The organism is Pseudomonas sp. IC_126, from assembly GCF_004331835.1.
Lineage (GTDB): Bacteria > Pseudomonadota > Gammaproteobacteria > Pseudomonadales > Pseudomonadaceae > Stutzerimonas.
In genome coordinates this window covers 514,760-570,542 of record NZ_SJSS01000001.1, presented here as the reverse complement: position 1 = coordinate 570,542, position 55,783 = coordinate 514,760, and the positions used below count along the sequence as shown (strand labels likewise).

General features: G+C 60.3%; 59 protein-coding genes, 4 tRNA genes and 1 riboswitch (2 of these 64 cut by a window edge). Of the genes, 15 read left to right on the top strand and 48 right to left on the bottom strand.

The window, feature by feature from the left end; all coding sequences use genetic code 11:
• From flgK to E0D86_RS02640, 12 genes are all read right to left on the bottom strand, one after another.
• Positions 1–901, bottom strand: partial view of a flagellar hook-associated protein FlgK gene (gene flgK, locus E0D86_RS02695; RefSeq protein WP_131648424.1) — the beginning only. 1,118 nt of this gene lie to the left of the window's left edge; only the first 901 of its 2,019 coding nucleotides appear in the window; its start codon is at positions 899–901; the stop codon falls past the left edge of the window.
• 2 nt (positions 902–903) lie between these two features.
• A complete protein-coding gene (gene flgJ / locus E0D86_RS02690; protein WP_131648423.1) occupies positions 904–2,094 on the bottom strand; it encodes a flagellar assembly peptidoglycan hydrolase FlgJ in 1,191 nt (396 codons plus the stop codon).
• 10 nt (positions 2,095–2,104) lie between these two features.
• The gene (locus E0D86_RS02685; RefSeq protein ID WP_131648422.1) at positions 2,105–3,208 is read right to left on the bottom strand and encodes a flagellar basal body P-ring protein FlgI; all 1,104 of its coding nucleotides are present in this window, start codon (positions 3,206–3,208) and stop codon (positions 2,105–2,107) included.
• Between the two features lie 13 nt (positions 3,209–3,221).
• The gene (gene flgH / locus E0D86_RS02680; protein WP_131648421.1) at positions 3,222–3,917 is read right to left on the bottom strand and encodes a flagellar basal body L-ring protein FlgH; all 696 of its coding nucleotides are present in this window, start codon (positions 3,915–3,917) and stop codon (positions 3,222–3,224) included.
• Positions 3,918–3,946: 29 nt separating this feature from the next.
• Positions 3,947–4,732, bottom strand: a complete 786-nt coding sequence (flgG, locus tag E0D86_RS02675) for a flagellar basal-body rod protein FlgG (RefSeq protein ID WP_025241209.1) — start codon at positions 4,730–4,732, stop codon at positions 3,947–3,949.
• 45 nt (positions 4,733–4,777) lie between these two features.
• Positions 4,778–5,518, bottom strand: coding sequence for a flagellar basal-body rod protein FlgF (gene flgF, locus E0D86_RS02670; protein WP_131648420.1), 741 nt, complete (start codon positions 5,516–5,518; stop codon positions 4,778–4,780).
• A 191-nt stretch (positions 5,519–5,709) separates the two neighbouring features.
• Entirely contained in the window at positions 5,710–7,035 is a 1,326-nt protein-coding gene (gene flgE, locus E0D86_RS02665; RefSeq protein ID WP_131648419.1) for a flagellar hook protein FlgE, read from the bottom strand.
• Between the two features lie 31 nt (positions 7,036–7,066).
• The gene (flgD, locus tag E0D86_RS02660) at positions 7,067–7,747 is read right to left on the bottom strand and encodes a flagellar hook assembly protein FlgD (protein ID WP_131648418.1); all 681 of its coding nucleotides are present in this window, start codon (positions 7,745–7,747) and stop codon (positions 7,067–7,069) included.
• An 18-nt stretch (positions 7,748–7,765) separates the two neighbouring features.
• Positions 7,766–8,209 (bottom strand): flagellar basal body rod protein FlgC, encoded by a 444-nt coding sequence (flgC, locus tag E0D86_RS02655; RefSeq protein ID WP_131648417.1) that lies wholly within the window; start codon positions 8,207–8,209, stop codon positions 7,766–7,768.
• Between the two features lie 14 nt (positions 8,210–8,223).
• Complete coding sequence (gene flgB / locus E0D86_RS02650) at positions 8,224–8,628, bottom strand: flagellar basal body rod protein FlgB (protein ID WP_131648416.1); 405 nt, start codon at positions 8,626–8,628, stop codon at positions 8,224–8,226.
• A 213-nt stretch (positions 8,629–8,841) separates the two neighbouring features.
• The gene (cheR, locus tag E0D86_RS02645; RefSeq protein WP_131648415.1) at positions 8,842–9,666 is read right to left on the bottom strand and encodes a protein-glutamate O-methyltransferase CheR; all 825 of its coding nucleotides are present in this window, start codon (positions 9,664–9,666) and stop codon (positions 8,842–8,844) included.
• A gap of 37 nt (positions 9,667–9,703) precedes the next feature.
• Entirely contained in the window at positions 9,704–10,636 is a 933-nt protein-coding gene (locus E0D86_RS02640) for a chemotaxis protein CheV (RefSeq protein WP_131648414.1), read from the bottom strand.
• Between the two features lie 79 nt (positions 10,637–10,715).
• On the opposite strand from E0D86_RS02640, the gene flgA reads away from it, so the two are divergent.
• From flgA to E0D86_RS02620, 4 genes are all read left to right on the top strand, one after another.
• Entirely contained in the window at positions 10,716–11,462 is a 747-nt protein-coding gene (gene flgA / locus E0D86_RS02635; protein WP_256681115.1) for a flagellar basal body P-ring formation chaperone FlgA, read from the top strand.
• Positions 11,463–11,566: 104 nt separating this feature from the next.
• Positions 11,567–11,896, top strand: coding sequence for a flagellar biosynthesis anti-sigma factor FlgM (flgM, locus tag E0D86_RS02630; RefSeq protein WP_131648413.1), 330 nt, complete (start codon positions 11,567–11,569; stop codon positions 11,894–11,896).
• Positions 11,897–11,939: 43 nt separating this feature from the next.
• On the top strand, positions 11,940–12,410 hold the full coding sequence (locus E0D86_RS02625) for a flagella synthesis protein FlgN (protein WP_131648412.1): 471 nt from the start codon (positions 11,940–11,942) through the stop codon (positions 12,408–12,410).
• 68 nt (positions 12,411–12,478) lie between these two features.
• Entirely contained in the window at positions 12,479–13,225 is a 747-nt protein-coding gene (locus E0D86_RS02620) for a flagellar brake protein (RefSeq protein ID WP_131648411.1), read from the top strand.
• A gap of 155 nt (positions 13,226–13,380) precedes the next feature.
• On the opposite strand, the gene E0D86_RS02615 is transcribed toward E0D86_RS02620, so the two are convergent.
• Positions 13,381–13,457: transfer RNA gene (locus E0D86_RS02615), tRNA-Arg, on the bottom strand.
• Between the two features lie 520 nt (positions 13,458–13,977).
• Here E0D86_RS02615 and E0D86_RS21745 point away from each other — a divergent pair.
• On the top strand, positions 13,978–14,160 hold the full coding sequence (locus E0D86_RS21745) for a PA3371 family protein (protein ID WP_131648410.1): 183 nt from the start codon (positions 13,978–13,980) through the stop codon (positions 14,158–14,160).
• A gap of 215 nt (positions 14,161–14,375) precedes the next feature.
• Positions 14,376–14,699, top strand: coding sequence for an Arc family DNA-binding protein (locus E0D86_RS02605; protein ID WP_131648409.1), 324 nt, complete (start codon positions 14,376–14,378; stop codon positions 14,697–14,699).
• 324 nt (positions 14,700–15,023) lie between these two features.
• Here the strand turns inward: E0D86_RS02605 and E0D86_RS02600 are convergent, their stop codons facing one another.
• The 4 genes from E0D86_RS02600 to mgtE all read right to left on the bottom strand — a co-directional run bounded on the left by E0D86_RS02600 (position 15,024) and on the right by mgtE (position 19,812).
• A complete protein-coding gene (locus E0D86_RS02600; protein WP_131648408.1) occupies positions 15,024–16,160 on the bottom strand; it encodes a sodium ion-translocating decarboxylase subunit beta in 1,137 nt (378 codons plus the stop codon).
• A 10-nt stretch (positions 16,161–16,170) separates the two neighbouring features.
• Positions 16,171–17,952 carry a sodium-extruding oxaloacetate decarboxylase subunit alpha gene (oadA, locus tag E0D86_RS02595; RefSeq protein ID WP_131648407.1) on the bottom strand — a complete coding sequence of 594 codons (1,782 nt, stop codon included), beginning with the start codon at positions 17,950–17,952 and terminating at the stop codon, positions 16,171–16,173.
• A 21-nt stretch (positions 17,953–17,973) separates the two neighbouring features.
• Entirely contained in the window at positions 17,974–18,228 is a 255-nt protein-coding gene (locus tag E0D86_RS02590) for an OadG family protein (protein ID WP_131648406.1), read from the bottom strand.
• A 141-nt stretch (positions 18,229–18,369) separates the two neighbouring features.
• Positions 18,370–19,812 (bottom strand): magnesium transporter, encoded by a 1,443-nt coding sequence (mgtE, locus tag E0D86_RS02585; RefSeq protein WP_131648405.1) that lies wholly within the window; start codon positions 19,810–19,812, stop codon positions 18,370–18,372.
• Between the two features lie 298 nt (positions 19,813–20,110).
• On the opposite strand from mgtE, the gene E0D86_RS02580 reads away from it, so the two are divergent.
• Complete coding sequence (locus tag E0D86_RS02580; RefSeq protein WP_131648404.1) at positions 20,111–20,599, top strand: DUF4124 domain-containing protein; 489 nt, start codon at positions 20,111–20,113, stop codon at positions 20,597–20,599.
• Between the two features lie 41 nt (positions 20,600–20,640).
• On the opposite strand, the gene E0D86_RS02575 is transcribed toward E0D86_RS02580, so the two are convergent.
• From E0D86_RS02575 to rnd, 11 genes are all read right to left on the bottom strand, one after another.
• Positions 20,641–20,717 (bottom strand) — tRNA-Arg (locus tag E0D86_RS02575).
• A 69-nt stretch (positions 20,718–20,786) separates the two neighbouring features.
• Positions 20,787–20,863 (bottom strand) — tRNA-Arg (locus E0D86_RS02570).
• Positions 20,864–20,971: 108 nt separating this feature from the next.
• Positions 20,972–21,062 (bottom strand) — tRNA-Ser (locus tag E0D86_RS02565).
• A gap of 62 nt (positions 21,063–21,124) precedes the next feature.
• Positions 21,125–21,310: a carbon storage regulator CsrA gene (gene csrA / locus E0D86_RS02560; protein WP_003283978.1), complete on the bottom strand. Its 186-nt coding sequence runs from the start codon at positions 21,308–21,310 to the stop codon at positions 21,125–21,127.
• Between the two features lie 183 nt (positions 21,311–21,493).
• Positions 21,494–22,729 (bottom strand): aspartate kinase, encoded by a 1,236-nt coding sequence (locus E0D86_RS02555; RefSeq protein ID WP_131648403.1) that lies wholly within the window; start codon positions 22,727–22,729, stop codon positions 21,494–21,496.
• A 159-nt stretch (positions 22,730–22,888) separates the two neighbouring features.
• Positions 22,889–25,513 (bottom strand): alanine--tRNA ligase, encoded by a 2,625-nt coding sequence (alaS, locus tag E0D86_RS02550; RefSeq protein ID WP_131648402.1) that lies wholly within the window; start codon positions 25,511–25,513, stop codon positions 22,889–22,891.
• Positions 25,514–25,692: 179 nt separating this feature from the next.
• Entirely contained in the window at positions 25,693–26,697 is a 1,005-nt protein-coding gene (ltaE, locus tag E0D86_RS02545; protein WP_131648401.1) for a low-specificity L-threonine aldolase, read from the bottom strand.
• Between the two features lie 54 nt (positions 26,698–26,751).
• Positions 26,752–27,978, bottom strand: a complete 1,227-nt coding sequence (locus E0D86_RS02540; protein ID WP_131648400.1) for a hypothetical protein — start codon at positions 27,976–27,978, stop codon at positions 26,752–26,754.
• Positions 27,979–28,030: 52 nt separating this feature from the next.
• Positions 28,031–28,480: a YcgN family cysteine cluster protein gene (locus E0D86_RS02535; RefSeq protein WP_131648399.1), complete on the bottom strand. Its 450-nt coding sequence runs from the start codon at positions 28,478–28,480 to the stop codon at positions 28,031–28,033.
• Between the two features lie 77 nt (positions 28,481–28,557).
• Complete coding sequence (locus E0D86_RS02530; protein WP_131648398.1) at positions 28,558–28,851, bottom strand: YcgL domain-containing protein; 294 nt, start codon at positions 28,849–28,851, stop codon at positions 28,558–28,560.
• Complete coding sequence (gene rnd, locus E0D86_RS02525; protein ID WP_131648397.1) at positions 28,848–29,972, bottom strand: ribonuclease D; 1,125 nt, start codon at positions 29,970–29,972, stop codon at positions 28,848–28,850. Before rnd ends, E0D86_RS02530 begins: the two co-directional genes overlap by 4 nt.
• Before the next feature lie 135 nt (positions 29,973–30,107).
• Here rnd and E0D86_RS02520 point away from each other — a divergent pair, with 135 nt between their 5' ends.
• Both E0D86_RS02520 and E0D86_RS02515 read left to right on the top strand, forming a co-directional pair.
• Entirely contained in the window at positions 30,108–30,953 is an 846-nt protein-coding gene (locus E0D86_RS02520; RefSeq protein ID WP_131648396.1) for a sulfurtransferase, read from the top strand.
• Between the two features lie 167 nt (positions 30,954–31,120).
• Complete coding sequence (locus tag E0D86_RS02515) at positions 31,121–32,407, top strand: OmpP1/FadL family transporter (RefSeq protein WP_131648395.1); 1,287 nt, start codon at positions 31,121–31,123, stop codon at positions 32,405–32,407.
• Positions 32,408–32,452: 45 nt separating this feature from the next.
• Here E0D86_RS02515 and E0D86_RS02510 read toward each other — a convergent pair whose 3' ends face one another.
• A complete protein-coding gene (locus tag E0D86_RS02510) occupies positions 32,453–33,001 on the bottom strand; it encodes a glutathione peroxidase (protein WP_131648394.1) in 549 nt (182 codons plus the stop codon).
• Between the two features lie 163 nt (positions 33,002–33,164).
• Between E0D86_RS02510 and E0D86_RS02505 the strand changes: the two genes are divergently transcribed.
• From E0D86_RS02505 to modC, 4 genes are read left to right on the top strand one after another with little or no spacing between them, the layout of a single operon-like run.
• A complete protein-coding gene (locus E0D86_RS02505) occupies positions 33,165–33,977 on the top strand; it encodes a TOBE domain-containing protein (protein WP_131648393.1) in 813 nt (270 codons plus the stop codon).
• Positions 33,978–33,987: 10 nt separating this feature from the next.
• Complete coding sequence (modA, locus tag E0D86_RS02500) at positions 33,988–34,743, top strand: molybdate ABC transporter substrate-binding protein (RefSeq protein ID WP_131648392.1); 756 nt, start codon at positions 33,988–33,990, stop codon at positions 34,741–34,743.
• Between the two features lie 10 nt (positions 34,744–34,753).
• Positions 34,754–35,434 (top strand): molybdate ABC transporter permease subunit, encoded by a 681-nt coding sequence (modB, locus tag E0D86_RS02495; protein ID WP_131648958.1) that lies wholly within the window; start codon positions 34,754–34,756, stop codon positions 35,432–35,434.
• Entirely contained in the window at positions 35,431–36,522 is a 1,092-nt protein-coding gene (modC, locus tag E0D86_RS02490; RefSeq protein ID WP_131648391.1) for a molybdenum ABC transporter ATP-binding protein, read from the top strand. The genes modB and modC overlap by 4 nt, the downstream gene beginning before the upstream one ends.
• A gap of 3 nt (positions 36,523–36,525) precedes the next feature.
• Here modC and E0D86_RS02485 read toward each other — a convergent pair whose 3' ends face one another.
• The 12 genes from E0D86_RS02485 to btuB all read right to left on the bottom strand — a co-directional run bounded on the left by E0D86_RS02485 (position 36,526) and on the right by btuB (position 47,919).
• Complete coding sequence (locus tag E0D86_RS02485) at positions 36,526–37,257, bottom strand: adenosylcobinamide-GDP ribazoletransferase (protein WP_131648390.1); 732 nt, start codon at positions 37,255–37,257, stop codon at positions 36,526–36,528.
• Positions 37,242–37,835, bottom strand: a complete 594-nt coding sequence (cobC, locus tag E0D86_RS02480) for an alpha-ribazole phosphatase family protein (protein WP_131648389.1) — start codon at positions 37,833–37,835, stop codon at positions 37,242–37,244. The genes E0D86_RS02485 and cobC overlap by 16 nt, the downstream gene beginning before the upstream one ends.
• The gene (gene cobT / locus E0D86_RS02475) at positions 37,832–38,884 is read right to left on the bottom strand and encodes a nicotinate-nucleotide--dimethylbenzimidazole phosphoribosyltransferase (protein ID WP_131648388.1); all 1,053 of its coding nucleotides are present in this window, start codon (positions 38,882–38,884) and stop codon (positions 37,832–37,834) included. Before cobT ends, cobC begins: the two co-directional genes overlap by 4 nt.
• Positions 38,881–39,417, bottom strand: coding sequence for a bifunctional adenosylcobinamide kinase/adenosylcobinamide-phosphate guanylyltransferase (gene cobU, locus E0D86_RS02470; protein WP_131648387.1), 537 nt, complete (start codon positions 39,415–39,417; stop codon positions 38,881–38,883). The genes cobT and cobU overlap by 4 nt, the downstream gene beginning before the upstream one ends.
• A 54-nt stretch (positions 39,418–39,471) precedes the next feature.
• Positions 39,472–40,923 (bottom strand): cobyric acid synthase, encoded by a 1,452-nt coding sequence (locus tag E0D86_RS02465; RefSeq protein WP_131648386.1) that lies wholly within the window; start codon positions 40,921–40,923, stop codon positions 39,472–39,474.
• Positions 40,920–41,912 carry a threonine-phosphate decarboxylase CobD gene (cobD, locus tag E0D86_RS02460; protein ID WP_131648385.1) on the bottom strand — a complete coding sequence of 331 codons (993 nt, stop codon included), beginning with the start codon at positions 41,910–41,912 and terminating at the stop codon, positions 40,920–40,922. Before cobD ends, E0D86_RS02465 begins: the two co-directional genes overlap by 4 nt.
• Positions 41,905–42,816, bottom strand: coding sequence for an adenosylcobinamide-phosphate synthase CbiB (gene cbiB, locus E0D86_RS02455; RefSeq protein ID WP_131648384.1), 912 nt, complete (start codon positions 42,814–42,816; stop codon positions 41,905–41,907). Before cbiB ends, cobD begins: the two co-directional genes overlap by 8 nt.
• Positions 42,813–43,463, bottom strand: a complete 651-nt coding sequence (bluB, locus tag E0D86_RS02450) for a 5,6-dimethylbenzimidazole synthase (RefSeq protein ID WP_131648383.1) — start codon at positions 43,461–43,463, stop codon at positions 42,813–42,815. Before bluB ends, cbiB begins: the two co-directional genes overlap by 4 nt.
• Positions 43,460–44,752, bottom strand: a complete 1,293-nt coding sequence (locus tag E0D86_RS02445) for a cobyrinate a,c-diamide synthase (RefSeq protein WP_131648382.1) — start codon at positions 44,750–44,752, stop codon at positions 43,460–43,462. The genes bluB and E0D86_RS02445 overlap by 4 nt, the downstream gene beginning before the upstream one ends.
• Positions 44,753–44,852: 100 nt before the next feature.
• Complete coding sequence (gene cobO / locus E0D86_RS02440) at positions 44,853–45,455, bottom strand: cob(I)yrinic acid a,c-diamide adenosyltransferase (RefSeq protein WP_131648381.1); 603 nt, start codon at positions 45,453–45,455, stop codon at positions 44,853–44,855.
• Positions 45,455–46,030, bottom strand: coding sequence for a hypothetical protein (locus E0D86_RS02435; RefSeq protein ID WP_131648380.1), 576 nt, complete (start codon positions 46,028–46,030; stop codon positions 45,455–45,457). The genes cobO and E0D86_RS02435 overlap by 1 nt, the downstream gene beginning before the upstream one ends.
• Before the next feature lie 23 nt (positions 46,031–46,053).
• Positions 46,054–47,919: a TonB-dependent vitamin B12 receptor gene (gene btuB, locus E0D86_RS02430; protein ID WP_131648379.1), complete on the bottom strand. Its 1,866-nt coding sequence runs from the start codon at positions 47,917–47,919 to the stop codon at positions 46,054–46,056.
• Positions 47,920–48,033: 114 nt separating this feature from the next.
• A riboswitch (cobalamin riboswitch) is annotated at positions 48,034–48,251 on the bottom strand.
• Positions 48,252–48,403: 152 nt separating this feature from the next.
• Between btuB and E0D86_RS02425 the strand changes: the two genes are divergently transcribed.
• On the top strand, positions 48,404–49,207 hold the full coding sequence (locus E0D86_RS02425; RefSeq protein WP_131648378.1) for a metallophosphoesterase: 804 nt from the start codon (positions 48,404–48,406) through the stop codon (positions 49,205–49,207).
• A 32-nt stretch (positions 49,208–49,239) separates the two neighbouring features.
• Here the strand turns inward: E0D86_RS02425 and E0D86_RS02420 are convergent, their stop codons facing one another.
• The 7 genes from E0D86_RS02420 to ttcA form a co-directional block, all read right to left on the bottom strand.
• Positions 49,240–49,560, bottom strand: a complete 321-nt coding sequence (locus E0D86_RS02420) for a hypothetical protein (protein ID WP_131648377.1) — start codon at positions 49,558–49,560, stop codon at positions 49,240–49,242.
• A 72-nt stretch (positions 49,561–49,632) separates the two neighbouring features.
• Positions 49,633–50,160, bottom strand: a complete 528-nt coding sequence (locus E0D86_RS02415) for a C40 family peptidase (RefSeq protein WP_131648376.1) — start codon at positions 50,158–50,160, stop codon at positions 49,633–49,635.
• Positions 50,161–50,242: 82 nt separating this feature from the next.
• Complete coding sequence (locus E0D86_RS02410) at positions 50,243–50,884, bottom strand: C40 family peptidase (RefSeq protein WP_131648375.1); 642 nt, start codon at positions 50,882–50,884, stop codon at positions 50,243–50,245.
• 66 nt (positions 50,885–50,950) lie between these two features.
• A complete protein-coding gene (locus E0D86_RS02405; protein ID WP_131648374.1) occupies positions 50,951–51,703 on the bottom strand; it encodes an NAD-dependent deacylase in 753 nt (250 codons plus the stop codon).
• A gap of 93 nt (positions 51,704–51,796) precedes the next feature.
• A complete protein-coding gene (locus E0D86_RS02400) occupies positions 51,797–52,468 on the bottom strand; it encodes a DNA-3-methyladenine glycosylase I (RefSeq protein WP_131648373.1) in 672 nt (223 codons plus the stop codon).
• A 265-nt stretch (positions 52,469–52,733) separates the two neighbouring features.
• A complete protein-coding gene (locus E0D86_RS02395) occupies positions 52,734–53,804 on the bottom strand; it encodes a 3-deoxy-7-phosphoheptulonate synthase (protein ID WP_131648372.1) in 1,071 nt (356 codons plus the stop codon).
• 706 nt (positions 53,805–54,510) lie between these two features.
• Positions 54,511–55,335 carry a tRNA 2-thiocytidine(32) synthetase TtcA gene (gene ttcA, locus E0D86_RS02390; protein ID WP_131648371.1) on the bottom strand — a complete coding sequence of 275 codons (825 nt, stop codon included), beginning with the start codon at positions 55,333–55,335 and terminating at the stop codon, positions 54,511–54,513.
• A 109-nt stretch (positions 55,336–55,444) separates the two neighbouring features.
• On the opposite strand from ttcA, the gene E0D86_RS02385 reads away from it, so the two are divergent.
• On the top strand, positions 55,445–55,783 hold the 5' portion of the coding sequence (locus tag E0D86_RS02385; protein WP_131648370.1) for a DNA-J related domain-containing protein. The gene runs 291 nt beyond the window's last position; 339 of the gene's 630 nt are visible here — the first part of the coding sequence; its start codon is at positions 55,445–55,447; its stop codon lies off the right edge, out of view.

Here is a 55,783-nt window from a genome sequence, read left to right as displayed (position 1 = left end):
CAGCCAACGCCAGCTGCCCCAGCGAATTGAGCGTGGGGTCCAGCACTTCCTGGCGATAGCGAATCAGCCCACCCAGCTCGCCGCCGGTAATCTGCGACGTAATCCCCTGGCGCGAGCCGCCGCTGACAAACTGGATCTCGTGACGGTTGGGATCGCCCTGCCCCGGCACGATTTCCAGCCGGCTGACGGCGCTTCCGACGACTAGGGGCTGACCAGTACCGACCGAGATATTGAAGCTATTGTCGTCCTGCGGCGTTACGGTGACGCCGATGTAGGTCGATAACTGACGCACCGCCTCGTCGCGTGCGTCGAGAAGGTCATTGGGTTGTTTGCCGTTGGCCGAAGCTGTCGCGATGGCTTGGTTCAAGCTACCGATGCTGCCGGCCAGACGATTGATCTGATCGGTGACCGCAGCCATCTGCTTGTTGGTGAAGTTGTTCTGTTCGGTCAGCCGGTCGGAAACGGTATTGAATCGGCGCGCCAGCCCCTCAGCCTCCGCCAGTACCAACTGACGTGCCGGAATGTTGGCGGGATCTTCCGCTGCCGTTTGCAGTGCCGAGAAAAACTTCTGCAGCGAGGGCGTGATGCCGGTCGTGCTGCCTGCCAGCAGAGAATCGAGCTGGTCGATCTGGCTTTTGTAGGCTTCGACGTCGCTGCTCAGCGAAGTGCTGCTGCGCAACTGACTGGTCAGGAACTCGCTGTACGTCCTGCGGATTTCCACCAGCGTGGTGCCCGAGCCGACATAACCCGCCCCGCTGAATTGAGGGGTCCGGGTTGCCTGGGATGCATCCTGGCGGCTATAGCCGGGAGTATTGACGTTGCTTATGTTGTGGCCGGTGATCGACAGCTGGCTCTTGCTCGCACTCAAGCCCGACAGGCCAATATTCAGTAGGTCAGCCATGATTAGCCTCTAGTCCGCACGGCGGGCGCTGAACTCGCGTCAGCGATCGTCTGGTAGGTCTGCACTTTGCGAGCGATCTGATTGATCTTGTTCGCATATTGCGGGTCGGTCGCGTAACCGGCCCGCTGTAATTCGTTGACGAAGCGCTCCGAGTTACCGGTGGTGCTAGCAACCTGAATAGCCGGCTGGTAGCGGTCGTTGTTTTCGAGCAGCCGAACGTAATCGTTGAAGCTCTGTTCGAACGAGTCGTAAGCCCGGAACCCCGCGACTTGCTTGGTCGCCTTGCCATTGATGTACTCGGTTGTGGTGACCTTCGCCGACTCACCTTGCCAACCCGTGGCTTTGATGCCGAACAGGTTGTGGCTGTTGCTGCCATCTTTCTGACGAATCATCGACTTGCCCCAGCCGGTTTCCAGCGCAGCCTGCGCCACCAGGAAGCGCGGCTCTACGCCGAGTCGCTTGGCGGCTTTCTCCGCCATGGGCAGCATGGTCGCGATGAATTCGGCCGGTGAGTTGAAACGCGTCTTGCTCGGCGCGCTAGGTGCCGTCGCCTCGACGCCATTGACGATCAACGGCGCGTCTTGAGGTGCGGCGAACGCCGTCGCGGGCTGCCAGTCGAGATTCACCAACGGCTGCGGCTTGCCGGCCTGTTGGGCGTCGGCTCCGTTCTTTGCAACCTCGACAGGTGCGGTCTCTGCCGACGGGCGCTCGGCAAGCTTGCCCGGCAGCGCCAGTCGGCGTTGATTCAGCAGCTGCGAGTCATTTCGCGTCGGCGCAATGGCGGCGCCAGGGCTGCTCGTCGCCTTTGCGCCTTCGGTCTGCCCAACCTGAGCGAAGGGATTGGACTTCTCGCTGGGCTCCTGCTGCTTGCTCAGCTGACGGATCAGCACGTCAGCCAGGCCAATACCGCCGCCTTCCTTGGAAAGCGTGACCGACAGCTGCTGGTCGTGCATGTCCTGATACTGCTTGCTGGCCTGGCTGTTGAAGGGATTGTCCTTGGACATCACCTCGGTGGCCGAACGCATCGACTTGAGCATCTCGTTCATGAACAGGGACTCGAACTCCTGCGCAACCTTGCGCACGTTCTCCGCGCCGTCACGGTCCTTGCCAACCTTGAGCTGATTCAGCCGATTCAGGTCGGAATAGCTGCCGCTATCAGGTGTGCGCCGGCCAAGCCCCAGTCGATTTTCCATGTCCCGGTCCTCAGATCACGATCAGGTCGGCTTGCAAAGCGCCTGCTTGCTTGAGCGCTTCGAGGATAGCCATCAGGTCGCTGGGCGCGGCGCCCACCTGATTCACCGCTCGCACGATCTCATCAAGCGTGGTCCCCGGACCGAACTTGAACATCGGCTTGGCCTCCTGCTCCGCCTTGACGTTGGAGTTGGGCACCACCACCGTCTGGCCGTCCGACAGCGGGTTCGGCTGGCTGACTTGCGGGTCTTCGGAGATGGTCACGGTCAGGCTGCCATGGGTAACTGCCGCCGGCTGCACACGAACGTTCTGGCCGATCACGATGGTGCCGGTGCGCGAGTTGATGATCACCTTGGCCACCGCCTGGCCAACGTCGACTTCGAGGTTTTCCAGGATCGATAGATAGTCGACGCGCTGGCTCGGGTCCAGAGGTGCGGTGATGCTGATCGAGCCGCCATCGAGCGCCTGGGCCACGCCCGGGCCGAGCAGTTCGTTGATGTGATCGACGATGTTCTTGGCGGTGGTGAAATCTGGGCGATTGAGGTTCATCGTCAGGGTGTTGCCCTGATTGAACGCGCTCGGCACCGGCCGCTCGACCGTCGCGCCGTTCGGAATGCGGCCTGCGGATGGAATGTTCACGGTAATGCGCGAACCGTCCGCGCCGCCGGCATCAAAACCACCCACCACCAAGTTGCCCTGGGCAATGGCGTAGACGTTGCCGTCGATACCCTTGAGCGGCGCCATCAACAGGCTGCCGCCGCGCAGGCTCTTGGCGTTACCGATCGACGAAACGGTGATATCGATGGTCTGGCCCGGCTTGGCGAAGGGCGGCAGATCGGCATGAATGGACACGGCCGCGACGTTCTTCAGCTGAACGTTGCCACCTGCCGGCACCTTGATGCCGAACTGCGCCATCATGTTGTTGAACGTCTGCACCGTGAACGGCGTCTGGGTGGTCTGGTCGCCACTGCCATTGAGGCCGACCACCAGGCCGTATCCGATCAACTGGTTGCTACGAACACCTTGAATGGTGGCGATGTCCTTGAGCCGCTCGGCTTGGGCCGGAACGGCTACCAGGCACAGCAAGGCAACTACGAATGAGCTGAACAGTTTCATTGCCTGCACCTGCTTAGAACGGCCACAACGGGCTGATGAAGAAACGATCCAGCCAACCGGGCTGACTGGCATCAGCGAAGGCGCCGGTGCCGGAATAGGTGATGCGGGCATCGGCGATACGGGTCGACGGCACGGTGTTGTCGGTGGCGATGTCGTCCGCGCGCACCAGGCCGGCAATGCGCACCAGCTCATCGCCCGTGTTGAGTGTCATCCACTTCTCACCGCGAATCGCCAGGATGCCGTTTGGCAGCACGTCGGACACCGTGACGGTGATCGAGCCGGACAGGCTGTTGCTCTGCCCTGCCTGGCCGGAGCCGGAAGTATCACGCGCCGCGTCGTACTCGGCGCCCAGGTTCATGGCGTTGCCGGTCAACGGGTTGGCCATCGATACGGCGCCGCCAAACAGCGAGCCGAGCCCGATATTGGCGCTGCTCTCCTTGGATATCTGCGAATTGGCATTCTTGCTCGCCTGGGTCCGCTCGTTGAGCGTGATGGTGATGATGTCACCGACCCGATGGGCCTTCCGATCGTCGTACAGATTGGTTTCGAAACCCGCCTGATAGATGGCGCCGTTGTTTTGCGCAGCCGGCAGCGGCGTACGCGGCAGGACCGGCGCGTAGTACGGGTCATTGGGCTTCGGGGCTGGCGCCACGCAACCGGTCAGAACCACAGCGGACATCAGCGGAAGAACAATCAACAAGCGGCGCATATTCACCTCAATCCAGCGGCTGACAGCTGTTACAGCTGCTGGGTAACGAAGGACAGCATCTGATCGGCCGTGGAGATGACTTTCGAGTTCATCTCGTAGGCGCGCTGAGTGGTGATCATGTTCACCAGCTCCTCGACGACACTGACGTTGGAGTTTTCCAGAGTGTTCTGCAGCACCGTGCCCAGTCCGTTCAGGCCGGGCGTGCTGACCTGCGGCGCACCGCTTGCGGCGGTTTCCAGGAACAGGTTGCTACCCATGGCCTGCAGGCCTGCCGGGTTGACGAAGTCGGCGGTCTGCAGGTTGCCGATGATTTGCGGCGCCGGGTTGCCGAGTGTGGTAACCGAGACGGTGCCGTCCTCGCCGACCGTGAAGGTCTGGGTTTCCGGCGGTACGACAATTGCCGGCTCCAGCGCATAGCCGTTGGAGGTCACGATCTGGCCGTCGGCGTTCAGATGGAAGCTACCGTCACGCGAGTAGGACACGGTGCCGTCGGGCAGCAGCACTTGGAAGAAGCCGCGGCCATTGATCGCCATGTCGAGCGGCTGCTCGGTAGTCTGCAGGCTGCCGGCAGTGAACTGCTTCTGCGTGCCGACGATGCGAACACCGGTACCCAGCTGTAGGCCGGACGGAAGCTCGCTGTCCTGGGTCGACTGGCCACCTGGCTGCCGACGGATCTGATACAGCAGATCCTGGAATTCGGCGCGGTCTTTCTTGAAGCCCGTGGTGGAAACGTTGGCCAGGTTGTTGGAAATGGTCGTCAGGTTCATGTCCTGGGCGGACAAACCCGTCTTACTCACCCACAGTGCTGGAAGCATGTTCTTCTCCTCGTGCGCCGGTATTCGGGCGCAGCGCGTTGTTTACTAGCTGAGTTGCAAGACTCGGGCCGCAGCGGCACTGTCTTCTTCGGCGGTACGCATCATTTTCACGTGAAGCTCGAACTGCCGGGACAGCGCCAGCATCGATGTCATCTCCGCCACCGCGTTGACGTTGCTCGCCTCGAGAAAACCGGACGTCACGCGTACCGCGGCGTCAGCCTCGACGGGCTGGCCGTCCTTCATCCGGATCAAACCATCGGTGCCCTTTTCCAACTGCTTTGGATCGGGGTTGACGAGCTTGAGACGGTCGACCGTCACCACCACATTCGGATCTTCTCCGAGCGCACGAATGCTGATGGACCCGTCGGCGCCGATCTCCACTTTCTCTTCCGGCGGCACGGCAATCGGCCCGGCATTGCCGAGCACCGGCAAACCGTCGCCGGTGCGCAGCATGCCGAGCGTGTCGATATTCAGGCTGCCGGTACGGGCATAGGCCTCGCTGCCGTCGGGCGCTTGCACCGCGATCCAGCCCTCGCCCTCGACCGCCACGTCCAGATCTCGACCCGTTTCCTGCAACGTGCCGGCACTGAAATCCGTGCCTGGACGCTCGGTCATGGCATAGACGCGTGCCGGAAAACTGTCGCCGAACACCTGCATTGAACGCGCTTGCTCAAAGTCACGACGGAAGCCGGTAGTCGAGATATTCGCCAGGTTGTTGGCATGTGCCTGCTGGGCGCGAGCGTTCTGGCTCGCACCCGTCATGGCCACATAGAGCATCTTGTCCATCGAACCTCCGAGACGCGTGAATTGACGCTTACCGTTCCATACGTCTTCGAAAGCAATGGGCATGCCAAAAGGCGAAGCGACTATTAAGTCGCTGATTCAAAAGGATTATCAAAAAAGAAAAGGCCCCGAAGGGCCTTTGGATAGACGGAGCGGCAGAATTCCGCCATGTAGCGGGCTGCTGCCGCGGCTCATCAACGCAAATTGATGATTGTCTGGGTGATCGCGCTTTCGGTTTCAATCGTCTTGGCATTCGCCTGGTAATTGCGCTGCGCCACGATCAGGTTGACCAGCTGGTCCGACAGCTCGACGTTGGAATCTTCGAGCGCGCCGGCTTGCAACGATCCCAGCGTGCCGCTGCCAGGCGGGTTACGAACCGGCTCGCCGGATTCGAAGGATTGCACCCACTGGGTCTTGCCTACCGGAGTCAACCCCTGAACGTTAGCGAAGTTGGCCAGGATGATCTGGCCCTGCACTTTGGATTGGCCGTTGGTATAGCGAGCAAAGATCTCACCTGTTTCCCCAATCTCAAGGCCGGCAAGCTCGCCCGTGGTATAGCCGTCCTGACTTACGCTATTAACCGCAAACGCGCTGGCGTACTGGGTGGAGCCACGCATATCCAACGTCATGTTCAATCCGCCCGCAGGCGCCGCATTGTTCAGTGACCAAGTACCGTCACTGTTCTGGATGGCAGGCTGCCAGCCGTTAAGCGCCATGCTGCCGTCAGCCGGGGTGATCAAACTGCCAGAAGGGCTGAACTCAAGCGTTACTGAAGCTGGCTCGGTGCCGCTCCAAGCAGCTACTGGCGGGACGGCAGACGGATCGCCCGGTGTGGCGATAGGCATTGCTGGGTTACGCCCATCAATCAGTACGTTCATTTGCCAGGAGTTAGACGTGGGCGATTTAACGAAGTACTGCGTCATGACATGAGCATTGCCTTGCTCGTCATAGATGTTGGTCGAGGTCGACGAGTTATAGGTCAGCGGATCTGCCGGATTGAATGGCGTATTGACCGGCTGGGTATTGGTCGAATTCAGGTTGAAACCTTGGGCGATTGTCGTCGTCGCCTTAGGCTCCTGGCTGGCCGTCTGGATCTGCAGGTCGCTCACACGCCCTGTCTGGATATTGCCATTACCGTCGACCGAGTAACCCTGAAGGTTGTAGCCGAAGTTATCGACCAGATTGCCCTCTTTATCCGTTCCGAAATAACCGGCGCGGGTATAGCTCAGCGCACCGTTATTGCTGACCTGAAAGAACCCGTTGCCATTGATCGCCAGGTCCAGCGCATTCTGCGTGTAGTTGATGTTGCCCTGGTTGAATTGCTGCGACACGTTCGCAAGCAACACGCCGCTGCCCTGGGGATTCTTACCAGTTCCGAGTACGGACGAGGCATACACATCCGCAAACTCTGCACGTGACTGCTTGAAGCCAGCAGTTCCGGCGTTAGCGATGTTGTTACCTGTAACGTTGAGGTCTTTGCTGGCGGCACGCATGCCGCTAAGGCCGATATTGAACGACATGAATTGCTCCTGTTACCGGGTGTGCCGGCAGTTACTGACCAATGACCTGGACTTGAGACAGCCCAATGCTGCCAACACCGGCCAGGTTGAGCATCAGCTCCCCGCCGTTCTGTCCGAGCGTGACGCTGTCTACGTTGGCTGGGAGCAAGGTGTACAAACCCTTGGTCTCGCCTTGATAGGTGGCTTGTGCTTCGAATCGGTAGGTTCCAGGCGGCATGGTATTGCCGCTCGAATCCTTGCCGTCCCACATGAACGAAACGTTTCCGGCTTCCTGCTGGCCCATGTTGATCCGGTTGACCACCGTGCCGGCACTGTCATAAACGTTGACCGACACGTTGCTGCTGGTCGTCGGCAATACCAGGCTGGCCTTGAAGGTTTCGCTGGTATCGACGACGGCCTTGTCGGTGGGCACGATCACCTTGCGGCCAACCAGCGACGACGCCTGTAGCGCCTGGGATGACTGATAGCCCGATAGCATGGTTTCCATGCTTGAGTTCAGCTTCTCCACACCTTCGACCGTACTGAACTGGGCCAACTGTGCAATGAACTCGCCGTTTTCCTGAGGTTCCAGAGGGTTCTGGTTGTTCAGCTGAGTTACCAGCAGCTCAAGAAACTCGTTCTTGCCAAGATCGTTGCTTTTTACTTCGCGATCTTTGATCTGGTATTGGTCGAGTACCGAACCGGTACCGCTGACGCCGCCTGTCGTGCTCATGGCTATCTCTCGTAAGGGTTACTGGCCTAGGGTCAGAACTTTCTGCAGCATGGTCTTGGCCGTATTCATCAACTCGGCGTTGGTCTGGAACGAGCGGCTGGCAGAGATCATGTCCGCCATTTCCTCCACGACGTTGACGTTCGGGTAATAGACGTAGCCTTCTTCATTCGCAGCCGGATGGTTGGGCTCGTAACGGGCTTGCAGCTCGCTCTGGTCTTCCACCACGCCGAGCACCTGAACACCGGCACCAGCTTGATCCTGCTCGGCGAACAAGGATCCGCTTGGCGTACCGTTGGCCTGCTGCAGCATGGTCGCGAAGACCGGATGGCGGGCGCGGTAGGTTTGATCGACGCTGGACGAAACGGTCTCGGCGTTGGCGATGTTGCTGGAGATGGTGTTGAGGCGAGTGCTTTGAGCACTCATGCCGCTGCCGGCGATATTGAATACGCTGCTAAGGGACATGGGCTTCGCTCCTGTTATTCGCCGCGCAGGGCGCTCATGAGCCCCCTGAATTTACTGTTGAGAAAGGTGAAGCTTGCCTGGAAGTCGACGGCGTTTTCGGCGTAAGCGGCTTGCTCGACCTGTGCATCGACAGTGTTCTGATCCAGCGAAGCATGCAGCGGCGTGCGGAATCGAAGGCCTGGATCGGCAATCTCAAAACCTTGCGCCGCGATGTGCTTGCTACTGGTGACGGCGACGCCGAACTCGCCCTGGTTTTTGCTCTGCTGGGCAGCAAGAACGCTGCCGAACTCCAGATCACGGGCCTTGTAATTAGGCGTGTCGGCGTTGGCAATATTGTTGGCAAGCACCTCGGCACGCTGAGCGCGAAAGCCAAGTGCTTTTTCGTGGATACCCAGAGCTTTATCGAAACTGATGCTCATGATCTGGCCCTCTGCGGATACAGTCTGCTTAGCAAACCACCAGCAAAGGCCATGCCATTTCGATAATTAACTGATTTAGAAGGGATTTATAGCAACGCATCAGGAGCGATGCGTCAAAAGCGGCAAAGCTTTTCCATGTTTTTGCCGCCTCTTCACTCATGACCGACAGATTTCTGCCGCCGCCTCGCTGCGACGCTGCAGGATCGACCGTTCCTACTTAGCCTTATAGATGATGCCTGGACTGCATTGGATCATCTGGTACAACTCAGGAAGCCCGTTCAGCGCCTCGGATGCCCCGAGAAACAAATATCCGCCCGGCTTCAGCGTGGCGTGAATACGCCGAAGAATGTCTTTCTTCACATCCGCAGAAAAGTAGATGAGCACGTTACGGCAGAACACCACGTCGAACTTCCCCAGCACCGCATAGCTATCGAGCAGATTCTGAACACGGAACTCGACGCGGTTTCGAATCGCTGGTTTGACAACCCAACGGCCTGGTGTCTTGACGTCGAAATAACGCTGTAAGCGCTCGCTCGACAATCCCCGCGCGATAGCCAGACTGTCGTACTCCGCAGCCTTGCTTGCAGCAAGCATGGTGCCAGACAGCTCGGTAGCGACGATCTGAACTGCCAACTTAGGTTGGCTGGGGTTGCTGCGCTCATATTCGTCGACCGTCATCGACAACGAATAAGGTTCTTGCCCCGAGGAACAGGCAGCCGACCATATACGCAGGCGTTGACCCGGCGCGGTTTTCAGGAGCTCCGGCAGGGTCCGGCTCTTGAGCACTTCGAACGGATAGGTATCGCGAAACCAGAGCGTTTCGTTGGTCGTCATCGCATCCACGACCTGTTCACGCAGACCGCTGCGTGGCTGGGCCTGAATTTTCCTGACCAGATCGCCAAGGCTCTTGAGCCCCTGCTGCTCCATCAGCTTGTTCAGCCGGCTGGTTACGAGGTACTGCTTGTTGCTGCCCAGCAGAATGCCGCACGTCTTCTCTAGGAACACTCGAAACTGATCGAAATCCGGATCACCTGACACTGATAAGGCCCACCAGTCGTATTGAAGAGGACATGCCTCAATTCTTATCCGTAGTTCGGATTCGCTCTATCACCCGGTTGGCCAGATCGTCCGCCTGAAATTTGGCGAGAAAATCGTCCGCACCGACTCGCTTGACCATGCTCTGGTTGAACACACCGGAGAGCGAAGTATGCAGCAGAATATGCAAATCCCGCATGGCCGGATCCTGACGAACCTCGGTGGTCAACGTATAGCCGTCCATCTCAGGCATTTCGATGTCTGAAATCATCATGACGAATTCCTCAGATGGCTTCTTGCCATCTGCTACCAACTTTCGCAGGTAGGTCAACGCCTGACGGCCATCGTTGTGTGCAACCACCTCGATTCCCAGATTCTGTAGACAACGAATTATCTGTTTCCGCGCAACCGAGGAATCATCGACGATCAGAACCCGGCTGGATGACGCCTTGCTGGTGGTTTCCTCGTCCGCGATACCAACCGATAGCACTTCCGAAACGGGAGCCACCTCAGCCAGCACTTTTTCCACGTCGATGATCTCGACCATCTGGCCATCCACATGGGTGACAGCTGTCAGATAGTGATCAGGCCCAACGCCTTTGGGCGGCGGCAGAATGGCTTCCCAGTTCATATTGACGATCCGCTCTACCGATCGCACCAGAAACCCGAGCACCTTGTTGTTGTATTCAACGATGATGGCGAAGCTATTGGAGAGGTCCTGCAATGCAGGTTTTCCGGTAGCCAAGGAAAGATCGAGAATCGAAAGCGTGCTGCCACGTATGTTCGCCACGCCACGCACAACCGGACTGGACCGAGGCATGATGGTGAGCCGAGGACACTGCAGCACCTCTTTAACCTTGAACACATTAATGCCATAGAGCTGCTTGTCATCCAGCCTGAACAGCAGCAACTCCAGACGATTCTGCCCCACCAGCTGGGTACGCTGGTTAACCGAATCCAATACACCGGCCATGCCAGTTCCTCTTGCTTTGCGAAATGGTGTTCAGAATGTCCGGCAGACTTACCGGCACGCCCTTTGCTTCTGCCATGACATGAACGAACAGATGACTTTTTTCCGGCGTCCTTGCATTGCGCTTTGTCGCGCGATCCTGTTTTCGGCGTTATGCGGGCTGAGCCAGTTTGCTGACTCGGCAACAAGGCCTGAACAGCTTATCGACGCAGCACGCGGATTTCTTGAGCGTGAGGTGACCGACTATTTGCAGCGTAGCCAAATCCAGGCCCGCCATCAGGTCGAGGTCAACAGACTCGATCCTCGTCTGCGCCTGGCGCATTGCGATCGCCCGTTGACTACGAAACTGGAAAGCCCTGCGCAACCTGTTGGCCGCACAACCGTACGGGTCAGCTGCGAAGGCTCGGCGCCCTGGTCCGTTTTCGTCCCCGCGCAGGTCCATTTGTTCCGCGAAGTAATAGTTGCCCGGCGACCGCTGGCGCGCGAAAGTATCTTGGAGCAAGCCGACGTGACTCTAGCCGAGCGGGACGTCAGCCTGCTGACCCAGGGTTACCTGACGGCCTACGATCAGGTTCTGGGTAACAAACTCACCCGCAGCGCCCTTCCCGATCAGGTGCTTACCCCTAACGCTGTTTCGCTCGCAGAGATCATACGCAAAGGCGATCAGGTCGTAATCACCGCGAAAAATTCGTCGATAAATGTAAGAATGCCAGGCGAAGCTTTATCCGATGGCGCACTTGGCAGTCAGATCAGGGTCAAAAATCAGCGATCTGGCCGCGTTATCAAGGCCCGCGTCGTTGGTCCCGGTCAGGTGGAAGTCGCGATGTGAGAAAGACGGACGCTGCCGCAGCCACTCTGGGAAAATAAAGCTAAAGTTTCCCATGGCTTTGCCGAAAAGCAGGCAAGCGTCCTGACTTATTCGAGGTTTCGATCATGGCTATCGATTTCAACCGGCCCAACGGTGCCGTCAGCCCACCGAGCAGTGGGCGAAGCAGCAATGTGCAGAACACTGAGCGGTCAACGGTTCCGCAGCCTGCTGCCGACGCGGTAAAGAACACCAGTAGTACGGCTGTATCCGGCGAGAGCGTTCAGTTGAGCCCGGAAGCACAACGTCTGCAGCAAACCGCTGAGAAGTTGAACCAGCAACCCTCTGTCGATCAGGAGCGTGTCGCTCAGATCAAGCAGGCGATAGCCGATGGCAGCTATCAGGTGGATCCTCAGCGGGTGGCATCGAAACTGCTAGCGTTCGAAAGCCAGCGTTGAACCCAGTAACAGGTAGCCAGGCGTCAGCGCATTAGAGACCACTATGCAAGATACCGAATTGCTTCAACAGCTGGTTGACGATATCGGCACCGCCCGAAAGCTTCTTGAGCTCATCGATGCCGAGTACCAAGCACTTGCCGAGCGCAACCTCGCAGGCCTGGAGCAGCTGCTCACACAAAAGCAGACACTCTTGGCGCTGCTGGGTCAGCATGGCGCATTTCGCAGCCAGACCCTTGCCAGGGCGCAGCTTAGCGCTGATAAAAAAGGCTTGGCGGCCTTTGTTGCGAACTCGGCGATAGGCGACGACATTCTTGCCCATGCGGAGCAACTCGAGAGCGTTTTAGAAACCTGCAGAAATTCCAACGACCGCAACGGCAAGCTTATTCGCGCTAATAAGAGCGCAGTAGGCGCCATGCTGCATGTGCTGCAGGGTAGCAACCAGACGCCCGATCTCTACGACCGCCGAGGCGCCACCGCCAGAACGGCAAATCATCGCCCGCTCAGCCAGGCCTGACCGCCGCCAAATAAAGGCAAAATGCTATTATGCGGCGGACATCGTTACATGCCGGAGAGCAATGCTAAGTGTCCAATCCGTTTGCAGAGGACGGAGGCCCGCAGCCCCCACAGATCCTCAAGACAACAACCGAGATCCACGCGACTCTGAAGCAACTGCTGGATAACCACATCCCGCTACTGGTCCGATTCGTTGACCGTAACCAGCGCTATCAGACCTATATGGTCGAAATGAACCGTGAGAAGGGCTGGATCGCGCTCGACGAGTTGATACCTAACGACGGCGAGCGCTTGATGGCGTCCGGCGAAGCCTTCCAGGTTGAAGGCTATTACGAAGGCGTGCGCATTGCCTGGAGCAATGATCACCCGGTGCATCCAGGCGAACTGGAAGATGCCCGCTGCTACTGGGCACCCCTACCCGATCAAGTCCTCTACCATCAACGACGCAACGCGTACCGTGCCTCGTTGGCTGCCCAACCTATCGTTGCCGAACTCAGCGACAAAACTATCAAGCCTGTTGAAGGTAAAGTGCTGGACATGTCGGCGACTGGCTGCAAGCTGAGCTTCCAAGGCAACCTCCAGAGTGGCCTACAGACGGGACGAGTGTACGAACACCTCTCCGCAAGGCTTCCCTTTGGCACCATCACAACGGCGGCCGAACTACGGCATGTCGTTTTCGATGAAAAGCTCGATGTCACTTTTTGCGGAATGCGCTTCTATCGCATCAGTGGCCTGACGCAACGCCAAATCGAACGATTCGTCTACCAGCTACAACGCGAAGCACGACGCGACCAGCCGAGCGGCCGCTTCAGCTGAGATAGATACCCCGTTACGAAAAGACGAGCAAATGGTTAGAGCGGCTCCCGACAAGCCGTTCAACCCACGCCACTCTGATTGGTCATGAATTATCCCGCCGCGGCTATCGATAGGCCAGACGGCGGCGGGATGCCGTGACCTAATGGAAGCAAAGCTGGCGTCCCAGGCGAGGTTCGAACTCACAACCTTCCCCTTAGGAGGGGGATGCTCTATCCAATTGAGCTACTGGGACGCGTTAGGCGCAGCATGTTAGCGGGCCCCGGCTCGTTTGTCATGCGCTTGGCAACAGAGCCAGACCCGTCAGTCAGCCGTATAACAAATGCGCTGGAACCATGACCCACCTTATATTGCATTTTGCATTGCGCTTTTTATATGCATCATGCAAAACGCATCATGGACATAAAATAAGCTGTCGTAAGCATATGAAAAATAAGGGATTTTTTCCTTAAAAAGATGGCACACCGAATGCTTAAGCCATGCGAACCATTTGCGAAGGAGCCGCCAATGCTACGCCCAGCTTATTTATTCAGTTCAGCCATCCTGGCCGTGGTCGCTGTGATGCAATTGCAGGCAACAGCGCAGGAACCAGAACACGCTCCAACTGGCACATTGGAGCAACCCGCTACCCCGTCGGTTCATAGGCTGACAATGCCAGCGCAAACCATTAGCAGCCAAGCAATGAGCACGCCCACGCAACCGCAACGGTGGGTCTTCTAAGACCCCTGCGTTTTGTTTCATCAAGGAGATAACGGATGTCTATTTATGGCTGCATTTTCCTTCTGCTCAGCATCATCTGTGGCGCACTGAGCATTGGTACTGCCCTTCCCGACATGTGGGAGCCGGTCGTAGAAGGAGGCACGGTATTTTTTTGCGTTCTCTTCGTGATCTCACTTCTGATCGGTCGGCGGATTAAATTCGATCCAGTACTACGCTAGGACGCGATTAACAGACAAAGATCAGTAGCTGATCACAGTAACGGCGTTTCGCCATCATCATGTCTTTACTCTGATATTTGTCGTCGTATAATTGGCGCCATAAAGCCGCCTAGCATCTTTTTTTCAGGTCGCGGAACAGCGAGTGCTGTTTGGTTGTCAGACCGGGACTAGAACGGCAATAAGCCACCATCTCCACCCTGACTAACCGGTTTAATATGCGCCCTATGAAGCAGGCAGTTTACTCCAGCCGCACGGCTGACAAATTCGTGGTTCGGCTACCAGACGGAATGCGGGAGCGTATCGCCGAGGTTGCGCGCAATCATCATCGCAGCATGAACTCTGAGATCATTGCTCGCCTGGAGCAAAGCCTTCTGCAAGAAGGCGCACTCGACGACGATTTGAGCATGCGGCTGGACAGCCCGGAACTGACACTTCATGAGCGTGAATTGCTCCAGCGTTTTCGTCAGCTTGCCCATCGCCAGCAGAACGCCCTGATCGCTCTGATCGCGCAAGACACCGAAGCTGCAAAAGAAGACTAACCATCGCCGATAGCCTGCGGACTTACAAACGCCTCGACACAGTCGGGGCGTTGTTGTTTGCGGCGCACCATCTGAGCGTTATCTGCTTGATCTAAGGCCTGGATCGAGGAAACGGTTAGCAGGGCACACGCGCTAATACAACGCTCAAGCAAAACAGGGAAAAGCTTGGCTGGTTGACGACCATGCATCGCCTCATGTATCGGTTCGCTAAGTACGCGAATGGCCCGCGTTAACTTGGAAACAAAAATGCCCGCGCCTTCTCGAGGTACAAGCATTCATTGTTACCGGCGGCAGGCGTCCTGCGAGGAGCCTGAAAACAACTAGCTAACCCACAAAACTAAGCAGCACACCGGCAGCAACAGCCGAGCCGATTACCCCTGCCACGTTCGGACCCATGGCGTGCATGAGCAGGAAGTTTTGCGGATTTGCCTCGAGCCCAACCTTGTTCGACACCCGCGCCGCCATGGGTACCGCCGATACGCCTGCCGAGCCGATCAGCGGATTGATCTTGTTCGAACTGAACATATTCATCACTCTGGCCATCAGCACCCCGGCGGCGGTACCACCACAAAACGCGACCATCCCAAGCAAGAGGATTCCAAGCGTTTTCAGCTGCAGGAAGGCGTCGGCAGACAGCTTGGAACCGACGGTCAATCCTAGCGCGATGGTGACGATGTTGATCAGCGCATTACGCGAGGTATCAGCCAGGCGATCGACCACCCCACACTCACGCAACAGATTGCCGAAGGCGAACATGCCTACCAGCGGCGCCGCATCGGGCAGTAGCAAACCGACCATCAAGGCCAGCATGAGCGGGAAGACTATTTTTTCCGCCTGGCCGACATGACGCAGCTGCTTCATGACGATGGCGCGCTCTTCCTTGGTCGTCAGTGCTCGCATGATGGGTGGCTGAATCAACGGGACCAGCGCCATGTACGAGTAGGCTGCCACAGCAATCGGCCCCAGCAGATGCGGCGCGAGCTTCGCCGTCACGAAGATCGAGGTTGGGCCATCGGCACCACCGATGATCGCGATCGAAGCCGCTTCACGCAGGGTGAACTCCATACCCGGAATCCCCGCCGCTGCCAGCGCCAATGCGCCGAGTAAGGTGGCGAAGATACCAAACTGCGCCGCCGCACCGAGCAACAAGGTCTTGGGATTGGCCAGCATCGGTCCGAAATCCGTCATCGCCCCGACACCCATGAAGATCAGCAGCGGGAACACGCTGGTCGGCAAGCCAACTTCGTAGAACAGATGCAGGATGCCCGCACCCTCGGCCATGTTGGCGACCGGAATGTTGGCAAGCAGACCACCGAACCCGATCGGGATCAGCAGCAAGGGCTCGAAACCCTTGCGAATCGCCAGATAGATCAATGCCAGGCACACCACGATCATCAGCAACTGACCGGGCTCCAGATGATACAAGCCGGTGCTCTGCCACAGCTTGAGCAACTTATCCATGCCGCACTCCTTAAGCGATGGTCAGCAGGCTGTCGCCCACCGACACCGCATCGCCGACCTTGACGTTCACACCTGAAACGGTGCCGGCCTTGAATGCGCGGATTTCAGTTTCCATCTTCATGGCTTCGAGGATGATGACCAGATCACCCTCCTGAACTGACTGACCGGGCTGTACGAGCACCTTGAAGATATTGCCCGCCAGCGGAGCAGGCTGCGGCTCACCTGTACCAGCGGCCGGTACGGTAGCGGCTCCAGGCGCTGCGTCCGCCGCCTCACCGATCAGTTTGAGACCTTCTATGTCGCCACCTTCATTGACCTTTACCACAAACGACTTGCCGTTGACCTCGACGGTGTAGACCTCGGGCACGCCCGGTTCGCGCGGTGCCTTGTCATTACCGGTCGGCACCGGCTCGAAGGCGGCGGCATTGCCGCGATTCTCGAGAAACTTGAGGCCGATTTGCGGAAACAGTGCGTAGGTCAGGACGTCATCGATTTCGTCCTCGGCCAGCCTGATGCCTTTCTCTTGCGCCAGCGCTTTCAGCTCGGCCGTCAACTTGTCCATCTCCGGTTGCAGCAGATCGGCGGGACGGCAGGTAATGACGCTCGCACCGTCGAGCACACGCTGTTGCAGTTCGGTATTGAAGGGGGCCGGCGCGGAGCCGTATTCACCCTTGAGGATCCCGGCAGTTTCCTTGGTGATGGACTTGTAGCGCTCGCCGGTGAGTACGTTGATCACCGCTTGCGTACCGACGATCTGCGAAGTCGGCGTCACCAACGGAATGAAACCGAGGTCCTCACGAACCCGAGGAATCTCGGCCAGTACTTGATCGAACTTGTCGAGAGCACCTTGCTCCTTCAGCTGGCCCTCCATATTGGTCAGCATGCCGCCCGGCACCTGCGCCACGAGGATGCGAGAATCGACGCCCTTGAGCGTGCCTTCGAATTTCGCGTACTTCTTACGTACCTCGCGAAAATACGCAGCGACTTCCTCCAGCAGGTCGAGATCAAGGCCCGTGTCCCGGTCGGTGCCCTGGAAAGTCGCCACCACCGACTCGGTCGGCGAATGGCCATAGGTCATCGACAGCGAAGAAATGGCGGTATCAACGTTATCGATACCCGCCTCGACGGCTTTGAGAATCGCTGCAGTAGAAAGGCCCGCCGTGGCGTGGCACTGCATATGGATTGGAATGGACAGGCTTGCTTTCAGACGCGAGACCAGCTCATAGGCGGTATAAGGCGCGAGGATGCCGGCCATATCCTTGATCGCCACCGAATCGGCGCCCATGTCTTCGATCTGCTTGGCCAAATCGACCCACATTTCCAGGGTATGCACCGGGCTGGTGGTGTAGGAAATGGTGCCCTGGGCATGTTTGCCTTGCTGCTTGACGGCCCGCAGCGCGGTTTCCAGATTGCGTGGATCGTTCATCGCGTCGAATACGCGGAATACGTCGACGCCGTTGACCGCAGCCCGCTCGACGAATTTCTCCACCACGTCATCGCCATAATGCCGATAGCCCAGCAGGTTCTGACCGCGCAGCAGCATTTGCTGACGGGTCTTGGGCATCGCGCTTTTCAGTTCACGGATGCGTTCCCAAGGGTCTTCACCGAGATAGCGAATGCAGGCATCGAAGGTCGCACCGCCCCAGGATTCGACCGACCAGAACCCGACCTGATCGAGCTTGGCGGCAATCGGCAGCATATCCTCGAGACGTACCCGAGTGGCGAGAATGGATTGATGGGCATCACGTAGCACCACATCGGTAATGCCGAGCGGTCGTTTTGCAGAATGCATGAAGGGAACTCCCTGTTCTGATCAACCGCGACGGGCACGGTGCTGATGAATAGCGGCCTGGATGGCAGCAAGAACGTCCGCGTCCGGCTCAGCTGCTGCGCCCGAAGTGGCAGGCTTGACGGAAACTACCTGTGCTGCTGGCGTACTATCGAAGCGAGCGATTACAAACGCCATCAGTCGGATGCATGCAATCAATAAGACAAGGAAAATGAAGACAGAACCTAGGCCGAATAGCATAAGTTCGACGCCTTCAAGCAGGAGTTCGCTAGGGGTCATCAGTATTTCCTGTCCAATCAGCGGCTCGGGCCGCCTGTTATTCGCATCGTGTTCTAGAAACTTCGCCAAGGCGAAACCTCCGAACAGTAGCCCGAAAAACGACAGCAAAGCAAACGCCAAGCCGCTGTAGATGGGAAGGAGTCAGAGCAGGAAAACAGTCGCCAGACCGAGAAAGATAAAAAAACCACCGCTATCGGTCACGGCAGTGATCATCACGCTGGCGCCGAGCGCAGGATCCCGCCCCATGCGGGCTAGCGTTACTGGAATAAGCACCCCCATCAAGGCTGCCAACAGGAGATTGAGGGTCATCGCTGCGGTCATCACCACCCCAAGCGACCAGCTGCCATAGAGCCAATAGACCACCATGCCTATGACTCCACCCCATATCAGACCATTCAGCATGCCGACACCTGCTTCCTTACGCAGCAAGCGAGCACTATTGCCCGTACCCATCTGATCCAGCGCCATCGCCCGAACGATCATGGTGATGGTTTGATTGCCGGAGTTACCACCGATACCGGCGACAATGGGCATCAACGCAGCCAATGCGACCAGCTTTTCGATCGAGCCGTCGAACAGACCGATCACGCGTGAAGCGATAAAGGCCGTGATCAAATTTACCGCCAACCAAGCCCAACGGTTGCGCAGCGACTTCCAGACCGACGCGAATATATCTTCTTCTTCGCGCAGACCCGCCATGTTCAGAACTTCGCTTTCGCTCTCTTCGCGAATCAGGTCGACCATTTCATCAATGGTCAGGCGCCCGATCAGCTTGCCACTCTTGTCCACCACAGGCGTGGAAACAAGGTCGTAACGCTCGAACGCTTGAGCTGCCTCGTAGGCATCCTCGTCCGGGTGAAAGGTCACCGGATCGCTGGCCATTACCTCGGAAACGTCTCGCTCCGGATCGTTGACCAGCAAGCGCTTGATGGGCAGAACCCCCTTGAGCACGCCGTCATAGTCGACTACGAACAGCTTGTCGGTATGCCCCGGTAGCTCCTTCAACCGCCGCAGATAGCGAAGGACCACTTCAAGACTCACATCCTCACGAATCGTGACCATCTCGAAGTCCATCAATGCGCCGACCTGATCCTCCTCGTAAGACAGCGCCGAGCGGACACGCTCACGCTGCTGCGCATCGAGGGTTTCCATCAGCTCATGCACGACGTCACGGGGCAGCTCGGCAGCAAGATCCGCCAGCTCGTCGGCATCCATTTCCTTGGCGGCCGCCAGCAGCTCGTGATCGTCCATGTCGGCAATCAGTGTCTCGCGAACGGCATCGGAAACTTCGAGAAGAATGTCGCCATCGCGGTCCGACTTGACCAGCTGCCAGACCGTCAGACGCTCATCGAGCGGCAACGCCTCAAGAATGTAAGCGATGTCTGCGGGGTGTAGCGCTTCCAGTTTGCGCTGCAGCTCGACGAGGTTCTGGCGGTGCACCAGATTCTCGATGATGTCTTGGTGCTGCCCTTCCTGACGGTGCGCCAGGTCTTCAACGATCTTGTGCCGATGAAGCAAGTCGATGACCTGTGCCAGACGATCCTGGAGACTTTCCTGCGGCTTTTTTGCTTCTACTTCAGTCATGGCGCACTCCACCCCCAGCGGTCGGAACGCACCAAGGGATCAATCATTCGGAACGTGATTGGCAAGAAAAAGATTTATGTGACTACTGGGCAAATCCATGAGAAGGATCCAGAAGCCCCAACAGGGGCGAACCGCGCAATGATACCACCGCGCCCACCACGCCAGATTCGCAACTGCAGACAATACAACCGCTTGCGCCGGCTTTCAGTGTCGACGCATTCACGTTGCGAGAAGACACGACCGCAGCACCACAAATTATTAGTTAGGCTGCCCAACCAATCGTCAAGGAGGACGAACAATGAACAAACTTCTCACTGCAAGCTGCTGCGCCCTATTTCTCATCACGACCCCGGCGCTCGGAGCACGCATCTATCGCTGCGTCGATGAAGCAGGCAACCTCACCTTTACCCGACAGGGTTGCCCTACGAGTCAGACCGCTCAAATTCAAGAAGCGCTAAATCCCACGCCAAGCTCCGGCAAGGCTGTTCCCCTAGCCAAACCAAGGAAAGCACTTAAGGCCGTCAGGGAAGAAACCAGGCAGCTCACCGTTGTAGGCAAACAGGACGACGGTTGCGGAAACCGCGTGACAGGCAGCGCGAGACGCAATGCACTCATAAGCCAGCAGATCCTTCCAGGCATGACCCGCGCCGACATCGAAAGCACCTTCGGCACGCCTGACACCGTAACCAATCGCAACGGGCAAATGCAGTATCGCTACAGTAGCGACAAGGGACGGACGCGGACCGTCAGCTTCGACGAGCACGGCTGCGTTCGAGGTAAACCCTGAACAATAAAAAAGGGCCTGCATCGCTGCAGGCCCTTTTGGGTTGGTGCACTCAGGAGGATTCGAACCTCCGACCGCTCGGTTCGTAGCCGAGTACTCTATCCAGCTGAGCTATGAGTGCATAAGCGCTTGATAAACCAGATCACCGCTGGCTACAACAACGAATCGCATTTCCGCAACTCGTTTAATATGGTGCACTCAGGAGGATTCGAACCTCCGACCGCTCGGTTCGTAGCCGAGTACTCTATCCAGCTGAGCTATGAGTGCACTAAGGGTGCGCATTATAGATTCGCGAATTTGTTGGTCAAGCTCTTTAATTCAATGAATCCCATCAAACCAAACAGCTAAATCGACTCACTATCTAACTATGCAAAATGGCGGAGAGGGGGGGATTCGAACCCCCGACACCCTTTTGAGATGTACTCCCTTAGCAGGGGAGCGCCTTCGGCCACTCGGCCACCTCTCCGCAACACGGGGCGCATGATACCCATCTTTACCCCGCTTGCAAAGCCAAAAATCACATAAATATTAATGGCTTGGTTCTTGATCTTTCTCTTTCTGGATCCGTTGGTAAATCTCCTCGCGATGCACCGCTACCTCTTTGGGTGCATTCACTCCAATGCGCACTTGATTTCCCTTAACACCCAGCACAGTGACAGTCACATCGTCACCCACCATCAGGGTCTCTCCGACCCGGCGAGTCAGAATCAGCATTCCTTTCTCCTTAAAAACGGATTCAATTCAGTAAACAGTCTGCAAAGATAAAAACGGATAATGTTCCGTGAGACATCGACCCTAGAGCCTTTCACCAGCTATTGACCAGCAAAAACGTCTCTAAAGTTCCTTTCGGCTCATTCAAAATCGACAGAAGGTGCGAATTAACGCAATTCCGTCGAATCAATCACCTTTAGCGGTTGGAGCGTCCAGCTCGAATGCGGTATGTAGCGCCCGCACCGCCAGCTCCAGGTACTTCTCCTCGATCACAACCGAAACCTTGATCTCCGAAGTGGAAATCATCTGGATGTTGATATTTTCCTTCGCCAGCGCCTCGAACATCCGGCTGGCGACGCCCGCATGCGAGCGCATACCGACGCCGACTATCGACACCTTGGCGATATCGACATCGCCGATGACTTCCCGTGCACCCATGTCCCGCGCAATGCCCTCGAGCACCTGCTGCGCGTTATGGTAGTCGTTCCGGTGGACAGTGAAGGTAAAGTCCGTGGTGTTATCGTGCGCGACGTTCTGCACGATCATATCGACCTCGACGTTCGCCGAGCTGATCGGGCCGAGAATCTTGAAGGCTATCCCGGGCGTATCCGGCACACCACGAATGGTCAGCTTGGCTTCGTCACGGTTGAACGCGATGCCGGAGATGATGGGCTGTTCCATGGATTCCTCTTCATCAAGTGTAATGAGGGTTCCCGGACCCTCCTGAAAGCTGTGCAGCACGCGCAACGGCACGCTGTATTTTCCGGCAAACTCCACGGCGCGAATCTGCAGCACTTTGGAGCCGAGACTCGCCATCTCGAGCATTTCTTCAAAGGTGATCTTGTTCAGGCGCTGAGCCTTGGCGACCACGCGCGGATCGGTCGTGTAGACACCGTCGACGTCGGTGTAGATCTGGCACTCGTCCGCCTTCAACGCAGCCGCGAGCGCGACACCGGTCGTATCCGAACCGCCACGCCCGAGAGTGGTGATGTTTCCGCTTTCATCCACGCCTTGGAAGCCTGCAACGACCACCACGCGGCCGGCCTTGAGTTCCTTTTGAATGTTTTGCGAGTCGATCTGGAGAATACGCGCCTTGGTATGCGCACTATCGGTAAGGATACGAACCTGGCTGCCGGTGTAGGACACAGCCGGTACGCCAATCTTGATCAGCGCCATCGCCAGCAGGGCGATGGTGACCTGCTCACCGGTCGAAACCATGACATCCAGCTCGCGAGCCACGGGCTGCTCAGTGATCTGTTTGGCCAAATCGATCAGGCGATTGGTTTCGCCGCTCATGGCCGAGACCACCACGACGATGTCGTCGCCGTTGTCGCGGAATTTCTTGACCTTCGCCGCCACCTGTTCGATGCGCTCGACGGAGCCCACCGAGGTACCTCCAAACTTCTGTACGATCAAAGCCATTTCATCGCCGCCTAAGCCCGTCACGGGCGCTCATTAAATAACCTGCCTGCTCAAAGCATCGCTTATTACGTGCGGGCAGCGGCCTGCCCGCTTGCGATGCGTTGTCCGTTACGCCTCAGTGCCTCGACCAAGGACAGAGCGGCACTATCATCGCTCTGGTTACAAACCTTGCTCTACGAATGCGTGCGCGAGTGCCAGCGCCTCGTCGAGTCGCGCCGCATCGCTGCCGCCACCTTGTGCCATGTCCGGGCGTCCGCCACCCTTGCCACCGACAGCCGCAGCCGCCTGCTTCATCAGATCGCCTGCCTTCAAACGGCCAGTGAGATCCGGGGTCACGCCAGCCACCAGCACGACCTTTTCGTCCTGCACGCCGCCGAGCAGAATCACGCCGCTGCCGAGCTTGTTCTTCAACTGATCGACCAATGCCAGCAACGCCTTGCCATCCAGGCCATCGACACGGACGGCCAACGTCTTCACGCCCTTCACATCGACAGCGGATCCAGCAAGATCATTGCCGGTGGCGCTAGCCGCCTTGGCTTTGAGCTGTTCAAGCTCTTTTTCCAGTTGACGATTGCGCTCCAGCATCGTGCCCAGCTTATCCAGCAGATTTTCACGACTGCCTTTGACCAGCGCGGCGGCTTCTTTCAGCTGGTCTTCCGCGCCGTTCAGATAAGCCAGCGCCTGCTCGCCAGTGACCGCCTCGATGCGGCGCACGCCGGCTGCCACACCGCCTTCGCTGATGATCTTGAACAGCCCGATGTCGCCAGTGCGCTTGACGTGAGTGCCGCCACAGAGTTCGACCGAGAAGCCTCCGCCCATGGTCAATACTCGCACCTGATCGCCGTACTTTTCGCCGAACAGGGCCATCGCCCCTTTGCCCTTCGCCGTCTCGATGTCGGTTTCCTCGATTTCAACGACCGAGTTGCCGCGAATCTCCGCGTTCACCTTGTCTTCAAGCGCCTTGAGCTGCTCAGGCTTGATCGCCTCGAAATGGCTGAAGTCGAAGCGTAGACGCTGACTATCGACCAACGAGCCCTTCTGACTGACGTGCTCGCCCAGAATCTGCCGCAGCGCCGCGTGCAACAGGTGCGTTGCCGAATGGTTCAGCGCCGTGGCCTGACGAACCGATGCGTCGACGGTGGCATCGACAGTCCCGCCCACCTGCAGGTTGCCGCTATCGAGAATGCCGTGGTGTAGAAATGCACCACCAGCCTTGCTGGTATCGCGCACATCGAAGCGCAGCCCTTCAGCGGACAGGTAACCGCAGTCACCGATTTGCCCACCTGACTCGGCATAGAACGGCGTCTCATCGAGAACGACAACGCCCTCCTCACCTGCCGACAGGCTCTGTACGGCCATGCCTTCTTTAAACAACGCCAACACCTTGCCGCTGCCAGAGGTGCCGAGATAACCGGTAAAACGCGTTTCGCCCTCGACCTTGACCAAGCTGTTGTAGTCCATGCCAAAGGCGCTGGCCGACCGCGCGCGCTCGCGCTGAGCTTCCATCTCGCGTTCGAAGCCTTCCTCATCCAGCCTCAACTCGCGTTCGCGGGCGATGTCGCCGGTGAGATCCACCGGGAAACCGTAGGTGTCGTAAAGCTTGAAGATCACCTCGCCGGGGATGACGTTGCCCTTCAGCTCGGCCAGGTCCTGCTCGAGAATTTTCAAGCCCTGTTCCAGCGTCTTGGCGAACTGCTCTTCTTCGGTTTTCAGCACGCGCTCGATGTGCGCCTGCTGCTGTTTCAGCTCGGGGAAGGCCTCGCCCATTTCGGCGACCAGCGCCGCGACGATCTTGTAGAAAAAGCTACCCTTGGCGCCCAGCTTGTTGCCATGGCGACAGGCGCGACGAACGATGCGGCGCAGCACGTAGCCGCGACCTTCGTTGGACGGTGTCACGCCATCGGCGATGAGGAAACCGCAAGAGCGGATATGGTCGGCGACAACCTTCAGCGAAGCCTGTCCTTCATTGCTGCAACCGATCGCCCCGGCAGCCGCATTCAGCAGGCTCTGGAACAGGTCAATCTCGTAGTTGGAATTGACGTGCTGCAATACCGCGCTGATGCGCTCCAGCCCCATGCCGGTATCCACGCTCGGCGCCGGCAGCGGGTGCATGACACCGTCGGCGGTGCGGTTGAACTGCATGAACACGTTGTTCCAGATTTCGATGTAGCGGTCGCCGTCTTCCTCGGGCGAACCGGGCGGGCCGCCCCAGATATGCTCGCCGTGGTCGAAGAATATCTCGGTGCAGGGGCCGCAGGGGCCGGTGTCGCCCATCGCCCAGAAGTTGTCCGACGCATAGGGCGCGCCCTTGTTGTCGCCGATGCGCACCATGCGTTCGGCCGGTACGCCGACTTCCTTGGTCCAGATATCGTAGGCCTCGTCATCGGTGGCGTAGACGGTGACCCAGAGCTTCTCGGACGGCAGATTCAGCCACTTGGGCGAGGTCAGGAATTCCCAGGCGTAGGTGATGGCATCGCGCTTGAAATAATCGCCGAAACTGAAGTTGCCCAGCATCTCGAAGAAGGTGTGATGACGCGCGGTGTAACCGACATTCTCCAGGTCGTTGTGCTTGCCGCCGGCACGGACGCATTTCTGGCTGGTGGTGGCGCGGGTATAGGCACGCTTCTCCAGACCGAGGAAGCAGTCCTTGAACTGGTTCATGCCGGCGTTGGTGAACAACAAAGTCGGATCGTTCGCCGGAATCAGCGAACTGGAGGCCACGCAAGTGTGGCCCTTCTCTTCGAAGAAGCGGAGGAAGGCTTCACGGATTTCTGCGCTTTTCATAGATTTCTTCCAGAAGACAGCGGCCGAACGGCTGCAAAACGACACGGCGAGGCGGCACCGGGGGCCGGTTCGCAACTATCCAAACGGATAGCCGGCAAAGGGCCGCATTATATCGGGCCAACGCCTCGCGCATAGAGGATAAGTGAGATTGAATCAAGCTATTCGACAGCAATTCGGGCCTATGCTCTGACGAAAGCAGCGAAGCTCTCGACGATCGGCTCGATATGCTCGGGCCGCACATCCAGATGCGTCACCATCCGCAGCCGTGCCGCAGCGGTGAGGATGACGCCGCGCTCCGCACAAAACGCCTTCAGCGCCGCCGCGCGATCGCCCATCTGTACATAAACCATATTCGTCTGTACCGGCTCGACCGCGTAACCCAACGCTTGCAGCCCTTCGGCAATAGCGAGCGCGTGCCGGTGGTCCTGCTCCAAACGCTGCACCTGATGCTCCAGCGCATAGAGTCCGGCCGCCGCCAGCACACCAGCCTGACGCATACCACCGCCAACCATCTTTCGCAGCCGCCGCGCCTTCGCAATGAACGCCTCGTCACCGCAAAGCACCGAGCCGACCGGAGCACCCAACCCTTTCGACAGGCACACCGATACCGAGTCGAAGTAACGGCTGATGTCGTGCGCCGTACACCCCAACTTGACAACAGCGTTGAACAGCCTGGCACCGTCGAGGTGCAGCGCCAATCCTCGCTCGCGGGTGAATGCTCTGGCCTTGGCCAGGTATTCGAGCGGCAGCACCTTACCTTGCATGGTGTTTTCCAGCGCCAGCAGGCGAGTCCGGGCGAAATGGAAATCGTCCGGCTTGATCACCGCTCCGACTCGCTCCAAATCCAGCGAGCCGTCAACTTCCATTTCGATCGGTTGGGGCTGGATGGAACCGAGCACCGCGGCGCCACCCGCCTCGTACTTATAGGTGTGCGCCAACTGGCCGGTGACATATTCATCACCGCGCTCGCAGTGCGACATCAGCGCCAGCAAATTACTCATGGTGCCGCTGGGTACGAACAATCCTGCTTGCATGTCCAGCTGCGTCGCTAGGGTTCGTTCCAACAGTCGAATGGTAGGATCTTCGCCGTAGACGTCATCGCCGGTGGGCGCTCTCAGCATGGCCTCGCGCATACCGGTCGTAGGTTGTGTGACCGTATCGCTGCGTAAATCGATCAGGCTCATGGCAATTCCTTGGTTTCGGGTCATCTGCCCAGGCGCGCCCCAACCTCACGTCTTTCAACGCAACAGACGGGTGTCCAACACGGCCGAGGCGCCGCCCAGCATGGTTTCGGTGATATCGATGAAGTCTTCGGTTGTGGCCTTGTCGAGGCGCATCAAGCCGCGTGCGACATCGTCCAGCGAGTGTCGGTTCTTGGTGCGCTGTCGGATCTCGCGGTCGAGCTCCTGCAACAGCAACACCGCCCTGGCCGTGACGGGACCGCTGGAATGTTCGGTTCGCAGACTGGTGACCTTGCGACTCCATTTAGTCAGGTGTTCACGCACCCGCTGGTATCGATCCTCGCTCATGCCGCCGGCCCTGCGCATCAGTTCGATGGCGTAGTACTCGGCCAGCCCTTCGCTAATCCAGTCACTGCGGTCGGAATCGGTGATACGGCTAAATACGTGAACGAGTTCATGCACCAGTGAGCTGGTGCCATTTTCGCTAACCAGCGGCCGGTCGGCATGCATGAACAAGGAGTTCGGGCCGGACAAACCGCCCCGCCACATCGGGTCTCCAGCGCCTACGATCAGCAGTTTCTTCGGATCACGCGGGAACACGTTCTGCACTTCGGGCCAGACGAACGTGAGCAGCGTAAGGATATCCATCCGCCGCAACCCCTCACCCACCGGGCCGGCCACCGTTACGTCGGTTTCGCCGAGCTTGGCCCGACGACTACCGAGCTTGCCGGCAAGAATCCAGCCGGTAGGACGATCGAACAGGCGCTCGCGATTGTCGATGCGAAAACGGTTCTTGCCGATGCGGGGCCAGCCCGTCTCGACGCTCTTCCACTCCTTCGGAAGCTCGATCCGCAGTCGGGAAATCAACTTGACGCCGTCCTGATGATCCATGCGACCGGCAGGCACCAGATCGTCACCGCGCAGCAACGCCCAGTCGTCCGTCATTCGCGCATCGAAGCGCCCGTTCTTGCGCTGGTGACTGACCTTGACCCGATAGCTCAGCCGCGCCTTGCCAGCGACCGGCCGCCAGACGCCGCGGCCGTTCTCTTCCTGCCAGCTGCCCTCCGGATCGGTCACGAAGCCGCTGTACAGCCCTTCGTCACCCAAATTGAAATCGATGTATTGGATAACGCTGCCGTCTTCTACAAGCAGTTCGACTTCAGCAATATCCTGCTCGGGGACGAACTTGACGTTGAAGTCGACATCGACGCTCTTGGCGGCGTGCGCAGTCGTGATGAAAGACAACAACAGAACGGCAAGCAGCGGTAACAGGCGAAGGGACATCGAGCGACTCCAGGTTGAGTTCAGTGCTATGACGACGCGCCCAGACGGAGATTCAACCGGCTCGGAAAATCAAGTGATCTTCCCAGTCGTCCTCGGCGACGGAGCCCTCGGCGATCATCCGCCCGGACTGAGAAATCCGTTCGGCATGCACTGCATCCGGGTCGCCGCAAACCAGATGATGCCAGAGCGGGAGATCCTTACCCTCGGCTACCAGTCGATAACCGCAGGTCGGTGGCAGCCACTTGAATTGCGCGGCATCCGCTGCGGTCAGCTGAATGCAATCGGGCACACTGGCGCGTCGGTTGGGGTAGTTCGTGCAGCGGCAGGTTTTCAGATCGAGCAATTTGCAGGCGATGCGGGTGTAGTAGACGCTGCCGTCCTCCTCGTCCTCGAGCTTCTGCAGGCAGCACAACCCGCAGCCGTCGCACAGCGACTCCCATTCGACCGAATCCAGCTCGGCGAGGGTTTTGCGCTTCCAGAAGGGTTCGACTTTTGCCGCCATGGAATTTGCCATCTCGAATAAAGGCGCGAGTCTAGCCATTGCGATGCGACTGGCCAAGCTCGGGCACGCGTGCCGGCTTAAACGGGATCGTTGCGGCGCAGCAACTCTTCGGGCAGGTGCTCGATGTATTCCTCTTCCGGCGGCGGCATCTGCAGGTGGTAACCCTGTTTTTCCAGGTTATCGAGCACCGTTGCAATATCTTCCCGGGCCAGCTTGCGCTCGGGGGTCAGGACGATATCGAACGCATGCTGCGGCGGGCCGAAGGCAGCCAGCAAGGCTTCCGGCACACGCGCCAGCGCCTCGCTACGCTCGACGTACAGGTACATTTCGTTCTTGCGGGGGCTTCTATATATAGAACAGATGCGTTTCATGACTTCACTTCCAGCACATCGAGAAGGGCTTGGCCCATGCGTTCACGACGCCAACCGCGCAACGAATCAGGCAATTCATAGGGACCATCCGGATAGCCGCTCTTCAACAAGGCTTCGAGCACCTTCTTGCGCAGCATTAGTTCAGGGGCGATATCAAGCGCCTGGGCTTCGCGCTGACCCACCGCACGAAGCTTTTTCAACAGCCCCGATACCTCCAGAGGCAGCGGCTCCGGCAGCGGCCCCGGCCAATCCTGCTCAGGCGCGGCGGCGCCGACGCGGATGAGCTCCAGCAAGGTTTCGCCATCCTGACGCACGGTGCGCGGATGCATATCGTCGATACGCGCGAGACTTACAAGATCGGCCGGCTGGGTACGTGCCAGCGGCCACAAGCTGTGCTCACGCAACACCCGATTGCGCGGCTGATTGCGCGCTCGCGCCTCATGCTCTCGCCAAGCGGTCAGTACACGCAACACCGCGAGCTGTCGCGGTTTGAGACGCCAGGCCTGCTTGACGTCGCGATAGGCTTCATCAGGGTCCGTTTCGCGCTGCAGATTGGCAACCAGCTCGGAACCGTCTTCAAGCACCCAGGCGCGTTTTTCCTCGGACAGCCTCGGCTGCAGCGCCTCGTACAGCTCGGCCAGATGCTGCGCATCTTCGGCGGCGTAGCGAATCTGCATCTCACTCAGTGGCCGCTGGAGCCAGTCGGAGCGCGTTTCGCCCTTGGGCAGCTCGATGTTCAACACGCTCTGCACCAGGCGCGAATAACCCATGGAGAAACCGATATTCAGGTAGCCGGCGGCGAGCTGCGTATCGAACAGCGGGTTCGGCAAACTGTTGGTCAGGCGCCAAAACACTTCCAGGTCTTCACTGCAGGCATGCAGGACCTTCACCACGGCCGGGTCTTCCAGCAGCCCGGCAAATGCACTCCAATCGCTGATCCGCAGGGGATCGATCAGATAGGCGCAACGCCCGTCACCGACCTGCAACAGGGCAGCGATCGGGTAGAAAGTATCGACCCGCATGAATTCGGTATCTACCGCCACGTAAGGCAGCTGGCGCCACTCGCCACACAGACGGGCCAGATGCGCGTCATCCAGCACCCATTGAGTTTCGATGGCCACTAGGCCCTCCTTGTTATTCGGCTCGCGGCCGGACGCCTGGTCGAAAGGCGCGCAGTATATATCGCTGAGGTCACGCCGCGCCCTGCTCATCCATCGCGTGCTAACGTTTCGCGAATCTCAGAAAGGAGCCCCGCCATGCCGCTTGCCCAACTGATCAGCGCCGACCAACTGGCCGCGCGCCTGCATGAACCTGCACTGCGTATCCTCGATTGCCGCTACGCATTGGATGATCTGGATTACGGCGGACGCAGCTACGCCGATGCGCATATTCCCGGCGCCCGCCATGCCGATCTCGAACGCGATCTGTCCGGAAAAATCGTACCGGGCGTAACCGGCCGGCATCCGCTACCGCACCCTGAGGATTTGATCGCGACGTTCCGGGCGCTGGGCTTGAACAACGACAGCGAAATCGTGCTCTATGACGACGGCCCCGGCGCCTTCGCCGCTCGGGCCTGGTGGCTGCTGGCATGGCTGGGTAAGCGTGACGGCGTATACCTGCTCGACGGCGGCTACCGAGCCTGGTGCGATGCCGGTCTGCCAGTGGAGCAAAATGCGCCCTCTCCGACGACAGGCGAATTCCACGGACAACCCGATGACAACCTGACCATCGACGCAGCGGCGCTTTCGGGCGAGCTTGAAACGCCGAACGTGACCCTGATCGATGCCCGCGCTCTGCCCCGTTTCCTCGGCGAAGTCGAACCGATCGATCCGGTTGCCGGACACATTCCAGGCGCCGCCTGTGTGCCATTCACCGAGAATCTCGATGCTGACGGGCACTTCCTCTCGGCCGACCAGCTGCGCGCGCGTTTCAGCCAGCAGCTCGCCAATCGATCGACAGATGCCCTGGTGGCCTATTGCGGTTCTGGCGTAACGGCGTGCCATAACCTGTTCGCCCTGTGCCTCGCCGGCTATCCGCTGGCTAAACTTTATCCAGGCTCTTGGAGCGAGTGGATCACCGATCCGCAGCGGCCAGTCGCCTGACGCAACTTGAGCGGCCGACCAGTCATAATCTGCCCGGCGGGTTTTATTGAATATTCACCCTTATCGCCGCCGATCATCGCGCTTTACGAAAAATTGCACTCTTTCGTTTGCGACGAATCAGAGAAGCTTGATAGGGTCCGAGCCGCTTTTTTCTCTGGAGTACAACAATGAAAACAACTTGGTTGAAGACCGCGATCGCAGTAGCCGTGGGCGCCCTTTCCACTCAGGCCATGGCTGCCGGTTTCGCCCTTAACGAGCAGAGCGTCAGCGGCATGGGCACCTCGTTTGCCGGTCGCTCCTCTTCTGCCGATGACGCCACCACCCTGTTCGGCAACCCTGCCGGCATGTCGCGCCTCAAGCGCGAAGAAGTGAGCTTCGGCGTGGCGGCGATCAATGCCAAGACGGATATCAAGAACACTAGTAGCTTCCCTGCAAGCGGTAGCAACGATGGCGATATGGTCCCGTTCACAGCAGTGCCGATGGGCTATTACGTCAAACCTATCGACGACAAATGGGCGGTTGGCGTAGGCGTCTATGTTCCCTTCGGTCTGGTGAGCGATTACGAAAGCGGCTTTCAAGGCCGTTACTTCGGTGATTACAGCGAAGTCCGCGTAATTACGGTGCAACCAACCGTTAGCTATCGTTTCAACGAAAAACTGTCGATCGGCTTCGGCCCAACCATCAACCGCATCGATGGTCAGCTGGAGAGTGCCTCCCTGAGCCGCTTTACCCCCGGCACCAATGACGGCCGCGTCAAGGTCAAAGGTGATGACACTGCGCTGGGCTTCAATGCTGGCCTGCTCTACGAGTTCACACCACAGACTCGCGCTGGCATCACCTACCGCTCCAAAGTCAAGTACAAGCTTGAAGGCGATACTCGCCTGTCAGGTGCCGGATTCGATCAGTTCGAAGCGATAGGCCTGCAAGCCTCAGGAAAATACGATGCTTCGCTGGACCTCGACACTCCCGAGTCCGTCGACATGTCGATTACACACGATCTAGATGACCAGTGGACCCTTTATGCAGGCGCCATGTGGACGCGCTGGAGCCGCTTCGAATCGATCATTATCGAAAACGAAGGTATCCCTGCACTTTTGCAGCCAAGCCTTGCGCCTATCGTAGAAGAGCAGGACTGGCATGACACTTGGTCCTATGCTCTCGGCGCTGCTTACAAGCTGAACAAGGAGTGGACACTGCGTACCGGTCTGGCATTCGACCAGAGCCCGACCAACAACACTCATCGTTCGCCTCGCATTCCGTCCGGTGATCGCACCGCCGTAAGCTTCGGCCTGGCCTGGAATCCGACCGACGATGTCACTGTCGACTTGGCTTACTCCTACCTTTGGGAAGAAGACACCACGGTTCGCAGTCAGAGCCCAACTAAAGGGCTTTACAACGCCACCTACGAAAACAGCGCCCACGGCTTCGGTGCTGCTTTGAGCTACCGCTTCTGATGCACCTCCGCCCCGGCCGCTCGGCCGGGGCTTCTTTCCCCCGCGCTACTTGCCCAACGCCTTTTCCACCGCAGCGATCAGCTCAGGATCGTCCGGCTCGACCTTGCTGGAAAAGTAGTCGACCACCTTGCCGTTGCGATCCACCACGTACTTATAGAAGTTCCAGCGCGGCGCGCCTCCGGCCTGCTCGGCTAGCTCCTTGAACAGCGGCGTCGCATCGCCACCCCGCACCGGTTGAGTTTGCGCCATCGGAAAGGTCACACCGTAATTGACGTAGCAGACTTCAGCCGTCTCAGCGGCATCGTCCGACTCCTGAAAGAAATCATCGGACGGCACGCCTAGAACCTCCAATCCCTCGTCCTTGTATCGCTGATAGAGCTCTTCGAGACCTTTGAATTGCGGCGCGAAACCACAAAAGCTGGCTGTATTGACGACCACCAGCGCCTTGCCCTGGAACTGCTGGCACAGGTCGATCGTTTCCTTTGAGCGCAGCTTCGGCAGTTCATGCTGCAGCAAGGCCGGGCATTGATCCGCCGCCGCGTTGCCGGCCAGCAGCGTCAGAGCGAGGGACGCAACGATCAGTCGAATTCTCATGGCAAACCTCCGAGCAGGGTCGCCACACGCTACGCCTGAGCCATCCAACCGGCAACGCCTGCCTTTTTTCAGCCAACGCAGCAAATTCCAAACAGCTTCGCCTTCGCTATATACAAATCTATATAACGATTGTCAGAATGCCCGGCATTCACAAGGGCCAAACATGAACGATCCACAGCATCTCGGACCATTGCGCATCGACGGACAACTTTGGTTCAACCGCGGCGAAAAGGGTTATCTCGGCGGCAAACGCATCGAACTGCTGGCACAGATCGAGGCGACCGGCTCGATCAGCCGCGCGGCCAAGGCCATCAACCTCAGCTACAAGGCCGCCTGGGATGCTGTGGATGCGATGAACAACCTGTCGGAACGCCCCCTGGTGGTTCGGGCAGTCGGCGGGGCAAAGGGCGGCGGTACCCAGCTGACCGACTTCGGTCGCGAGATGCTGCACGTCTGGCAGCGCATGCAGCAGGAATATGAACGCTTTCTTGCCCAGGTGGCACAGGGCATCGAAGGCTTCGACGACATCGACAAACTGCTCCGGGCAATCGCCATGAAAACCAGCGCACGCAACCAGTTTCGCGGTCGCATCGTTCACGTCGAAAAAGGCGCGGTAAACGGCAGCGTCAGTCTCGATATTGGTGAAGGCCAGACAATTACCGCAACCCTGACCAACGACAGCATCGACGAACTTCACCTGACACCCGACAAGACCGCGATGGCGTTGATCAAAGCCAGCTTCGTGCTGCTGTCACCCGATCCGGCGGTAAAAATCAGCGCCCGTAACCGCCTGACCGGCACCATCAGCAGCCTGACGCCCGGCGCGGTGAATTGCGAGGTCAAGTTGCTGCTGCCCGGCAACCGCACGCTGGGCGCGGTCGTTACCAACGAGAGCGCCGAAGAGCTGGGCCTGGTACTCGGACAATCTTGTACGGCTCTGGTCAAGGCGTCACACGTCATCATCGCCGTGGATTAAGGAGAAACGGATGAAGCGTCTTTGCAAAATTGCCGCCCTGTTTATGACCGCACTGTTGCCCTTTGCCAGCCACGCCGCCGAGGTGCAGGTCGCGGTGGCGTCGAATTTCACGAAGCCGATGCAGGCCATCGCCGAACACTTCGAACAGGACACAGGACACAAGGCCCTACTCGCCTTCGGTTCGACCGGAAAGTTTTATGCGCAGATTCGCAACGGTGCGCCGTTCGACGTGCTGCTGGCAGCTGATGAAGAGGTTCCGGCCAAGCTGGAAAGCGAAGGCCAGGGCGTAACCGGCAGCCGCTTCCCCTATGCCATCGGGACGCTGGTCCTCTGGTCGCCGCGCAAAGACTACGTCGAGGATCAAGCCAAAGCGTTGACCGAACGACCGTATCGCCATCTTGCCATCGCCAATCCTAAAACCGCGCCTTACGGCGCCGCAGCGATGGCGACGCTGGAAAAACTCGGTCTGACCGAATCAACGCGTGGCCGGCTGGTGCAAGGGGAAAATATCGCCCAGGCGCATCAATTCGTGGCCAGCGGCAATGCAGAGCTCGGCTTCGTCGCCCTTTCTCAGGTCGTGGATGAGGGTGCGATCAGCCAAGGTTCCGGCTGGATCGTACCGGCGTCATTTCATCCACCCATTCGCCAGGATGCCCTTCTGCTGAACAAGGGCCGCGACAACCCCGCCGCGCAGGCTCTGCTCGAATACCTCAAAAGCGCAAAAGCCGCCGAGGTTATCGAGGCATACGGCTACAGCCTGGAATGACGCCGCCATGATGCCGCTGGACGACGCAGGCTTGGCAGCCATCCTGCTGACACTCAAGCTTGCCGGCGTAACCACGCTGTTGCTGCTGGTGATCGGCACGCCGATCGCCTGGTGGCTGGCGCGCACCCATTCGCGCCTCAAGGGGCCGATCGGTGCCGTGGTCGCTTTGCCGCTGGTGCTGCCCCCGAGCGTGCTGGGCTTCTATCTACTGGTCGCCATGGGCCCCAACGGTCCGGTCGGGCAACTGACTCAAAGTCTGGGACTCGGCACTCTACCGTTTACCTTTGCGGGTCTTGTGGTGGGCTCGGTGTTCTATTCGATGCCTTTCGTCGTGCAACCGCTGCAGAACGCCTTCGAGGCCATCGGCGAACGCCCATTGGAAGCCGCCGCAACCTTGCGTGCCGGGCCGCTGGATACCTTCTTTACCGTCGTTCTTCCGCTCGCTCGCCCTGGATTCGTCACAGCCAGCATCCTCGGCTTCGCACATACCGTCGGGGAATTTGGTGTAGTGCTGATGATCGGCGGCAACATTCCCGAGAAAACCCGCGTGCTGTCCGTGCAGATCTACGATCACGTCGAGGCTATGGAATATGCGCAAGCGCACTGGCTGGCAGGCGGCATGCTGGCGTTTTCCTTTCTGGTCTTGCTGGTGCTTTACAGCAGCCGCCTCAAGCAGGGATGGCGTGGATGAACGAAGGATCAAGCGGCATCCAGGCACAACTGCGGATGGACCATCCCGGCTTCCGGCTGGACGTCGATCTGAAGCTACCTGGACGCGGCGTGACCGCGCTGTTCGGTCCATCAGGTTCCGGCAAGACCAGTTGCCTGCGTTGCATCGCCGGCCTCGAGCGCAACGCAACCGGGCTGATCGATATCAACGGCGAGCGCTGGCAACACTCGGCCAGCGGCTGCTTCGTACCGCCGCACCAGCGCGCTATCGGCTATGTGTTTCAAGAGGCCAACCTATTCGCCCATCTTTCGGTGAAGCGCAACCTGGAATTCGGCATGAAGCGTGTCGCGCGAAGCGAGCGCCGCGTGATCTGGGAGCAGGCAGTGGAATTGCTCGGCATTGGTCACCTGCTCGACCGCGTGCCCGAACGCCTGTCGGGCGGTGAGCGGCAGCGTGTCGGCATCGCCCGCGCTCTGCTGACCAGCCCGCGACTGTTGCTGATGGACGAACCGCTGGCGGCGCTCGACTTCAAACGCAAGCAGGAAATCCTGCCGTATCTGGAGCGGCTGCATGACGAGCTGGAAATTCCCGTCCTTTATGTCAGCCACTCACCGGACGAAGTGGCGCGACTCGCCGATCATGTGGTGCTGCTGGAAAATGGGCGCGCGATTGCTCAGGGCGCGCTGCAGGAAACCCTTGCCCGCCTCGATTTGCCGACCGCCTTCAGCGAAGACGCAGGCGTCGTCATCGAGGCGCAGGTTGCAGAACATGACCCGACCTATCACCTCACACGCCTGGTGTTTACTGGCGGCGAAGTACTGGTGGGGCAGCGTGATGAAGCAATCGGCCAGCGCCTGCGCTTTCGTGTCCACGCGCGTGACGTCAGCCTGACGCTGGAGCGCGCCGAGGGCACTAGCATCAGCAACCTGCTGCCGGCACGCGTCGATCAGATCGCCGATGCCGATACGCCCGCGCACGTTCTGATTCGCCTGGATGCCCAAGGCACGCCATTACTGGCGCGCATCACCCGCCGTTCGGCGGATCAGCTTGGCGTCGTGGAAGGCAAAGCGTTATGGGCGCAAATCAAAGCCGTCGCCCTGCTTGGCTGAGGTTCAGACCTTTAGCGCCAGCGCGACCAATACGCCACATTCCACCAGCTCCAACAGCGCACCGGCCGTGTCGCCGGTGGTGCCGCCGATGCGCCGGCACATGGCCCGACGCGCCAACAAGCCGATGGCGAGGCTCACCGTCAGCGCCAGCCAACCGCTCGTGCCCAGCGCCAGACAGAAGGCCACGAGCGCAAGCAGAACGATACGAACGGACGCGCGCGGGAGGTGCTCGGCCAGTGCATGACCGAGGCCACCGGGACGCACGTAGGATGTCGTCAGGAATAATCCGAGCAATGCGCCGCGACCGAGCAACGGTGCCAGCAGCAGAGCCATCCGTTCGCCCGCGGCAAGCAGTGTCCAGAGCGCGACGAACTTGAGCAGCAACAGCAATACCAGAACCACCACGGCAACCGGACCGCTGCGTGGGTCCTTCATGATCGCGAGGGTGCGCGCCCGATCGCCGAAACCACCGAGCCAGGCATCGGCGCTGTCGGCCAGGCCATCGAGGTGCAGCGCGCCAGTGAGTGCCACCCAGGCTGCCAGCACCAATGCCGCCTGCAGCGGCAGGGCGGCGCCTTCGATTGCGAGACTGCCAAGCCAGAGAACCAACCCCAGCAACAACCCCACCAGCGGGTAATGAAGCAGCGATCGGCCAACCGCCTGCGGCGCGGGCATACCGCTCAGTCGCACCGGCAGGCTGGTGAGAAACTGCAGCGCGATCAGAAAGGGCTGCATGCTTCTTCCAGCCAGAGCGTAGCGTCGGCGAAGCCGGTTTTCAGCCCGCACATTGCGCCATGGCTCACCTCGACCTGCAGCAACTGCCCGCGCGGCAGACCTCGCGCCTCGGCCAACAACAGGCGCATCACGCCGGCATGGGTGATCAGTAGGATGCGCTCGCCGGCGAAACGGTCGGTGATTCGTTCGATCACCGTCAGCACACGCGCCTCGAACTCGATCAACCGCTCACCGCCGGGCGGCGTGAAGCCGTAGGGATCGCTCCAGAAGCGACCCAAGGCATCGCTTTGATCGACCATCAGCTCGGCAGCTGTACGACCTTCCCAGTCGCCGAAATCGAGTTCGCGCAGGTCGGGTTCGAACTCCAGCGGCAACTCACGCTGCTCGGCGCATTCCACGGCGAAGGCTGCGCAGCGACGCAAGGGCGAGCTGATGATCCGATCCCAAGGCCCGGCACCGACGGCCGCTTGGCGCATCTGTAACCAACCAAACTCCGTGAGCGCGTCGTCCAGTCGCCCGCGAAAGCCGCCACCGCAAACCGTCTCGCCGTGACGCAGCATGTCCAAATGCAGATTCATGTTTCCTGCCCGGCGACGGCTGCTTCGGCGAAGGTCGCCATCTCCGCGTGCAACGCGCACGCGAGCCGTAGTAGAGGAACGGCCAGCGCTGCGCCACTCCCCTCGCCCAGCCGCAGACCGAGGTCGAGTAAGGGCCGTGCATCGAGCGCCTCCAGCACAGCCTGATGCCCAGGCTCCGCCGAACCATGAGCGAATAGCAGCCAGTCGCGGCAAGCCGGATTCAAGCGCACCGCACAGAGCGCCGCGACGCCGCAGATAAAGCCATCCACCAGCACCACGATGCCCTGCTGAGCGCAGGCCAGATAGGCGCCGGTCAACGCCGCCAGCTCGAAGCCACCGAGGCGCTGCATCCAGCCCAAGGTGTCGTGACGACCGGCGTGTAGCGCCAAAGCACGCTCGATCACCGCGCACTTGTGCGCCACGCCGGCTGCATCCAGGCCCGTCCCAGGCCCAGCAAGATCGCGTGGATCACACCCCAACAGTGCGCAGGCCAGAGCGGCTGCGGTCGTGGTATTGCCGATGCCCATTTCCCCGCCAATAAACAATGCGGACTGTTCCCCTTGAGCACGCAGTGCGCTTTCGCGCCCGGCCTGCAGCGCCTGTAGACAGACCTCCATGCTCATCGCCGGCGCCTCGACGAAGTTCGCCGTGCCCGCACCTAGCGCCAAGTGGCGAACGCCGGGCAAAGGCCCGATCGGCGAAGCGGTTCCCAAGTCGACCACTTCCAGCTTCGCGCCGAGCTGACGAGCCAGCACGCTGATCGCAGCGCCGCCGTTGACGAAGTTAGCGAGCATCTGCCCGGTCACCGATTGTGGATACGCTGAAACTCCTTCTGCGGCGACACCATGATCGCCCGCGAAAATACTGATCCAGACCGGGTCCACGCTCGGACGCTCGTGCCCTCGCAATGCCGCCAGTTGCGGAACCAAGGCGTCGATGCGACCCAACGCACCGCCCGGCTTGGTCAGTTGCGCATCGCGCGCCAGCGCTGCCTGGCGCGCGCGCTCATCCAGGGCATGACAAGGCGCCTGCCACCAGGGTTCGGTCACAGCAACTCTCCATTCAGATGATGTCCTTTCAAAATCATTGGCAGGCCCGCGACAGTGAACACCACACGCTCACAGCGCTCGGCCAGCGCCTGGTGCAGCCAGCCGGCCTCATCAACGTAACGCCGGCTCAGCTCACCCAGCGGCACCACCCCCAGCCCGGTTTCGTTACTCACTAGCAGTACGCGCCCTGGCAGTTCGGGCAGGCATTCGAGCAAGGCATCGCGTTCTTCGGCCAGACGCGCCGGGTCGTCCAGCATCAGCAGGTTGGTCAGCCACAGCGTCAGGCAGTCCACTAAAAGGCATTGATCAGCACCGGCGTGCTCACGCAGCACTGAGGCCAGCGCCAGCGGCTCCTCCACCAGCCCCCATTCGGTCGGGCGCCGGGCACGGTGATGGGCGATGCGTTCGCTCATCTCGCCATCCAGCGGCTGGCTGGTGGCGATGTAGGTAACCGGCAGGCCAGATTCGCTGGCCAGGCGTTCAGCCAGCAGGCTCTTGCCGGACCGGGCGCCGCCGAGGATCAATTCAGGCATTTCGGTTTCCTTCGGATCGAACATAGGACAGCCCGCCGAATGTGGCCAGGGCCGTCAAACACCGCACAGCTCACGCAGCAGGCGGGTATCCAGATGCGCCTCGACCAAGTCGGCGAGCCGCTCGATGTCGCGTTCGCGCAGCGCGTGATAATCCACCCGCTGCGCATTTTCCAAACCGGCCCAGCGCAATAGCGCTTCGCAGGCCGCAGGGGATTCGAACAAACCATGCAGGTAGGTGCCGAGTACCTGGCCGTCCTCGCTGATAGCTCCATCCATCCGACCGTCATCGAGTTGCACGGCGGCTCGCTCGAGCGCCGGGCCGCTGCTGACGCCGGCGTGGATCTCGTAGCCGCTGACGTCGGAGTCGCCTAGACAGAATCGTCCATGCACGTTGCGCAATTGTTTCTCCGCAGCCAATTCGGTCGACAAAGCCAGCAACCCGAGCCCATCGCTCTGCCCCGCCGCGCCCTCGACTCCAAGGGGATCGGCGATACATTCACCAAGCATCTGCAGGCCACCGCAAATCCCGAGCACCTTGCCGCCGTAGCGCAGATGACGCCCGATCGCCGCATCCCAGCCGTTCTCGCGCAACCAGGCGAGGTCGGCGCGAACGCTCTTGGAGCCCGGCAGGATGATCAGGTCCGCACCCGGGATCGCCTGGCCGGGGCCGACGAAACGCAGATCGACCTGCGGATGCAGGCGTAGCGGATCGAAGTCGGTGTGATTGCTGATGCGCGGCAGCACCGGCACCACCACCCTCAGGGTCTGCTCCGCTTTGACAGACTGGCGCACGTCGATCGCGTCCTCGGCCTCCAGATGGAAATCCATCAGATAAGGCAATACGCCCAGTACTGGTTTGCCGGTGCGCTGTTCGAGCCAGTCCAAGCCTGGTTGCAGGAGCGCGATATCGCCGCGAAAGCGGTTGATCACAAAGCCCTTTACCCGCGCCTGCTCGCTTTGACTGAGCAGTTCCAGCGTGCCGACCAGATGGGCAAAGACGCCACCCTTGTCGATATCGGCAATGAGAATGACCGGGCAATCCACCGCCTCGGCGAAGCCCATGTTGGCGATGTCGTTGGCGCGCAGATTGATCTCCGCAGGCGAGCCGGCACCTTCGACCATCACCACTTGATACGCAGCACTCAGGCGCCGATGGGATACGAGCACCGCGTCCATCGCCACACGTTTGTAGTCGTGGTACGCCACGGCGTCCATGTTGGTGATGGCGCGGCCGTGAATGATCACCTGCGCGCCGATATCACTGTTGGGCTTGAGCAGCACCGGGTTCATATCGGTGTGCGGCGCCAGCCCGGCGGCCTGCGCCTGGACCGCTTGGGCGCGGCCGATCTCCCCGCCTTCGGCAGTGACAGCGCTATTGAGCGCCATATTCTGCGGTTTGAACGGCGCTACGGACACGCCTTGTCGGCGAAGCCAACGGCACAGCGCGGTCACCAAAGTGCTCTTGCCGGCATCGGATGTGGTGCCCTGAACCATCAGCGTGCTCATGCGCGAATCTCCTGATAGCAAGCCAGTGCGCGGGCCAAACGAGACCAGCCCAGCTCGTCCGCCGGCAGACCGAAACGCAGGCTCGGCGGATAGTGAAAGCGGCGAAGGAGAATGCCCTGACAGGCAAGAAATTCGTACAGCACACCCGCCTCTTCGGTTACGACCCACTGAAACAGGCCGCAACCGCCCGTGGGCGGCAGGCAGCTGGTTGTCAGCAGCCACGCCAGCCGCTCACTGTCGGCCAGAAGCCGCTCGCGTTGACGGCGTTGCCCTTGGTGATCGGCGAACAGCGCCGTGCCGATGAACCGCGACGGTCCGGCGATCGGCCAAGGTCCCAGCGCATTCCCCAACACACGCGTCAATTCAGCTTCGGCCAGAACAAAGCCAAGCCGCGCGCCGGCCATGGAGAAGAATTTACCGAACGAGCGCAACACGATCAGCCCCGGCAGGTGACCGTAGGACGCCAGGCTGAGCTCGGGCGTCGGGTCCATGAACGCCTCGTCGACCACCAACCAGCCGCCGCGCGCCGCCAGCCGCGCATGCCAGTCGAGTAGTTGTTCGGGCGGTGACAGGCGCCCGGTGGGATTGTTCGGATTGACCAACACCAGAACATCGAGCTGATCGAGCGCCCGCGGTACGGCCCCTTCGCTGAACTCACTGATGCGATGCCCTTCGCGGCGCCACGCCTCGGCGTGCTCGCCATAACAAGGCGAAACGATGCCGACCTGCGAATTCCGACGCAGGCGCGGCAGCATCTGGATTGCGGCTTGCGAGCCTGCAACCGGTAGCAGCGACTCGGCTCCGTAATAGTCACGCGCGACGGCTTCCAGTTCATCCTCGTCTTCGGGCAGACGACGCCAGGCATCCGCCGGAACGGGCGGCAGCGCGAAGCCATAAGGCGCGATACCGGTGGACAGATCGAGCCAATCCGCCAGCGGGATAGCGAATTCGAGCGCCGCTGCCCGCAGCCGTCCGCCATGTTCAAGCATGCAGCCAGCCTCCCAGCAGCAATGCCAACAGCCAGAGACCGACGCCAGCCCAAACCATGTCCAACGCGCGCTCGATATCGCGCGCGCCGGGCGCTTCGCCCTCGCCCAGGACTGGACGCTGATGCAGCACATCCTGATAGATCGCCGGCCCGCCCAACGACACACCCAGCGCACCGGCGCCAGCCGCCATCACCGGCCCTGCGTTGGGGCTATCCCACAAGGGCGCCTGACGTCGCCAGCAGCGCCAGGCTTTGCGCGTTTGGCCCAGCACGGCGTAGGTCAGTGCGACCAGCCGGGCGGGGATGAAATTGAGTGCATCATCAATGCGCGCAGCGGCCCAGCCGAAACGTTCGAAGCGTTCGGTTCGATAGCCCCACATGGCATCCAGCGTATTGCTCAGACGGTACAACACGACGCCAGGCGCACCGGCAATCGCGAACCAGAACAGCGCAGCGAAGACCGCATCGCTGCCATTCTCCAACGCCGATTCGGTCGCCGCGCGGGCCACGCCCTGCTCGTTCAGCTCACCGGTGTTGCGGCTGACGATGAAACCAACCCGTCGCCGCGCCTCGGTCAGGTCGCCACTGCGTAGCGCAAGCGCCACCGGCATCAGATGTTCGCCCAGGCTGCGCAAGCCGAGCGCGAGATACAACAGTAGGATTTCGATTAGCCAGCCAATCCCCGGCAGCAAGCTCAACAACCAGGCGATGACGGTTAGCGGCAATACCGCAAGGCACCAAGCGGTGACGCCATGGCTGCGCCAGCCGCGACCGCCCGGACCGTTGAAATGCTGCTCTAGTCGGTCAGCCAGCCGTCCGAAGATCACCAGCGGATGGCTGCGACGAGGCTCGCCCAGCAACGCATCCAGGCCGACTCCGGCGAGGCAGCTAAGCGCCACGCTCATAACGGTTTCTCCCAGCCGTCCTCGAACAGCAATTCCTGCAGCTGCCGAGGTTGCGCCCAGCCCTGCAATGCCAGCATCGGCGCCGGATAGAACGCATCAACCGGCCCGAGACAGATCACCGCCACCGGCTCGGCACCGGTGGGCATCTGTAACAGGTCGGCCAGTGCCTGAGGGTCGAACAACGACACCCAGCCCATTCCCAACCCTTCCGCTCGCGCGGCGAGCCAGAGGTTCTGGATGGCGCAGGCCGCCGAGGCCAGGTCCATCTGCGGCAGGGTGCGCCGGCCGAATACGTGGGTTTCGCGCCCGTCCATGAGCGCGACGACCAGCAGTTCGGCGCAATCCTTGATGCCCTCGACCTTCAATTGCATGAATTCACGGCCACGCTCGCCCAGCGCTTCAGCGGTCAGCACACGCTCCCGTTCGACCAGTTCGGCGATGGCCGAACGCAACTCGGCGCGACGAATGCGGATGAACCGCCAGGGCTGCATCAGACCAACGCTGGGCGCCTGATGCGCGGCTTCTAGCAGTCGTGCGAGCAGCTCCGGCGCTATCTCGCCGCCGCTGAAATGGCGCATGTCGCGTCGCTCGGCAATGGCGCGGTAGACGCCGGCGCGCTGCGCCTCGGTGAACGCATGCTCGCTCATGGCCTGAACAACGCCGCGGTCGCTTGGGGGTTGGACGGCATATAGAAGTGGATATAAGACGCTGTAAGCCGACCCTGCCGATAAACCGCATCGGCGGTGCGCTTGTAATTTGGGCATTCGCCGTGCGCGATGGGCTGCATCGCCGTTTCGAGCGAAGAATGGTGAAAGGTGTGGCCGCGCAGACGCCCTTCCGGCAGGTCGACTTCCTGCAGCGCCAGCGCGGTCAGGCGCTTCTGCATCTGCGCCTCGCCAGGCAGCAGGCCGAGCATGTCTTCGCGCGTACCAGCCTGGTCGGTCAGCGCATCGAGCAGATAGAGCATGCCGCCGCATTCGGCGAGGATCGGTTTGCCCGCTGCGTGATGCGCTTGGATCGCCTCGCCCATGGGGCGATTGCGAGCCAATGTGGACAGATGCAGCTCGGGATAGCCACCCGGCAGGTACAGGCTGTCCACCGCGGGCAGCCTCGAAAAATGCAGCGGTGAAAAGAACAGCAGCTCGGCGCCAAGCGCCTGCAGCAGATCGAGATTGGCCTGATAGACGAATGCGAACGCGGCATCGCGCGCAACGCCGATGCGCACGCCCTGCAGCAACGGCGGCGCCGTCAAGGGTTCCGGCGGTGGGAAACTGACCGGCGCTGGCAACTCGCTATCCGCACTCGCCGCCAGCGCATCGGCAGCCGCATCGAGCCGGGCATCCAGATCCGCCAGTTCCTGCGCCTGCACCAGGCCCAGATGCCGGCTCGGCAAACCCACGGCCTCGCTGCGCGGCAAGGCGCCAAACCAGTCGATATGCTCCGACAAGCAGTCCCGCAAAATCTCGCCATGCCGGCTGCTGCCCACCCGATTGGCCAGCACGCCGGCAAATGGCAAGTCCGGCTGATAACTGGCCAAGCCGTGCGCCAGGGCGCCAAACGTCTGCGCCATGGCCGAACCATCAATGACCGCCAATATCGGAATGCCGAAGTGCCGCGCCAGATCGGCCGCCGACGGTGTGCCGTCGAACAGCCCCATCACACCTTCGATCAAGATCAGATCGGCCTCACCCGCCGCTTCCCACAGCAGCCGTCGGCTCTCGGCTTCGCCGACCATCCAAAGATCAAGCTGATAGACCGGATGACCGCTGGCACGCGCCAGCACCATCGGATCGAGAAAGTCCGGACCGCACTTGAACACCCGTACGCGTTTGCCCAGTCGCGTATGCAAGCGTGCCAGGCCTGCGGTGACGGTGGTCTTGCCCTGGCCTGACGCCGGCGCCGCAATCAGCAGCGCGGGGCAGCTTCGGCTAGTCATCGCGGCCTCCGATCATCGTAGGGTGGATGACGCCTCACCCATCCACCGACAACGAGGGTGGATGAAACAAACGTCATCGTGAACGCCTTGCATGCAGGCATCAGAATTCGACGCCCTTCTGCGCCTTAACCCCAGCCTTGAAGGCATGTTTGATCAGGCTCATTTCAGTCACGGTATCGGCCGCCTCGATCATCCCGGGCGGCGCGCCGCGACCGGTGACTACCACGTGCTGCAACATGGGTCGCGACTCGATATCGGCGAGCACCGGGTCGAGTTCCAGATAGCCGTACTTGAGCGCAATGTTCAGCTCGTCCAGCACCACCAGCCCAATCTCCGGATCGGCCAGCAGCTCGGCCGCGACGGCCCAGGCTTCGCGAGCCTTGGCGATGTCGCGCTGGCGATCCTGGGTTTCCCAGGTGAAGCCCTCGCCCATTACGTGATAGCGCACTTCCTCGGGGAATCGCCGGAAGAAATTTTCCTCGCCGGTACTGGCTGCGCCCTTGATGAACTGCACCACGCCGACTTTGATGCCATGCCCCAGCGCACGGGCGACCATGCCGAAGGCCGAGCTGCTCTTGCCCTTGCCGTTGCCGGTGTGCACTAGCAGCAGGCCGTATTCGTCCTGGGCCTCGGCGATCTTCGCGTCGACCACCGCCTTCTTGCGCTGCATGCGCGCCTTGTGTCGTGCGTCGCGGTCGTCCATCAATGCACCTCCCGCACACGCATCAGGCGTAGCGCCGAAACGATGCCGACATGCAGCACCAGCGCCGTACCGACGTAGAACGCCAAGTTGCCCAGGTGACGCGGGAAATACTCACCGATGCGCGGCAGGAAGCCGGCCAGCATCGGCTCGGGATAGCGGCCGGAGAAGAAGTAAAAGCCGCCGCCGGAGATCAGGTAAGCGACGAAACCCGCGACCAGCAGCGTCAACGCCAGCACGGCCAAGCTGCGCAGATCGTCACGCTGCCAGCCGGCGAACAGCCGCCCTGCCAGCCACAGGCTGCCGTAGGCCGGCACCAGCGCCCAGTAGGCCGGCGACAGGCACCAGTCACTGATGGTGCCGCTGGCGAGGGAGCCGAAATCCAACACGGACGCCACGGCGAACAGCAGCACGAACATCCAGCGCGAACGCAGGTAGAAGCCGGCCAGGAAGAAGATCGACCAGCTGGCGCTGGGCAGATTCTCGACGCTGGCGAAGTGTTGGCCACGGGTCATGGCCATCAGCAGAATCAGCGCGGCACCGATTGCCAACTGGGCGCGTGTGGACAGGACGTGCATGGTATTCTCCCTTGGGTTGCCGGTCAGAGGGCCTGGTAGCGGACGGTGAAATACACCGCGCGGCCAGGCTGTTCGTAGGTCTGGGTGGTTTCGTATTGGCGGTCGAACAGGTTCGCCAGCTTGACCTGCAGGCGCCAGGCCTCATCGATGCGGTATTCGCTGCGTAAATCCATCAGGGCGTAGCCGGGCATGCGCGACTCCTCGGTGTTGCTTGCCTTGTCGAAGCGTTCGCTCGCCGCGTACAGCGAGGCGCCCAGCCCGATGGCACCGAACTGGCGATCCAGATCCAGGTTGAACTGGCGCTTGGCACGGCGTTGCAGCAGATGGCCGTGGTTGGCCTTGCTACGGTCCTGCGGGTCCATGAAGGTCAGATTGGCGTTCACATCCCAGCCGGCCAGCACGGTGGCAATGGTGGTCTCGATGCCACGAATGCGCGCCACGTCGACGTTTTCCGGACGCATGGGGCTAGTCCCTGCCCAGACGATCAGGTCCTCGATCTGGTTTTCATAGGCGCTGACACTCCACTCGCCCCAGCCGTGGCTGCCGCGGATGCCGATCTCGTAGCTTTCCGATTCCTCCGGCTTGACGTCCGGGTTGCCGGCGGTAAAGGCGCTGGCCGGGTAGTACAGATCATTGAAGGTGGGCGCGCGGTAGGCGGTGCCGTAGGCTGCGGTCAGGGTCAGTGCCTCGCTCAGGTCGAAGCTGTAGCCCAGGCTGCCGGTGTCATGCGAGCCGAAGAATTCATCGTCGTCGCGGCGCAGGCCGGCCTGCACGCCGTGACGGCCGAAAGCGGCCTGGTACTGGACGAAGTAGCCCTTGTTGTAGCGGCTGTCCTCGGCATAGTCGTCACTGCTGTCGATGCGGTCGGTCTGGTAGTCCATGCCGAGGCTCAGCACCTGCGCCTCACCGAAACGCAGGTCGTTCTGCCAGCTCAGGCTGTCGCGGCGGGTGTCGAAACGGGAATAGAAGTTGCCATCCTGAAAGTTGTCGCTCAGGTCCTCGCTGTGCCCCGCCTGCAAGGTGACGTCCCAGAAAGCCAGCGGCGAGAAACGTGCACGGCCGCTGAGCGCCTGCAGAGAGCCGTCGCTATAGGCGTCACGACCGGTGGCGCCGCTGGTCGAGCGCGTGTCGAAATCGCTGTGGTTTTCGCTCTGCAACCAGCTGCCGTCGAGCTCCAGACCGTTGTCGAAGCGATAGCCGGCGCGCAGCTGGGCCGACAGTTCGCGGTAGCCGTCCGCATCCGGCTCGAAGGCTTTGGGTGCAGTGCCGCGATAGGCACGGGCATTGATGCCGTCGGTGGACTCGCTGGCCACGCCGAGGTTGAACCAGCCGTTGCCGTGGCTGCCGGCCAGGCCAGCCGAGCCGGTGTAGCTCGAACGCGAACCGGCACCCACCGAGAAATAGGGCTTGAAGCCATCGGCGCCACCACGACGGGTGAAGATCTGGATCACCCCGCCCATGGCCTCTGAACCGTACAGGCTGGAGCGCGGCCCGCGTACGATCTCGATTCGCTCGATCTGCTCCACCGGGATGCTTTGCAGCGCGGCGCTGCCGGAGGTGGCCGAACCGACCCGGACGCCGTCAATCAGCACCAGTACGTGCTTGTCGCTGGTACCGCGAATGGATACCGAGGTGCTCTTGCCACGCCCGCCGTTGCTGGTGACGCTAACCCCGGCCAGGCGCTGCAGCAGCTCCGGCACGCTGCCAGCTTGCTGGCGTTCGATCTCGTCACGGGTGATGAGGCTGCTGGAAGCAATGGAGACCGGCGAATGGCCGGTCCGGCTGGCGGTAATCACCTGCTGGCCCAGCAGCAAGGTATCGCCGTGATTGGCCAGGACACAGGAAGGAAGGCCCAGTAGCACCACAGCCAGGGGAAGGGAATTGCGCATTGGATGGAGATTCTCCGTCGTGCCCGCCGCACGACATACAGTCGATAAAGGCAGACGGAGAAAGTGAAAGAGGTGCAGGTGCAGGCAGCCGCACCCCGATCAGCGCCCGCCGCACTGCCGTGGAATGCGACAGGCCGGTCTCCGGGCTTGCGAGCGGATGCCTTGCATCCGGAAACCGTCGCCTTCCCATGCCTGTAGCACAGTGGCTGTGAGCGGTGTCCTGTCTCGCCTACCGTTGCGGGGGCAGCGCCGGAATCGTCATTGCGACTGGACCGGCTTCCCTGTTTCACCACTGGCATTAAACCAGTGGCACCTGAAGCGACGCGGAGGTTAGTCCAAGGCCCTGCGCAGCGCAACTGAAAGCAATGTCGCAGGCGCTTCGGGTGCGATCCGGATTTTTTACCGGAACGCCGGACCGTTAACGGCTTCGAATGCGATAACGTGTCCATCAATTCGGCATCCCCAACGAGAAGACGCCAGCCACATGACGACCATCGTGCAGATTTCCGACACCCATTTCGGCACCGAGCAACCTGCGGTGGTGCAAGCCATGGAAGACCACGTGCGCGAGCATCGCGCCGATCTGCTGATCTTCTCGGGCGACATCACCCAGCGCGCCAGAGCTGGGCAGTTCGCCGCAGCGCAGGCATTCGTCCAGCGCCTGCACGGTCATGGCATCGCCGAAAAACTGGTGATCCCGGGCAACCACGACATTCCGCTGTATAACGTTTTCACCCGTTTCCTGACGCCCTACCGCAACTATCGTCGGCATTTCGGTGATGACCTCGAGCCAACGTTCGAGAACGACGAAGCACTGATCATCGGCCTCAACACCACGCATCCACGGCGGCACAAGGATGGTCTGGTGACCGAGGAGCAGGTACAGGCCGTGACGCGGCGATTGAAGCAGACCGATCAGAACAAACTGCGCATCGTGGTCGCGCATCAGCCTTTCGGGGCGATGAAATTGAGCGATCTGAGCAACCTGCAACACAACGCCGACGACGCGTTGCACCGCTGGGCCGATCACGGGCTGGACCTGGTGATGGGCGGGCATATCCACCTGCCCTATGTGTTGCCGCTGTCCAAGCAGTATCCCGGACTATCGCGGGAGATCTGGATGGTCCAGGCCGGCACCACGCTTTCGTCACGGGTACGCGGCACTTCGCCGAACTCGTTCAACCGCCTGAAGCTTCACCCCGGTGCCGACAAGAAAGCCTGCGTTGAACGCTGGGACCTGCTGGATGATCGCTTCGTGCTGGGCTCGCACTTCAATCTGCACTGGTAGCGCCGCTGCGCACCGGTCAGAGGTGAGAGAGGTCAGTGCCGTGGAACGAATCCGGCCGGTTTGGTGGCCAGCCAATCGACGAAGGTGCGCAATTGCGGATCGGCAAGTAACGCCTCTCGGCTGTTGTAGGTGAGCGCCAGTTCCTTCTCGCTGAACAGACGGTGGATCTGATTATGACAAGGCCGACATACCCACAGCGTGGCGATGATGCGCTCTTCGCGAGCGAAACGTTTACGTATGTAGGTTTTGCCGTGTAACGCTTTGGGAATCAGGTGATGGCGGGTCAGCGGCACCTCGCGCTTGCACAGCTCGCACACCTCGGGAGGGTCTGGCAGGCGAAGAATGGGCGGCATGCTCAGCTCCTCTTGGCTGTCGAACCCGATGTGCACGACACAGACGCCGGGCACGATGAGGCATATCGAGGCTCAGGGATTGCGGGCGATCTGCTCGCTATCGAGGATGCGCTTGGCGCTGAGGTAAGTCTTCTGCCAGTAGCTGTTGGAAAGGCTATCCAGCCGCACCGTCCCGCCACTGGACGGCGCGTGGACGAAACGTCCTTCGCCGACGTAGATGGCCGCATGGCTGACACCGCGACCGCCGTTGGTGGCGAAGAACAGCAGATCACCAGCTTGCAAGGCATCACGCCTGATTGCGGCGCCGCCAATCGTGCTCATTTCCCGAGTAGTACGCGGCAACGAAAGGCCTGCGGCGCCGCGAAATACATAGCCGATCAGGCCGCTGCAATCGAAGCCGCTGTCAGGCGTGTTGCCGCCATAGCGATAAGGCGTGCCGACCAGCCCCAAGGCGGTGAACAGGACATCCTCCGCAGCACCCGACAAAGGCGGTGCTGACATTGGAGTTATCGTCACCGGTTCAATTGACGACCGATTGGCACAGGCGCTTAGCAATAGCGCGGTTAACAGAACGATCGCGAGACGAGCCGGAAGGGGCATGACAGAGCAGTCCAGGCACAAGAGCCATCACTCTGCCGGCATATGCATGAGGATGCAACTCTGACGCCGCCCGGTCCGGTATTCAGTGATGAACGGGAACGGCGGTCGAATCGCTGGCAAGCGCCAGTACGCGCTTGGCTTGCATAAAGCTGGCCCGCCAGTACTTGTCGTTCAGGCTGTCCACCCGTACGCCACCACTGCGGCTGCTGGATGAATGAATGAACTGGTCGTCGCCGATGTAGATGCCGGCATGACTGACCCGGCCACGGCCGCGATTGTTGAAGAAGACTAGATCGCCCGGTTCCAATTCGCTGCGCGCAACCTTCGGTGCGTCGACCTTGATCATCTCGCGTGTGGAACGCGGCAGCTCGAGGCCAGCTTCCTTGCGAAAGACGAAACCGACGAAGCCGCTACAATCGAAACCCGTCCTGGTCGAGCTGCCGCCGTAGCGATAAGGAGTACCGACCAGTGTGAAACCGCGCTCGAGCACGCTGTCGGCAAGCGCCGGTAGCTTGTAACTCTCGTCGTCGGCAAGCTCGCGGAGTTGCTCCTCGGTGGGTTCGTCCGACCCGGCGCTGATGTCCGACTCGGATACCGCGTTGGAGAAGTCGAACTCGAAGCCTTCCAGCGTCAGTGTGCTGTCGCTCTGTTCAGGCTGGACGGCGCAGGCCGTCAGCAGCGTGATCAGGGCAAAAGGCAACAGGGATGCGAAACGTTGGCGCACAGGACAGGCATATCGGGGAAATCTAAAGTGGCGTGACTATGCCTGCCCAAGCCGCGATGATCAAATTCAATTGGGAAAAATGTGACGAACTAACTGTGGCAAAACGTCTGAGGCGCCCGCCGCGACATGTACATCCACCATCAGCGACAGTTCGCTGGCAGCCGGGTCGATCTGCGCCGTGAAACCGCCGCTATGGCGTGCCCGCAAAAGCGGCTCGACGATATACGCGAAGCTGGCCGAAGTGCCCACTGCAACCACCGCATCGAAGCCCTTCGCTGACTCTTCATGCAGCCGTGCCAAGGCCGACTCCGGCAGCATTTCGTCGAACAACACGACTGGCGACCGCAGCACACCGCCACACGCACAAAGAGGCGGTAGTGGCCGGGCCAGATGTTCCGTCAATTCCTCGCTCGGCTCCCCACAACTCATGCAATAGAGATGGCCGAGCGTCCCGTGGATCTCAATCAGGCGCTGCGGCGGGCTGCCCGCCTCGCGGTGATAGCCGTCGATGTTCTGGGTCAGCACCCAGCAGTTGGGCTTGCGCCGCTGCAGTTCAGCGATAGCGGCATGGCCGGCGTTGGGTTTCGCCGAGATGCAGGCGCGACCGATTTCAGCCAGGTATTTCCAGCACAGCGCCGGATCGAGCCGGAGCATCGGGCCGGACAGCGCTGTTTCGATCGGCAAGCCATCTTCTGTGCGATCGTTGTAAAGCCCGCCCACGCCACGGTAGGTGGGCAAACCGGAATCGGCAGACAGCCCGGCGCCGGTGATGATCAGAATGCGCTCGGCTTGTCGTAACGCGTCGGCGACTTGCTGCATGGCCCCGTTCACTTCCAGCCTCCTCTATCAACCTGAGCTGGCACGCGTGGCAAACTGATGAATTCTTGCTGACCTCTATGCCAATGCAGCGATTCAGTGGTTGACGGTAAACGCCAGCATAGCCGACAGCTGACACATGGGCCGGCCGCTCTGGTCATGCCACTGGTTGAACACGGCCTGCACCGCCGCCTGGTCGCGCTGGCTACTCGGCACTTTATCGACCACCTTCTGCGCCTTGAGCGCAGCCACTACATCATTACTGGGAATGAAGGTGTCCTTGCCGGCCATGCGCAACAGGCGCGGCGCGGACAAGCCGCCAAGCTGGGTGCCGTGCTTGGCCAGATAACGCCAGAGGCTGACAATATCGGTCACTGGCCAATCGGCGATGAGATTGCCGAAGCTGCCGTGCTCCTTCGCCACGTCGAGGACGAACTGGGCATTGCGCGGCACGCTCTTGAGCTTGCCGAGGTGACGAATGATTCGAGCGTCCTGCATCAGTCGCTCGATGTGCTCGCCGCCCATGAGCACCAGCTTCTCCGGATCGAAGCGGAAGAACACCTCTTCGAAGGCCGGCCACTTGGCATCCACCAGGCTGTGCTTGAGGCCGGCGCGAAAGATTCGCAGGCTGATCAGCGACAGGTAGCGATCGTCAGGAATGGCACGCAGCTCATCGGGGCTGCTCGGCCAGGGCAGCCGGCTTTCCAGCGCGGCGGCTGAGCCGAAACGATTGAGACAGTATTCGTGCAGCCATTTGTAGTCATGCATGGTTTATTACGATCCGAAAAACAGCAGCGACACAGGTTGCCGATAGCAGCCGCAAGCTGCAAGCTGCAAGCCACGAGCTTCGAGTAAAAGCAGCCGGAGCCTGCTGGTTTGGCTGAAGCCATCGCACTGGATTTGCCTGCAGCCAAAATTCGCAGTAAACGACGGAAGCGCATTCGGCGATTCCGTCTAACAGCTGCACGATGCAGCTTTCGTAGGTTGAATTAGTCGAACGCGTAATCCGACGATCAGACGGCGTAATCCATCATCAACTCCGTAGTCGCTCGGCAGCCTCGCGCAGTAGCCGCTCGGTTTCCGTCCAGCCCAGACAGCCATCGGTGATCGAAACGCCATAGCGCAGCTCGCTGGACAACGGCTGGCAGCCATCAAACAGATGGCTTTCGAGCATCACGCCACGCAGGCTCGCCTCGCCAGCCAGACGCTGGTCGATAACCGCATCCAGCACCGCCGGCTGGCGCAGCGGATCCTTGCCACTGTTGGCATGACTGCAATCGACCATGATTCGCGGCGCTATGCCCTGGCGCTGCAGCGTTTCACAAGCTACGGCGACACTCTTTTCGTCGTAGTTCGGGCCAGCGTGTCCGCCGCGCAACACCAGATGGGTGTCGGGATTCCCGCTGGTCTGTAGCAGCGCCGGATGCCCGAGATCATCGATACCGAAATGCTGATGCGCATGGGCGGCCGAGCGCATGGCATCACAGGCGATGCCCAGGCTGCCGTCGGTGCCGTTCTTGAAGCCCACCGGCAGATCGAGCCCACTCACCAGCTCGCGATGAATCTGCGATTCGCTGGTACGTGCACCGATGGCCGCCCAGCCAAGCAGATCGTCGAAGTACCCTGCGGCCAGCGGCTGCAGCAGCTCGGTAGCGATCGGCAGGCCAGTCTCGATGATGTCCAACATCAGGCGCCGCGACAGACGCAGGCCTTCAGCCATGTCGCCGCTGCCATCGAGATGAGGGTCGTAGACCAAGCCTTTCCAGCCGACGGTGGTTCGCGGCTTCTCGACGTAGGCACGCATCACCAACAGCAACTGGTCATCGACCTGAGCCGCCAGGCCAGCGAGGCGTTCGGCGTATTCACGAGCAGATTCGGCGTCGTGCAACGAGCAAGGTCCAACCACGACGAGCAGGCGCGGGTCGCTGCCATCGAGCACGGCGCGAATGGCGTTGCGGTCGGTATGGATACGTTCGGCGAGCGCTGCACTGAGCGGCAGGCGCTGACGCAGTACGGCGGGGCTGGGCAGTGGATGAGCGCTGCGTCTGGCTGGGCTGGAGGCAGGGTTGGAGCTGGCGAGCTGAGCGGAAAGCGGTGCATTCATGATCTGGCGGTCCTTTGGCCGGCGCGGCTTCTATGCCGCGTCGGCGCTAGCGAAGTGTTCGGTCTATGGGTGTCGGAGCGGCGGCGGTGAAGCGGCTAAATCGCCAGTCATAGCGGTAGGTACGGTAATCGTTGCGGTAGCTGTACATGGTGCGGTCCTCGATGCGTGTGGCCTTTCCGGGCCGAAAAAAACAAAACCCCCGATCGGGAGGCCGACCGGGGGTTCGAAAACTGTCTGGTGGCGACCCTGCTTTGCTAGGGCGCCTGTGGGGTATCAGGCGCGCCTGTGGCTAAACCAATACCCAAAGTAATAACCATCAGCCGCGAACGCTTGGCCACGCAGCTGCTCGGCGCGTGCGGCACCGGCATTTACGAGGGAAATGGAAGCGAGGCTGAGGGACATATCAAACTCCTGAATGGCGTCTACCTTACTGCTGCGAGCTGCTTGCCGCAAGCTCGTTGGGTGGCTTCCTTTTCAGCTCTCCTGCGCTTTGGTGGGCGGAAGCGGAGCGCCGCCCGGCCCACCCTACATAACTGCAAGCTCGTAGCTGACGCTTACACCGGTAGGGTGGGCTTCAGCCCACCATTCGAATGCCGCAATGGGCCTCAAGCCACCACCAGGGTCATGAAACGCCCCGTGGGCTGAAGCCCACCCTACGAAACTGAAGCGGGGCGCTGCCCGGCTCACCCTGCGAAACCGCTCCGCCCTATAGACTCATCACGTCGAGAAAGCGTGGCGTCGCGCTGTCGTCGATGCGCAGGCTGGTGAAGTCGAACAGGTTGCGGTCGGCCAGTTGCGACGGCACCACGTTCTGCAAGGCGCGGAACATGATCTCGACGCGGCCCGGCGACTTGCGCTCCCAATCTTGCAGCATTTCCTTGACCACCTGGCGTTGCAGGTTTTCCTGCGAGCCGCAGAGGTTGCACGGGATGATCGGGAATTCCTTCATCTGCGAGTAGGCTTCGATATCGGCCTCGCTGCAATAAGCCAGCGGGCGAATCACCACGTTGCGGCCATCATCGGAGAGCAGCTTGGGTGGCATGGCTTTGAGCGTGCCGCCGTAGAACATGTTGAGGAAAAAGGTTTCCAGGATGTCGTCGCGATGATGACCGAGCGCCATCTTGGTGGCGCCAATTTCGTCGGCGAAAGTGTAGAGCGTGCCGCGGCGCAGGCGCGAGCACAGCGAGCAGGTGGTCTTGCCTTCCGGGATTTTCTCCTTGACCACCGAGTAGGTGTCCTTCTCGACGATGTGATAATCCACGCCGATGGACTTCAGGTACTCGGGCAGCACGTGCTCGGGAAAGCCCGGTTGCTTCTGGTCCATGTTCACCGCGACGATTTCGAAGCGGATCGGCGCGACTTTCTGCAGGTACAACAGCACGTCGAGCATGGTGTAGCTGTCCTTGCCGCCGGACAGGCAGACCATGACCTTGTCGCCATCCTCGATCATGTTGAAATCGGTAACGGCCTCGCCGGCGAGACGGCGCAGGCGTTTTTGCAGTTTGTTCTGGTTGACCGAAAGGTTGCCCATGTGAGGAGTCCGGTGGAATGCGAAAAGGCGCGCATTTTACGCGCAAAGTGCGGCGCGCCCCACCCCATCCATCCAACGATTCGCACCGCTGGCTGCTAGGCTTACCTGCATGACCGACGACTTCGAATCCGAGATGGACCTGGCCGAGCAGATTTTCGTGCTGCTATGCGAACAGCCGGAGGGCTGCAGCGAATACCAGCTGATCCAACAGCTAAAGGCCCGTCACAGCACGCATATCCCCAACCTGCCGCTACTCGACAAGCTGGTGCTGTTCCGTACGCATTTCCTCGTTTTCAACGCGCTGTACCGTCTGCGCGACCAGCTTTGGGGCGAGAACCGCCACAATCTTCAGATTTCACCGTTGTGTGTCCAGCTTCAGCCTTACATGCCAGGGGGCGCCGGTGTCGTCGAGAACGACCCGCTGCGCGAGTACTACCTGGACATGACC

Coding starts and splice junctions, on each gene's coding strand:
- oadA (WP_131648407.1), bottom strand. CDS start 17,952: ATGCATTCTGCAAAACGACCGCTCGGCATTACCGATGTGGTGCTACGT.
- E0D86_RS02605 (WP_131648409.1), top strand. CDS start 14,376: ATGCGCCCTATGAAGCAGGCAGTTTACTCCAGCCGCACGGCTGACAAA.
- ltaE (WP_131648401.1), bottom strand. CDS start 26,697: ATGAGCCTGATCGATTTACGCAGCGATACGGTCACACAACCTACGACC.
- bluB (WP_131648383.1), bottom strand. CDS start 43,463: ATGAGCGAGCATGCGTTCACCGAGGCGCAGCGCGCCGGCGTCTACCGC.
- cobC (WP_131648389.1), bottom strand. CDS start 37,835: ATGAATCTGCATTTGGACATGCTGCGTCACGGCGAGACGGTTTGCGGT.
- E0D86_RS02415 (WP_131648376.1), bottom strand. CDS start 50,160: ATGCCCCTTCCGGCTCGTCTCGCGATCGTTCTGTTAACCGCGCTATTG.
- E0D86_RS02530 (WP_131648398.1), bottom strand. CDS start 28,851: ATGAAACGCATCTGTTCTATATATAGAAGCCCCCGCAAGAACGAAATG.
- E0D86_RS02540 (WP_131648400.1), bottom strand. CDS start 27,978: ATGTCCCTTCGCCTGTTACCGCTGCTTGCCGTTCTGTTGTTGTCTTTC.
- E0D86_RS02405 (WP_131648374.1), bottom strand. CDS start 51,703: ATGCAGCAAGTCGCCGACGCGTTACGACAAGCCGAGCGCATTCTGATC.
- E0D86_RS02600 (WP_131648408.1), bottom strand. CDS start 16,160: ATGGATAAGTTGCTCAAGCTGTGGCAGAGCACCGGCTTGTATCATCTG.
- flgM (WP_131648413.1), top strand. CDS start 11,567: ATGGCTATCGATTTCAACCGGCCCAACGGTGCCGTCAGCCCACCGAGC.
- csrA (WP_003283978.1), bottom strand. CDS start 21,310: ATGCTGATTCTGACTCGCCGGGTCGGAGAGACCCTGATGGTGGGTGAC.
- E0D86_RS02485 (WP_131648390.1), bottom strand. CDS start 37,257: ATGCAGCCCTTTCTGATCGCGCTGCAGTTTCTCACCAGCCTGCCGGTG.
- E0D86_RS02515 (WP_131648395.1), top strand. CDS start 31,121: ATGAAAACAACTTGGTTGAAGACCGCGATCGCAGTAGCCGTGGGCGCC.
- flgE (WP_131648419.1), bottom strand. CDS start 7,035: ATGTCGTTCAATATCGGCCTTAGCGGCATGCGTGCCGCCAGCAAAGAC.
- flgH (WP_131648421.1), bottom strand. CDS start 3,917: ATGCGCCGCTTGTTGATTGTTCTTCCGCTGATGTCCGCTGTGGTTCTG.
- flgD (WP_131648418.1), bottom strand. CDS start 7,747: ATGAGCACGACAGGCGGCGTCAGCGGTACCGGTTCGGTACTCGACCAA.
- flgF (WP_131648420.1), bottom strand. CDS start 5,518: ATGGACAAGATGCTCTATGTGGCCATGACGGGTGCGAGCCAGAACGCT.
- cobO (WP_131648381.1), bottom strand. CDS start 45,455: ATGGACGACCGCGACGCACGACACAAGGCGCGCATGCAGCGCAAGAAG.
- E0D86_RS21745 (WP_131648410.1), top strand. CDS start 13,978: ATGTCTATTTATGGCTGCATTTTCCTTCTGCTCAGCATCATCTGTGGC.
- cbiB (WP_131648384.1), bottom strand. CDS start 42,816: ATGAGCGTGGCGCTTAGCTGCCTCGCCGGAGTCGGCCTGGATGCGTTG.
- cobD (WP_131648385.1), bottom strand. CDS start 41,912: ATGCTTGAACATGGCGGACGGCTGCGGGCAGCGGCGCTCGAATTCGCT.
- flgB (WP_131648416.1), bottom strand. CDS start 8,628: ATGAGCATCAGTTTCGATAAAGCTCTGGGTATCCACGAAAAAGCACTT.
- E0D86_RS02445 (WP_131648382.1), bottom strand. CDS start 44,752: ATGACTAGCCGAAGCTGCCCCGCGCTGCTGATTGCGGCGCCGGCGTCA.
- modB (WP_131648958.1), top strand. CDS start 34,754: ATGCCGCTGGACGACGCAGGCTTGGCAGCCATCCTGCTGACACTCAAG.
- E0D86_RS02555 (WP_131648403.1), bottom strand. CDS start 22,729: ATGGCTTTGATCGTACAGAAGTTTGGAGGTACCTCGGTGGGCTCCGTC.
- flgA (WP_256681115.1), top strand. CDS start 10,716: ATGAACGAACAGATGACTTTTTTCCGGCGTCCTTGCATTGCGCTTTGT.
- E0D86_RS02505 (WP_131648393.1), top strand. CDS start 33,165: ATGAACGATCCACAGCATCTCGGACCATTGCGCATCGACGGACAACTT.
- E0D86_RS02400 (WP_131648373.1), bottom strand. CDS start 52,468: ATGCATGACTACAAATGGCTGCACGAATACTGTCTCAATCGTTTCGGC.
- E0D86_RS02590 (WP_131648406.1), bottom strand. CDS start 18,228: ATGACCCCTAGCGAACTCCTGCTTGAAGGCGTCGAACTTATGCTATTC.
- E0D86_RS02425 (WP_131648378.1), top strand. CDS start 48,404: ATGACGACCATCGTGCAGATTTCCGACACCCATTTCGGCACCGAGCAA.
- flgC (WP_131648417.1), bottom strand. CDS start 8,209: ATGTCCCTTAGCAGCGTATTCAATATCGCCGGCAGCGGCATGAGTGCT.
- flgG (WP_025241209.1), bottom strand. CDS start 4,732: ATGCTTCCAGCACTGTGGGTGAGTAAGACGGGTTTGTCCGCCCAGGAC.
- E0D86_RS02435 (WP_131648380.1), bottom strand. CDS start 46,030: ATGCACGTCCTGTCCACACGCGCCCAGTTGGCAATCGGTGCCGCGCTG.
- modA (WP_131648392.1), top strand. CDS start 33,988: ATGAAGCGTCTTTGCAAAATTGCCGCCCTGTTTATGACCGCACTGTTG.
- btuB (WP_131648379.1), bottom strand. CDS start 47,919: ATGCGCAATTCCCTTCCCCTGGCTGTGGTGCTACTGGGCCTTCCTTCC.
- E0D86_RS02520 (WP_131648396.1), top strand. CDS start 30,108: ATGCCGCTTGCCCAACTGATCAGCGCCGACCAACTGGCCGCGCGCCTG.
- alaS (WP_131648402.1), bottom strand. CDS start 25,513: ATGAAAAGCGCAGAAATCCGTGAAGCCTTCCTCCGCTTCTTCGAAGAG.
- E0D86_RS02420 (WP_131648377.1), bottom strand. CDS start 49,560: ATGCCGCCCATTCTTCGCCTGCCAGACCCTCCCGAGGTGTGCGAGCTG.
- E0D86_RS02465 (WP_131648386.1), bottom strand. CDS start 40,923: ATGAGCACGCTGATGGTTCAGGGCACCACATCCGATGCCGGCAAGAGC.
- cobU (WP_131648387.1), bottom strand. CDS start 39,417: ATGCCTGAATTGATCCTCGGCGGCGCCCGGTCCGGCAAGAGCCTGCTG.
- E0D86_RS02395 (WP_131648372.1), bottom strand. CDS start 53,804: ATGAATGCACCGCTTTCCGCTCAGCTCGCCAGCTCCAACCCTGCCTCC.
- E0D86_RS02580 (WP_131648404.1), top strand. CDS start 20,111: ATGAACAAACTTCTCACTGCAAGCTGCTGCGCCCTATTTCTCATCACG.
- E0D86_RS02535 (WP_131648399.1), bottom strand. CDS start 28,480: ATGGCGGCAAAAGTCGAACCCTTCTGGAAGCGCAAAACCCTCGCCGAG.
- mgtE (WP_131648405.1), bottom strand. CDS start 19,812: ATGACTGAAGTAGAAGCAAAAAAGCCGCAGGAAAGTCTCCAGGATCGT.
- modC (WP_131648391.1), top strand. CDS start 35,431: ATGAACGAAGGATCAAGCGGCATCCAGGCACAACTGCGGATGGACCAT.
- flgJ (WP_131648423.1), bottom strand. CDS start 2,094: ATGGAAAATCGACTGGGGCTTGGCCGGCGCACACCTGATAGCGGCAGC.
- E0D86_RS02640 (WP_131648414.1), bottom strand. CDS start 10,636: ATGGCCGGTGTATTGGATTCGGTTAACCAGCGTACCCAGCTGGTGGGG.
- ttcA (WP_131648371.1), bottom strand. CDS start 55,335: ATGGGCAACCTTTCGGTCAACCAGAACAAACTGCAAAAACGCCTGCGC.
- E0D86_RS02685 (WP_131648422.1), bottom strand. CDS start 3,208: ATGAAACTGTTCAGCTCATTCGTAGTTGCCTTGCTGTGCCTGGTAGCC.
- E0D86_RS02510 (WP_131648394.1), bottom strand. CDS start 33,001: ATGAGAATTCGACTGATCGTTGCGTCCCTCGCTCTGACGCTGCTGGCC.
- E0D86_RS02625 (WP_131648412.1), top strand. CDS start 11,940: ATGCAAGATACCGAATTGCTTCAACAGCTGGTTGACGATATCGGCACC.